This window comes from Paenibacillus sp. GCM10027630 (assembly GCF_042676305.1).
Classification (GTDB): domain Bacteria; phylum Bacillota; class Bacilli; order Paenibacillales; family NBRC-103111; genus Paenibacillus_S.
Map to the genome: position 1 here is coordinate 1 of NZ_JBHTGY010000058.1, position 57,671 is coordinate 57,671.

The window sequence follows — 57,671 nt, forward strand, 5'->3', positions numbered from 1 at the left end:
GGCGCCGGCGCCGCAGCGGAGCCAGACGCAGCCGCGCTAACCGCGGCGGCGGCCGGGTCCGGCAGCGACGGCTGCGGCACGCGCAGAGCTGCGAACGGCGCGACCAGCGCTGCCGCGTATGCAGCCTCAGCTTGCGCAAGCTTCTCAAGCTCGCGCAAGCTGCCCAAGCGGCCATCCAGCTCCTTCAGCTGCGCACGAAGGTCTATCAGCTGCGGCTGCAGCGCAGCGCCAAGTGCGGCACTGAGCCCGTCAATAAGCTCGAACGCTTGCTTGCGATACTGCAGCTTTAAATCGGCTGCAACCTGCTTGGAATAATTCAACGTATAGTCTCCACCGAATCCGGCAGCTGTATTGACCTGCTCAGCCAACCATTCTGGCTTCACTGGAATATGCAGACTTTCTGCAATCTCTCTAACGAGCTCCGGCGCAACCACTGTAAACTCATCCATAGACTTCGTTAAGAGCTGTTGAAGATGGCGTTCAATTTGTGCAGCAACCTGCCCTGCAAAATCATTGTTAAACGCCCCAAGACGTCGCTCCACTTCCTTCGCAGTCTTAGCTGCGCCTGCAAACAACCCAACCTTAAAGCCAGGCTTGCGGCTCTGCAAGTACTCATGCGCGAGATCGCGCGTCACAGCAGGTGTAATATTGGCGTTATCCAGTATTACCGCAGTTTCTTTTCGCAGCGCAGCACGCAGCTCCTCTGGTTGTGCTTCCATGCTTGCTATCGCTGCACTTAGCGCTGCCCATTGCTGCTGCGCCGACTCAATTCCTTCGTCGGCAGCTAGACGGGCGCGCAGCTCCTCCTTGGCCGTCTCATTGTTCTCGGCCATCTTCAATGCATGTGCATCCGCCAAGTGCTTGGCCGACTTCTCCAAACTTAACGCTGCTAAGGGCGCTTTCTCGTCGATAAGTCGCTTAAGCAGCCAATCCAGCTTGCTCCATTCGCTATGCGGATGGTCTGGAGTTTTCACTGATGTATACACAATTCCATCCGGTTGAATATGCCAGTTCTTGAATGCCTCCTGAACACCTGAGCGGTAATCTGAAAAAGATAACTCTTGATCCCTATGCTTATCTACTTGATTTATAATTAAATAGAGCGGCTTCCCCCACTCTTTCATTTTCTTCGTAAAAGCAAAATTTATTTCGGATTGCACATGATTATAGTCCATAACATAAAAAACGACATCTGCCAGATGCAGAGCCGATTCTGTAGCTAGTTGGTGTGCATCATCTGTCGAATCTATGCCGGGAGTATCCAAAAGTGCTGTATTTGAACCCAAAAAGGGTATCGGATATTGCAAATTTACGGTTTCTATAGCTTCCCCGTCTTTACAATAGGCAGCCAGCTCCTCCAAAGGTACCATTTGTACCTTAGCAGTCTCTTCAGAACCTTCACTAATTCTGTGAACGACTTTCGCTCCCGCTTCACCGTTACTGATACTTACAATGTTCGCACTTGTCGGGATCGGACTCGACGGCAGCAGCTGATGACCGCACAGCTTGTTTATTAGGCTTGATTTCCCTGCAGAAAAATGTCCGCAGAAAGCGATATATAAATTTCCACTCTCTGATTTTTGCAGCAATTGCTTTAATTTCTTACCATTTTCAGGATCACCGGCATCCTGTACTTTCCCCATCAGCTTCCGAATTGCATTCTCTATTGTTTCCTCTAGCATAGCTATGTTGCTCATTCTTTATCTCCCCATACCATAAAAATTTACAAAAAAAAACCGAATGGCTTCGGTTTTTAGTGTACCACACTTTCAGGGGCTGGAATGAAAATTTCAAACAAATTTTTATGCTGCAAAATGGTAATATCTTTATCCCTAACTTTCATTACAACAACTTCCGGCTTTATTTTCATACGATCCAAATAGTTGTCTGGAACATCTCCGGACTCCGTTACTGTTATGCCTTCTATTTGCTTTTCTTCATTCTCTGCCAATGGCATGCTCAGAACCTGCTCATAAATGTCCGAGAACACTTCAAAATCATTCGTATACACCGATATGCATTTCATATTAATCCCATCCTTATCGTATTCTAGTGATATAAATTTTACTGTATAGGTTTCCTACGACTACCGGATTTCATACGTTTTTTTCCTTCTCGGCATACTTCCACAAGTGAACATACGTCACATTGCGGGTTTTGCGCTTTACAATGGTAGCGTCCGAAAAAAATGAGCCGGTGATGCGTCAGCGTCCATTCTTCTCTCGGAACCAGCTTCATCAGCTTTTTTTCCACTTCCAGTACAGTATCCTTCAGGTTTGCCATTCCTAGTCGTTTAGATACCCGTTCCACATGCGTGTCAACTGCAATAGCAGGTACATCAAAAGCGTTCGACATAACAACATTCGCTGTTTTTCTGCCGACACCAGGCAATTCGACCAGTTGTTCATGCAGCTGAGGAATTTCACCACCGTATTTGTCCAAGAGAAGGACACACAAAGCTTGAATATTTTTGGCTTTATTTCGAAAAAGCCCAATCCGGCGGATGTCTTGCTCCAATTCCTCTATCGGTACAGCGATATAGTCTTCCGGCTTTTTGTACTTTTGAAACAAGGAAGCCGTCACTTTATTGACAGTCTCGTCCGTACACTGTGCCGATAAAAGTACAGCGATTGTCAATTCGAAGGGATTCGCGTGATTCAACTCACAATGGGCATCAGGAAACATACCGCCAATCGTATCGAGAATATTACGAACCTGCTTCTTGTTCATGGATGAGGACTACCTCTTTCTAATGGTATAAAATTTAGTTTACCCAATCCGCCGTGAGGAATCAATGACTTTACACGACAAAATCCGAACTTTTAACGAAATTTACCTTAAATTAAGGAAGTTTTAAGAAAAAACCGCCTAATCAGTAGAATAAAACTACTCTACCCCTTAGACGGTTGCTTGATTGATAAAGTTACATATTATTTTTCTAATTCTATAATTTTATTTGCTATTACAAAAACATTCACTTCGTCGTTTTCAACAAAAGCATTAGGTGCTACGATATTCGTTCCTTTGTGAAGATAAGCTTTGGAATATAAATTATAGGTAGTTTTGTCACCATTAGCTGTAGGCTTTAACACGATCTGATTAAGTACAATATCATAGGATGACACTGTCCGTTTAGTTGCATCAGCTACTGTAATGTATGTTTTATCATCCGTATCACTAATAATTTCAACTCTATCATTTGGTTTAATAGCTGTTAAAGCTGCAGATGTTACTCCGCCTTGCTTAATAACGAACTTTTGCCCAACCGGGATAGCTTGAATGCCATTAGCAAAATCTTGAACAGTGATAGTTCCCGCTGCCGTATCAACGCCTGTTACTTTTCCGCGAACTGTTTTGAGAATAGTTACACTGGTCAATACATTACCGTTGTAAGATACTTTTAAATAGTCATCCTGCTGGATATCTCCAAATGTATGAGTGATTTTGTTGGCATTGATTATAATATTATCATTGTCTACTTTGAAGGTATACAAAGAGCCTGCTTCATCTTCTGCATTAACTTGCCTGCTATCCGAATTAACCATCAAAATTTTGTAAACACCTGTTTTCTTAACACTTATTTGAGTAATAATAACATCCTGGGACGATCTTATTCTGGCTGAAATTTGATCTCCTATTTTTAAATCTTTTAAAGTTCCGTTCGTGTTCGACCAGAAAGAGACCCATAAATTATCCTGAACCTTGAAGGTAATACTTTGACCGCTTGCAGTACGAATGCTTACCTCATTGGTTGTTGTATTAACTTGAGTCAAAGTTCCTTCCAGCTGCTCCGTCAATTGAATCGAAATTACTTTATCCTTGGAAACCTTCAGGTCGATCTTATCTCCCTTGTGGAAGTTTGTCGAGAAATCCGTTAAAGGATAAGTTCTGCTGCCAACTTTAAGAACTGTGTTTTCGGTCAGCTTGTAGGCAAATACGTCTCCGTTATCATAAATTCCTGTAAGCACCTTATTTTCTGCATCGTACACACCCATAGTCGCAAAAGACATTTCCTTAATCGAACGGCTAGTTACATTAACTTTAACTACTTTTTCGTTCACCAGCTCTATTTTCAGCTCATCACCGGCTACAATATCGAACAAGCCAGCACTTGGTAATCCATCGATAGTTACAAGAGCATTCTCTGCTACGAAATAAGCACCGAGGCTCTTACCCCCGATATTAATGGTCATATTCTTTTTATCATCACTTAAGCTTATCAATGTACCTTGCACCGTATTGCTTACATCAGCTTGCTTGCGAATGGCTACCCCTGTAATCTGGTTAGCTTTAATATCGTAGGCAACTTCATCACCAACCCGCAGCTTGGAAATGTCTGCTGCTGTTTGATCAGGCAGCTTAACAGGAACAACGGGTCCGAGAGCAAAGGTTTCATTTTTTCCTGAAGCTTTCTCCATAAAGGTGATAGTGTTTTGATCCTTTTGTATGCTAATTATTGTACCTTCCCCGGTTTTACTAACAGGAGTCTGCTTAACTATGATTTGACTAATCTTCGCATTAGGCACTAATAGATTCCATTTCAGCTCAATGATGCTGCCTTGGACTATAGAACCCAGACTTAAACCTCTTCCATCCTTGTCTGTAACCGTTACATTAGGGGCAAGCTCTTTTAATTCTACCCCTGAGGCCTGATTGATAGCTATTTGCATATTCGGCAAAAACAGCTGATTCAAGCTTCCCTCAAGCGATCCCATCTTCTCTTGATCACTCATTAATTCTATGTAGGATGCCACTCCCTGATTTTGGATCACATATACTTGATAAGTTTCCTTCAACGCTGAAGAAGCTATTCGGCTGTCATCTTTGGCATTATAAATAACGGTATTGGAGTTAATTGTGAAATCACTTGACTGACCACGTTCATTTTGAATGGACAATTTATTATTCGTCAAGCCCATCACATATCCGATAGAAACCTTGTCTGAACGTGTTGTCAGCTCTTTATCCGCTCTGCTTAAAAAGGTTGCCATTTGTGCACGAGTTACAGCACCCTTGGGCTGGAAATTATTATCGTCCACTCCATTGACAATCTTCAAAGAAACTGCAGCATTTACATAACCAACAGCCCAACTCGACAAGTCTTTGTCATCCTTAAAGATGGTGGGTGTCAGTGCTTTCTCTTGAGCCAAGCCCTGCTTACCGATTGCCCTTATTACGAGCTTTGCGACCCACTCTCTGCTCGCAGAACGTGAACCCCAAGCAGTTTTGGATGCAGTTCCGGAGGTATCGGTCTCTTCTTTAATATCAAGCAGCTGTTTATCAAATGCGTAGGCTATATATGGCTTAAAGAAACTATCGACCGCAACCGGCAGTATGGTTTCCGACTTGCTCTTCAAAGCTTCACTCTCAAGTCCCATCATTCTAATGGCCATAACAATAACCTCTTGCTGGGAAACAGGGTTTTCAGGTCGATACTCATTTCTTTCATAGCCTTGAATAATACCTAGAGCCGCTAATTTGGTCACATATTTAATAGCCCAGTGCTGTGTACTAACATCAGAAAAGGCTGAAGTAGTGTTTATAGATGTTGCACTTGTTGACGTTGGATTGGTTATTGATGTTGAATCCGCTGCATAAACGGGACTGCTCATTAAAACGGATAAAGCTACGAGACCCGCAGCTACTTTTTTTGTTTGATTTTTCTTATGATTCATTCAATTGCCCTCCCGGCGTACTCAACATTTACATAAAATATGAAATATAAAATTTAACTATTAATCTCGTTTGATTGGATGCGGCAGTTCCATATGCCCCATTAAACTATCAACTACTTTTCCATCAACCAATATCTCCAGACTCTGAATCTCTGAAAATTGAAATAATGTTTTTTTCATAGCTTGCAGCAGCAAATCTTCCCCCCCCGCGCCCATCCTGGCTTCAGGGGCTATGGATAAGTCAACTGTAAGCAGTTGATTTTTCAAGACAGCCGACTTAATAGTAATTCCTTTCAGCAATGCAATCCGCTTGCTATCAGGAGCTGTACTCAATGCTGTTAATGATACTGAATACTTCTCATCCTCTTGCTTGTAGCTTACCGCTACTTCTTGTTCTACTAATTTCTCACCTGACTCATCGCCGAAATACACTTTGATAGTATTTTGCTTTACCTTATCCTGAACAGGAGGTGCAGCAGGCTGTTTGGATTCGGGAACATTCTGCACCTGCGGCTTAGCCGTTTGCTCAGCCGTTCCCTGTATCTTTGCTTGTCCGCATGCAGACAACAGAGCTATTAAAGAAACGCTAATCAGCACTCCGCTTAGCTTATTGTTTAGCATCGTTACCATCTCCTTAGTCGATATTCAACTGCTGCTTAATAGCAGTAACGATGGACGCGGCTACCTGATTTTGAAAAGCATCCTGAAACATAGCATTTTCTTCCGTTTGATTGGATAAAAATCCAACTTCCAAAAGTAATGAAGGCATGTTGGTATTCTTTACAACGTAGAAGCCTGATTGTTTAACCTTACGGTCAGTAAATCCGGTGGATTTAAGCATTTGCTTATGCATCAAATTAGCAAAATCCAAGCTCTGATCCGTATAATAATACGTTTCCACACCTCTTACGGTTTCTTTTCCAGCTGAATTTCCATGGACAGAGATAAACAAGTCTGCATCCCTGTCATTCGCAAAAGCAGCACGGTCAGCCAATTCGACGAATGTATCATCTTTACGGGTTATAAAAGCTTCGATTTTGGGTTCCTTTTCAAGCAATGCATGAATTTTGGTTCCCAATGCAAGCACGAAATCCTTTTCAAGACGTTTGGTTACTGAGATTGCTCCTGTATCCTTACCACCGTGACCCGGGTCAATTACGACTCTATATCGATCTTTAGCAGGAATTATAGCCCATACGAATTGTGCGGTAGTACTTGCAGTTGCCGGTTTAAAAGCTGACTTCTTGGATAAATCTATTATTATTCTAACGATAGATGAATCTTTTGAAAAGAGCAAATATCTAATTTGTGACACTGCCTGATTGTTTTGTTTAATAATTCCCTCGCCATTCGCACCCAGCTTTAGAGCCGGATCCAGCTTACTGTTAGGAAAATCAATAGTAATGCGGTTACCCTCATTTGAAGAAATCAAATTCGGCGTTACTTTTGCCCCACTCGTTTTTACTATGAACTGATCGCCTTCCATTGAAATTGAACTCAATGTCGTAATTAGTTCTGAGTTTTTATCAGAGGCAGCAGGATTTTGCTTTCCGGGCTGTGCTTCAGTTACCGGCTTCTCGCCTGGCTTGACTGCTGCTTCCTTGACAGGGAGCTCCGTTGCGCCATCTGATTTATCTGTTGGCTTATCTGTATTCTTATCTGTATTCTTATCTATCGGCTTATCTGTGGTCTTATCTGTTGCTTTATCCGTCGATTTATCTGTAGTCTTGTCCGTTCCTTTACCGGTAGAATTATCAGCTGGTTTAGACGGAACTTTGGTTTTATCTACAGTACCTGCTTGTCCTTCATTAGGTTGGGCTGGTGAAACAGCAGAGCTATTGGCATCCTGTTCTGTATCAAATAAAAATACGGAACGAGTCAAGTCATCCCATATGACTTTAACTCCAAGCTGCTCGCTTACAAATCGCAACGGCAGCATTGTGCTGCCTTCCATAATAGCCGGCGCGACTTCCAGCTGATATTTTTTTTTATTAACTATAACTTCCTGCTTATTAATAAATAATTGAATATTAACTTTATCTTTATCTACGGTAACTTTACCAGATTTCTCTTCCCACTCTACCTTGGACCCGAGAGACTCGGCAATGATCCGCACAGGAACAACCGTATTACCTTCAACAATTTTGGGTGCTACATTAGCAGACAGCTGCTTCCCATTTAAAAATAGATTGATCGGCTTCTCCGCGGCGAACGCCAGCATAGGAACCATCAGCATTGACAACAGCAATAATGAAATAAACATAGTTAAAAATCTCATTTTACACCTCAGCTTATCGTATGTATTAGGAAATATGCAAATTGAAAATAATGGAGTAAGGGGCGTATAATGTGGCGAAATCTGCCAATATATTAGACTATTAAAAACAGAAAAAGTTGCGAAAAATGACAAAAAACCTATAGCTAAGGATAGCTTAGGTTTATAATTCAAATCAATTTAAAAAACCTCAAGCAGCCTAAGGCTGCCTGAGGTTAGGCCATCTGTAATCGGGATTGATCCAATAATTGACGGAACTGATCACCAGACAATACTTCTTCTTTAGTCAAAATATGCAGCGATTCATCGAAAACAAGACGATGGCGCTCTAGAAGCTCTCTGGTACTAGTCGTTAACTGCTCCAGTATCGCCGCATTTTCTTTCATCAATTCTTCTTTAGTTACCATCTGCCTGTCGATAATACCCAAGCTTGTCAAGCCTGAATCCATCATTGTACGCACTAGTTGCAAAGCCTGCTCAAAGTCATTGCGAGAACCCGTGCTGCGGCCTCCATAGTACATTTCTTCTGCAACTGAGCCTCCAAGTGCAATAATAATCTGCTCCTCAATATTTTCTTTCGTATATAAATATTGATCCTGCTGAGGATTATGCCGCACATAGCCGAGTGCTTTGCCGCGTGGACTTAGCGCAACTTGAGATACAGAGCCTGGACGTACGACTTCTGCAGCAATAGCATGTCCAAGCTCATGCAGGGCGACGCGATCTCTTTCTTCCTTCGTTGACTCACGATCAGTCTTCTCACCAAGCATCACCTTATCGACAGCTTGAGATAAATGCCTCTGTTCAATCTCAATAGATTCTTCACGCATAGCATATATGGCAGCTTCATTCATAACGCTCTCCAACTGTGCGCCTGAAAATTGAAACGTTTCTTCAGCTACTAGCTCCAAGCTTATTGATTCTGCTAGAGGCTTGTTTTTGGCATGAATATTAAGGATATGAAGCCTGCCTTTCTTATCGGGCAGATCCACCTCAATATGACGGTCAAACCGGCCTGGGCGCAGCAATGCGCTATCCAACATTTCTTTCCGGTTAGTTGCGGCTACAATCAAAATGCGCGGAGTTTCAGAAGTATGAATCCCATCCATCTCAGTAAGCAATTGATTTAAGGTTTGGTCATACTCCCGATGTTGACCGCCGTCTCTTTTGCCTCCAATAACATCAATTTCATCAATGAACAATATTGCGCTGTCCTTATTTTCCTTAATCGCTCTTGAGCGTGCTTCCTTAAACATATCACGAACCCGGCTTGCACCCACACCAACATACATCTCAACAAATTCACTGCCTGCGGCAGCCATAAAGACAGAATTCGTGTAATGAGCTGCCGCTTTAGCCATTAATGTTTTACCGGTGCCCGGAGGCCCTGTAAGCAAAATACCTTTCAGCGGACGTATGCCCAGCTTTTGTATTTCTTCATGTTTGATCAGAAAATCGAGCGCTTCTTTCAATTCTCCTTTGGCCCGGTGCTGACCCCCGATATCATCAAACGTCATATAGCTCGGCGCGGCAGCGTTACGAGCCTTGCGGTCAGAACCTCCGCCAAAGCTGCCTCCGGCACCTCTCATTCGAGTCATAAAGAATAGAGCGCCAAGTATAATGGTCATAAATAACAAAGGAACAACGTTTATGCCGATAAAATATAGGAACACTAAAAATACAGGAATGACACCAACGAAAATTTCTTTATAAATTTTACTCATTAGGCCACACCCCCATTAAGGAAGCGGTTCTAGGCATCATAATAAACTTGCTTTTGTCTCCGTCTGTCAGCGTGATATAAACAAATTTGTCATCCATTTCTGTTGACACTTTTAAACTATCTGATGCTGCCGCGCGCTCCTGCAATGTTTTTGGAATTTGTGCATAACGTTTGGTTTCCATGGCTTGTGCCACATCAAATAACGCAGAAGACCACCACTGCTCTAATTTTGGAGATGAATCATTGACTACCTTTAGTTTCAATTCTCTTTTACCAAGAGCCGAGCCGCCATCGTTTTGGATTCGACTGTACACCTCACGCAGGCTTGTTCCAGCCTGAAGCTTGAGTTCCAATTCGGTAGCCGTATTGGTAATGTGAGTATGCATCAATTGTACACCCGGTGTACTTTCAACTACCTCTTTCAAAGGATTTTCCATAGCAACGCTTTGATATACGAACCATCCGCCAAATAAAACTACAGCAGAAATAGAAACACTTATTATCACAGGTAAGAGACGTAACTTCATAAGCTGACGTCCCCCTTTCTTATATATCGATTTGTTATATCGATAGTATATCACATGATATATACAAAATGATGATGCAATGTGTGGAAACAACACAAAAGAGCGTCTAATTCAATGCTTTCGGTTATCCGATCGCTCTTGAATAGACGCTCAAATTAAACATTATTCGATGCTCAATCGATAGGTATCAATATAAGCCCCATCGTGGAATGCATAGTAATCATAGTAATATCGTCCGCTGCGTTCATTCTCGGGTATAACTTTATAAAAAGCCTCCCAGACCGGATTTCCATTAACTATCCCTGGCATCAATCTTAATACTTTAGCTTCCGGCTGCCTTCCCAATACAAGCTGTTCGGCTTGTTCAGCAGTGATTCCATCAACAGCCATCTGCGTGTATATACTTTCTTTACCTACCCAAACAATAAGGCTTTGACCGATCTTATCCTCACCAAAAATGATAGTATACGGCTGATCACTCACAAAGCTTTCAACTTTATTGGCTTTAGTCAAAATTGTTTTCTGATAGGCAGTCTCCACGGCATTACGTTGAACCTTCCACTCATCTTCTTGAACCATGTTAAAAAAACGGATACTAAAAAAGACGAGAAGCGATAATACTATTACCGCGGCAGCTATAATTTTATATTTCACGGGATGCAGCCCTCCTCCCCGTTTCAGTTCACCATCTTATGCTTGTCCAACCAAACGCTCGAAGCACTGCTGTGCTTCAAACAGCACTTTTTCTTCATCTAATGTCAGACACTCACCATTTTTAACGAGCATTTTTCCATCGACCCATACATCAACTACATCTTTGGCAGATGCTGAATAAATAGCATGGGAAATGAAATTCGTTTTCGGGAAAAAGTGAGGCTGATCGATATTCAATGCAATGAAATCAGCTTTCATTCCCGCTTGCAGCGCGCCAACATCTTCTAGCCAAATCGATCTGGCACCATCCAACGTCCCCATACGCAGCGCCGAATCAGCCGGAACGGCAACCGGATCACCGGAAACCCCTTTATGAATCAAGGCAGCAAGCCTCATTTCCTCGAACATATCCAGGTTATTGTTGCTTGCAGGACCATCTGTTCCAAGAGAAACCATAATTCCCTTGCGCTGCAGCTCCGGTATCCGCGCCACACCACTAGCCAGCTTTAAGTTGCTGCCCGGGTTGTGAGAAACACGAACGTCATACTGCTTTAATATATCTATTTCTTCATCAGTCAAATGAACAGCATGGGCAACCAGTGCAGGTCTGGAAAAAACACCTAGCTTGGCCAAATGAGCAACAGGTCTTGCCCCGTACTGATCTACATTATCTTGAACCTCACGTGCTGTTTCGGACATATGCGTATGGATTGGAAGCTGCAGATCATGAGCAACCTGTACAATCTTTTCTATATAATCAGGCGGGCATGTATAGGGAGCATGCGGCGACATCATCGTAGTGATACGTCCGTCAGCTTTACCATGCCAGTCAAGAGCAAACTGCTTTGCTTCGCTTAGCTTGGCCGTTTGAACGTCTGGCGGGCACAATCCTATAACTCCGCGAGTTAGGACTGCACGCATCCCGCTTTCTTCCACCGCTTTGGCTACTTCATTCATGTGATCGTACATATCAACAAAAGTAGTCGTTCCACCTTTAAGCATTTCTATAATAGATAGCAGCGATCCCCACCGAACATCATGTGCCGTAAATTTGCCTTCCATCGGCCACATTTTCTCCTGAAGCCAAACCTGCAGCGCCAAATCATCCCCATAGCCGCGAAGCAAAGACATGGCTGCATGATTATGAGTGTTAACTAAACCCGGCATATACAGCTTCTTAGAACCATCAATTTGTTCGTCATAATAATCAAGAGGCTGCGGAGCATTTTTACCTATATATGTAATCTGATTATTTTCTACAACCATACATCCTTGAAGTACAGGATTTTGCTCGTCCATTGTAATAAAAGTACCATTAGTAATAATCCATTTTTTCATTATTTCACATATCCCTTCGCGCGCATTAATAACCAAATTTAACTGTACAACTTCAATCCACAGAAATCAAGTAACATTAGCTAATGCAACCTTGCTTACATTACATTTTTACACTTTGATGAACATATTCTAAATTGGATAAACTATGATTGCAATCCATCTGTCTATTGTGTTATTTTTAATTTTGTGTTAATTTTTCTCGGCAAAATTCTACATATTACAAGAATATTGTTAACTTATTGTTAAAATACACAATCGAGGAGGCTGCTTCATGCTTTTTGCAAAAAAAAATGACACTGACTTTTTGCTGCTGCTGATTAAAGCATCGGAAAATACGCTACATGCTGCACAAATGTTTCGTAATGCCATCATGGGAGATCAACCGCCCGCTACGTTTTACCCGCAGCTGAAAGATTTGGAGCATAAAGGAGATCAGATTACGCACCAAATTTTTAAAGGTCTTAACAAAGTATTCATCACCCCGCTAGACCGCGAGGATATTATGGAGCTTGCCTCAAAGGTCGATGATGTAATTGACGGCATTGAAGCCACGATTGCCCGTTTTGACTATTTGAATATCTCCGAGAGCGATAAGTATATGAAAGAATTCTCCGCGGTTATTGTAGCAAGCTGCCAGCACATCCTCGATGCTTTCAAGCTGCTTTCCAAGAAAAAGTACATGCAAATGACCGAGCACACGGTTCAAATCAACAGCCTCGAAAACGAAGCCGATCGTCTAATGAGGGAAGGCATCAGAGAAATATTTCTAAACCCTAAAGATCCATATCATGATTTTAAGCTGAAAGAGCTTTATGAACGTATGGAGCAAACAACAGATGCCTGTGAAGATGTTGCAAATATACTGGAAAGCGTAGTATTGCGTTATTCGTAAGCAGTCGTCCATATTTGGTAGGAGGAGACTATGTTAACCTTATTGTTGATCATTGTTGGACTGGCGCTGCTGTTTGACTTTATTAACGGCTTTCACGATACAGCCAATGCCATTGCCACCTCAATTTCTACCCGAGCGCTAACTCCAAGAGTTGCTGTCTTTTATGCGGCGATTTTGAATTTCGTTGGCGCATTCTTATCTTCAGAGGTAGCCAAAACCGTCGGTGGAAAAGTAGCCAATCCGGCCGAAATTGAGAATGGTGTACCCATACTTATTGCCGCACTTTTGTCCGCTATTATTTGGAATCTAGTGACTTGGTATTTCGGAATCCCTTCTTCTTCCTCTCATACTTTGATCGGATCTTTAGCTGGTAGTGTTATAGCTGGAGCCGGGACAGCGGCACTCAATTGGAGTGGTTTCAGAGAAATTATTCTAATTTTGGTTTTATCTCCAATAGTTGCTTTTGGAACAGGTTTTATCATCATGTGGATTATTCGTCAGCTTATCATTGTAGGCGGCAATCATTCACGATCCAAGCTCAATAGAACCTTCCGATTTTTTCAAATTATTTCTGCCGGGTTACTATCCATATCCCACGGAGGGAACGATGCTCAAAAAGCGATGGGAATCATGGTTTTTGCTCTCGTCACTTTAGGCTATCAAACCACCATGGATGTCCCCTTATGGGTTAAAATAAGCGCCGCTATAGCTATGGGGTTAGGCACATCGATAGGCGGTATGCGAATCATTAAAACAATGAGTAAAAAACTGATCAAGATCGAACCTATTAACGGCTTCGCTTCTGATTTAAACTCATCCATAGTTATTCAAGTTTCTACCCATATGGGAATGCCTTTATCCACTACTCATGTAATCTCATCATCCATTATTGGTACCGGATCTGTTATGAGATTCCATGATGTGAAATGGGCGACGGTTACGAAAATGGTTATGACCTGGATCATTACAATTCCAATTAGTATGGTTGTTGCTTTTCTGCTTTACAAAGTCGTATTCCTATTCTTTTAGAGTAATAGTGAACATAAAAAGAACGTCAGGAGCTCCTGACGTTCTTTTTATGTCTAATAATCCATACTGTTGACTATTCATCCAAATAATACGCCAAGCTTTGCAGCTCAGTAGTAAAATCAGCGTGATGCACGCGCACCTCACTCGGAACTTTTATAATAATCGGAGCAAAATTTAAAATAGCTTCTACTCCGCCTTCAACAAACTGGTTTGCAACATTCTGGGCTTCTGCTGCAGGCACTGTAATAATTCCAATCCGAATGTTCAAGCCTTGTATAGTTTCTTTAAGCTCCTTCATCGGCTTTACTTTCAAATGATTGATTGACTCCCCTACCTTGCTCTGAAGCTCATCAAAAATAGCGACAATTTTCATATTATCCTTAAGATAAGCATTATAATTGCAGAGCGCTCGGCCTAAATTCCCGGCACCAACCAATACAACTGGGATCACCTTGTCAATTTTAAGAATTTGGCGGATTTTCTCGATCAAATAATCTACATCATAACCAATGCCCTTTTTGCCAAATTCACCGAAATAGGCAAGGTCTTTGCGTATTTGCGCCGGATTTAAATCAAGCTTAATACCTAGATCCTGGGATGAAACAGTATGCACATTTTTCTTGCTCAGCTCGTTAAGGAAGCGCAAATAAATCGGCAGTCTGCGGACAACTGCTTCCGATATTTTTAATGTTTTCATATATCGCTTTCCCCCATCCACTGCTTGATTCTCGGAACTAATTGACTTGTAGGCATATGTTCTATTTTGGGACCTGGCAGAGAGTATAGAAAATACTTGCCATAGGTCGTATCAATTACCCTCGTATCGTATATGATAACTATGCCTCTGTCTTTCGCCGTTCTTACGAGACGGCCAAAACCTTGCTTAAAGCGAATAACCGCTTGAGGCACCGATAGCTTCATAAAGGGATTATGACCCAGCTTCTTCAAATTCTCAGTTTTCGCTTCAACAAGCGGATGGTTGGGAGGTTGAAAAGGCAAACGTACAATAGCCAGACAGCTCAATGCTTCCCCCGGAATATCCACTCCTTCCCAAAAGCTGCTAGTACCAAGTAAAATGCTCGCGGGACTGCTTTGAAAAAGCCTTGTCAGCTTGCTGCGATTACTGCTGTCTACTCCCTGCCCAAGCACTTGGATGCCAAATGGACTTAGCTTATCTTTCAATGCAGTATGTGCCAGCTTTAGCATCCTGTTTGAGGTGAACAGCACCAGCATACGTCCCTTCATTTCCAAAGCTACCTCAGCGAGAGACATACTCAGATGGTCCATAAATATTTTTTCGCCGTTATTGCCGCGTATGCTTGGAAAATCTCTTGGGATGGCGACAAGTGCCTGCTGCCGATAATTAAACGGGGATGGAAGCTGAACCGTCTTCAGCTTGCTCTCATCTTCTTTAGTTTCCAAGCCTAGCTGCTCACATGTATAATCAAATGATTTGCCAACCGACAAGGTTGCTGAAGTCAGAATGACACTATCTTTTATACCAAAGAAAGATTGCTGCAGCATGGAGCTTACATCAATAGGTACACTTACCAGCTGAAGCGACTTGCTTTTACCATTCCCCGCTTCAATCCAATACACATAATTATCGTCGGGCATGGTCATAAAAAAATGTAAATTATCACGGTGGCGGTACATTTCCTTGAGAGTTCCGTTTAAATCGGTTAATATCCCTTGAATGTCCAACTCATCTTGCATTTCTTTCATCTCATTAAACAGCTTTTCCAGCCTCTTTATAACTTCATTCATATGAATGAAAATATTATCCTCAAGCACCAGAAGTTTGTCCCAACCGTTGGGTGTTTCATCTTTTTTAACCCGGTACACTAGCTGGCCGGCTTCGGATTGCGAAGGGTCAGAGCGAGTTACTACCAGCTGATACAGCAGCTCAGCCAGCTCATCCCACTCTTCTTTAATTTGCAGCAGTTTAGGCGTTACTTCATCTATTGATTGACACCAGGTCTGTATTTGATCCTTCTCGTGCTTTTGCAGCTTTAAGCGAAGCAGCGGTAATTGACCGCTCCTGCTATCCTTAAACAACCACCAAAGGGTACTCAAGAAAGCTCCGTAATAAAGCTCTATACCCAGATGCTTGCTAGCAACTTCTTCAAAATGATGAGCTTCATCGATTACAAGATGCTTGTAGCTAGGCAGAAGCCTGTTCTCCGCTTTCATATCAGTAAATAACAAAGAGTGATTCGTAATAATGACGTCTGCTGTATTTGATTGATGCCTTGCACGATGGTAGAAGCATTTCTTAAACCAGGGACAAGCCCTGTTTAAACAAGAATCCGTATCACTTGCAACAGAATGCCAAAACTGCACACCTTTATTTCCAAAATGCAGCTCCTCATCGTCCCCATGCTTCGTTTCACTAAGCCATACCAGCATTTGTCCTGCTGACAGCCGATCATCTTTACCATTCTCAAAGTCCTGAACATTCATCTTCTGCTCAAATTTACGCAAGCATAAATAATGGCTTCTGCCTTTAAGCACTGCAGCCTGAAATCCTACAGGAAATAAATCCTCCAGAAGCGGAATATCTCTTTCACGAATCTGCTCCTGCAAGTTGATTGTATGGGTACTTACTATTATTTTCTTATCTTGTTTAAGGCCATAATATAAAGAAGGGATTAAATAACCAAGCGATTTACCGGTACCTGTTCCCGCTTCAATCATGAGATGCTGGCCCTGCTGGAAAGCAGCCTCTACTTCCTCGAGCATACGAACCTGAGCTTCACGATCCTCGTAAGACTCAAAGCGCTGCTTTAACGCTTGCTTCAGCTCATCGTAGAATAATGCAAAGGTGTCCGGCAATCCCTTAACATCCTGTTCACTACGAATTGGCTCATCCTCTCCCCAATCGTCAACATTGATAGCAAATTGCCGAAAATAGTGAGCAGTATCGGAATCAATGGTTGTGAACATTTCCTTATACGCTTTCATCTCTTGGATAAACCAGCCGAAGTCAGTCGTTACTTCATCAAAAATCAATGACAACCTCTGCAGCGTTAACAAAGGTAATGCTTGAAATTTCTGAAGACACTTAATCCAAATTAAGGCTGTTACTTCTGCGTCGCTGTCTGCTTGATGTGGACGTTCGTGCTCAATACCGAAGGCAAGGCACACCATACTAAGCTGTAAGCTCGATAATGACGGGTAGAGTACCTTCAGCGTGTCCATGGTGTCTAACACTTTGCCATCAAACGGAAAATAGCCTTCCTCGTCTAAAGCCCTCTGCAAAAAACCTAAATCAAAAGCAATGTTATGGCCGACGAGCACACAATCTTGAAGCAAAGGCACCATGTTTCCCATAACGCTATCAAGCTCTGGCGCATCTGCAACCATACTATCGTCAATTCCAGTCAATGCAGTTATAGAAGAAGGTATACCGATCCCGGGATTTACCAAGGAGGTATACCTGTCAATGATGTAATCATCCTGTATAATGACGAGGCCAACCTGAATAATGCGATCCGTAGACTGGCTCCCGGTCGTTTCAAAATCCAAAACCGCGAATTTCATTACCCTTATGTCAATCCCTTCATTCCCAATTTCTTTCTAAGCATACCAATACTCATGGGAAAAGGGAATAGTAAACTTACTGCTAGAATTTCTAAAAAACGACTAATTTCTTGCAGGATGCTGTAGAAAATACAGCTTTCCTTTTACTTCGGAGCATAAACCCATTTCCATTAGTGGCTCAACACTGGATGGATCCGAATGATGTGCCATGGCAAAATATTCGAATGCTTTATCCATATTCTGATATTGAATTTGAATACAGCCCATTGCGCTATAGGAAATAGCTCTCATACGATTATTTTCTGTTACTTGGGATAAGAAATGGAACTGATTGTAGCTTTCGGATATTTCTCCCTTTTGCAAGTAACTCATTGCCAAGTAGATCCTCGCTAATGTAAACTCCGGCTGCTTGTTAACAATTGCTTTAAACTCTCTAATTGCTTCTTCATACATCAAGAGCTTATAGAAGCCCTGACCTTTTAAAAAGGCATCTGAACGTTTCCCAGCCAATTCCGGATCCAATAAATCATTGACCGACACTGGCTGGTGCAATTGGTAAAAGGCTGCAAGCTTTTCTTCAAACAAAAGCCACTCTTCAATATACGTGTCGCTCATAGCCTTCAACGTGTGAAGCTTTTCTTGCAGCTCTTTTCTTTGGGAACCGGACGCAGCTGCGAACTGATCATTCACTTCGTCGAGCATTTCATTCATGGAGGCAAATAGTTGTTTGAACATAATGATTGCATCCCACCTTAACGTTGAGCATACTTTCATTTTTTGTTTCGGCGGCCTTTTTCATGCGTCACATGACGGTGGAATGAATTTCTTCTTTTAGAACACTTATAATTCGGTTGTTTTCGCCCATAATTGCTATTTGAGGTTGATGCTTTCTTGCGTCTTCATCCGTCATCATCGCATAAGATAAAATAATTACGGTATCTCCAACATGAACCATTCTGGCCGCCGCACCATTCAAACAAATAACTCCTGATCCACGGGGACCCGGGATAATGTAGGTTTCAAATCGGGCACCATTGTTATTATTGACAATCTGTACCTTCTCATTGGGCAGCATATCTAACAGCTCAATAAGCTCTTCATCGATGGTAATACTGCCAACATAATTGAGATTGGCTTCTGTTACAGTAGCGCGGTGAATTTTGGATTTAAGCATAGTTCTGAACATTAGAAGTCCTCCTTAAAGTTTTCATAAGAAAACTTTCTTCATTAATTTATACAAGACGAATAATAATATTGTCAATTAAACGTGTTTTTCCGAATTTTACCGCCAATGCTATAATAATTTGTTCAACATTTTTCAAGCTGCTAATCGTTTCTAATGATGGATAGGCTAGTATTTCCACATAATCAATAACAGCCAGCGGTGCTTGCAGTATAGACCTGGTGATCGTCTCATTAAGCAACGTTAAATCAATATTGGTACGCTGCTCACGAATCAAACCCTCCGCCATTTGTAATGATGCGGATAACACAAGTGCCTGTTTGCGTTCATCCGGCTGTAAATATACATTGCGAGAGCTCATAGCCAAGCCGTCGGACTCTCTAAGAATGGGACAAGGAATAATCTCCACGGGCATATTCAGATCATTCACCATCTGGGTAATGACTGCAATTTGCTGTGCATCCTTCAGACCAAAGTAGGCGGCATCCGGTTGAACAATATTAAACAATTTGGAAACAATCGTTGCCACTCCGTCAAAATGACCCGGACGCGATGCTCCACATAATCTTTCTGTTACTTGAGACACGGAGACGATTGTTCTGGTCTGTTGCGGGTACATTTCTTCAACCGATGGCAGAAATACGATATCCGTTCCCGCTGCCTTCGCAACGGCAAGATCCCCTTCCTCATTGCGAGGATAACGTTCAAAATCCTCGTTCGGACCAAATTGCAAAGGATTCACAAAAATACTCAATATAACCAAATCACATTGCGTGCGAGCAGCCTCAAGCAGACTGGCATGTCCTTTATGGAGAAATCCCATTGTTGGAACAAAACCGATTCTTATACCAGGCTGGTCCATTTTAGCCTGTTTAACTGCTGAGCGAAGTTCATGTATGGTATGGATCGTTTGCATAGTTCAGTCCTCCTATTTCTTAGCGCCACCATATAAAAAACCGGCAACCTCTTCCTCCATAAGGAATGAATGGTCAACTGACGGAAAGGTACGGCTCTTCACCTCATTGACATACTGCTTTAAGCCGTTTCGAATTAAACTGCCGGTATCCGCATACGTTTTGACGAACCGTTTTGGCGCCATTTCAGAACCGTAGCCAAGTGCATCATGAAAGACCAGAACCTGCCCATCACATCGTGGCCCTGCGCCAATTCCAATGGTTGGGATAGACAGCTGCTCGGTGATGTGCGCGGCAACCTGCTCGGTAACCAGCTCCAATACGATTGCGTAAGCCCCTGCCTGTTCTAATGCTTTTGCATCCTCAAGCAGCTGTTGAGCTTGCGCTGAGTTTTTGCCTTGAATTTTGTAACCGCCTATTTGATGAATGGATTGTGGAGTTAGCCCAAGATGACCCATTACCGGTATTCCCGCCATCGTACAGGCCTTTACGGCGTCGGTAATTTCCCGCCCCCCCTCCATCTTAATTGAATTAGCCAAACCCTCTTGCATAATACGCGCCGCGTTACGCAGCGTTTGATCGAGACTACCGTGATAAGTCATAAAAGGCATATCTGTAATGACGAATGTTGACTGTGCCGCCCTTACAACAGAGCGTGAATGGTAAATCATATCCTCTAACGTAACCGGAATAGTCGAGTCATAGCCAAGAACAACATTTCCCAAGGAATCACCGACTAATATGGCATCGACTCCCGCTTCCTCCGCTAACATGGCAGAAGGGTAATCATAAGCTGTAATAATGGAAATCGGATTTCCGGTTTCCTTCATTCTTTTTAACTTGCTAGTCGTAACGGCTTTTCTCTGTTCCATTCCTACACCAACCTTTCTAAATCCGTATTTGTAAGCTTAGTATGAACAAAAAAAACCTTTTAGCCCCAAGGAGCGAAAAGGTTCACATGTTAAAATAATCATATGATCCTTCTGTCTCGGTCCGTTAGGCTCAGAGCAGAATCCGACATACATACAAGCATAAATCTTATTAAGTTGTTGCAAGTCAGAACAATCAGTTAAACATAAGTTCCATTCGAGTGCAGCTCCTTACAGATACCGCCTCAGATGTAGCCTTATTATACCAAACTTTTCATTCTGATGATAGGGGGATAAATTCAATCGTTCCAGAATACCATTTCGTTAATGAACCATCCTCTAGCTGCACAATTAAAGCCCCAGTCTCATCCAGACTTACAGCAATTCCTTCCACTAGCCCTTGAGGTGATTGATTGCGAACCTTGCGGTTCAGAGATACGCTGAGTGCCTCCCACAGCAGTTTAACAGGTTCAAATCCCTTACTATGGTATAATTCGTAAAGTGTCTCCAGCTCCTCCAGAAACCGGCACAGCAGCTCTGTACGGTCCACTAGCTTTCCCGCCTCGATCTGTAAGGAGGTAGCGATAGCTTTAAGCTCTTCCGAATAATCATCCTCGCGTAAATTGGCGCTTATGCCTACTCCCACAATGACATACAGTGGCTTCTCGTCCTCAGCAATAGACTCTGACAGGATTCCGCTGATTTTCTTTCCATCAATCAACAAATCATTCGGCCACTTAATTCCAGCAGGAAGCGAAGTAACCTGCCGGATGGCGCGGCACAAAGCAACAGCTATCAATAAGGTTAGTTGAGGGGCAAACTGAAGAGGTATGCGGGGTTTCAGAATCATGCTCATCCAGATTCCCTTTCCTTTGGGTGAATGCCACTTACGTCCCATTCGCCCTCGTCCTTCAGTTTGCTGTTCAGCAATAACCAGAGTACCTTCAACCGCTCCTTGTTTTGCCAGCTCATGAGCCTTTGTCTGAGTGGAACCCAGCTGTTCGTAATAGTGGATATTTTGTCCGAACACTTCAGTCTTTAATTGCTTTTCAATGGAAGCTAGCTCCAGCTTATCCGGTTTCTCAACAAGACGATACCCTTTACGTGATACCGCTTCAAAAACATAACCAGCACTACGGAGCTTCTCGACATGCTTCCAAATCGCTGTTCGGCTGCATTGTAAAGTAGCGCTTAATTCTTCGCCTGATACAAAAGCTCCATCTTTTTCTTCAAAGAGCTGTACCAATTGTTCACTTATGTTCATATGTACCACTTTCCTGCTGAAGAACCTTCTCATAATAACGTTCAGCTTCAGCTAGCAATAAATCTCTCTCGTTAGTCAAACGTTGAAGCGCTGCTTCGCGAAGCAGATGGGCTAGTACTCTTGAAACCCAAGGACCTGCTGGTTTGGAAATATGAGCAAGCAGCTCCTTACCGCCTAATTCAAGATCTTCTAGGCTATGAACAGGCATGTCTTTCAACCAGTCTAATCCGCTTTTAATTAAGATTTCACTCCACTTAGCTTCTACTTCAAACCTTGCCAGCACCTCTGGAGCAGCTGTCACAATTTCATGCAATCCAACAACCGCCTGTTGCCCGTACGTTACCGCCGACAGCTTCCAGGCTTCCTGCAAAGCAGCTTCATCTGTTTTGTCAGTAAGCTGACGGCTCAAATGGTGCGCAACAGCTATGATCTGCCGCACCTGTTCCAATTGTTGCTTGGAAAAGGTCAGCTGCCTTAGCTCTAGCTCTGCTTCTGCCGCGCTAACCCCTATACACAAATATAGATAGGCCCATTTGTAAAGCGGCTCTTTGAGGCTGCTCCAGCCCCTGGCCAGCTTTACCTGCTTCAAATCTGCCAGCCTCAGAGTCTGTTTGAGATACTCCAGAAGCTGACTGTCCATAAGCAGTTGAACCGCATGAGCGGGAGCAGCACCATCAATCATACGCTCCAGCTCCATACGCACACGTTCCATGGCAATATGCTCTAAGAGCTGCGCTTGACTAAGTAGCGCAGCCCATGTTTGCTTCTCGATCTCAAGCCCATAATGTGCGGCGAAGCGAATGCAGCGAAGCATCCGCAAAGCATCCTCCTGGAATCTTTCATTCGCATCACCTACACAACGCAGCAGGTTATTCTTCATATCATCTACACCGTGAAAGGGATCAATCAACTGCCCGTCAACATCCAGAGCCATTGCGTTCATCGTAAAATCACGCCGTCGTAAATCCTCATACAAGCTGTCAATGAATTGGACCTCTGTGGGACGGCGAAAATCTTCATAGCCGGACTCAATACGGAATGTAGTTACTTCAAATAAGCTATCTTCCATCATCACCGATACGGTACCATGTTGAAGACCCGTTGGAATGGTTCGTTGAAATAATTGCTGTACCTGCTCCGGCTTGGCTGAGGTGGCGATATCGTAATCCTTTACCGGCCGGTTCAGATGCTTGTCACGCACACAACCGCCCACCATATAGGCTTCAAAGCCAGCATCAATCAGCTTTCCGATGATTTTTTTTGCTTTTCTTTCCAGGTCCTGCGTCATAACCATCACCTTTTTAACAATTCAATGGTTTTAATTTAAGTTCTTCCGGCAACGGAAGTCCAAGTACACGATAATAAATCTCTTCGTACTGGCGGGTAATAACATCATTACAGAATGTGAACCGGGCACGGTGCAAGCATGCCTCCGTCATTTTTTCATACAAGGCTTTATCCGTTAACAGCATTTTTGTATAATGAGCCATTTGATCCACATCGCCGATTTCCGCTAAAAAACCACTTTCCCCGTGAGTGATCAGCTCAGGAATACCGCCTGCATCAGAGGCTACTGTAGGAACCCCGCAAGCCATTGCTTCCAAAGCAACCAAACCAAAGCTTTCTTTCTCAGATGGCAGAAGCATTACATCAGATAAGGATAACAATTGAGCCACATCGTCCTGCTTACCGCAGAAGGTCACTCGATCGAGTAATCCCTTCTCCTTTACTTTGCAAAGCACCTTGGATAGCTCAGGTCCCTCTCCTACAAATAACAGTCTGGACGGAACATCCTTACTTACACGGTCAAAAATTTCGACCACATCCGTAACCCGTTTAACAGGTCGGAAATTGGAAATATGTATCAAAATTTTCTCGTCGGGATGGGCAAACTCCTTGCGCAGCGCCGTAACCTCGCGAGGATAGTAAACCCTTTTATCAACAAAATTGTAGGACAGATCGATCGGCTTATCTATGTCTAAAAGACTGCGAGTTTCATGGATTAAATCCTTCGAAACAGCTGTTACAGCATCACTTTGATTAATCGCAAACCGGATCAAATCACTTAAAGATTCATCCTGTGCGAGAACAGTAATGTCCGTACCATGCAGCGTAGTTACTACCTTCAGCCTATCGCCGACCATTTGCTTAGCTAAAATTGCACATACCGCATGAGGTATTGCGTAGTGTACATGAAGTAAGTCAAGTTCCTCCAGCTGAGCAACCTGAGCCAGCTTACTTGCAAGGGATAAATCGTAAGGAGGATATTTAAATACATAATAGTCGTTAACTTCAACTTCATGGTAGAAAATATTTTTATCGAATTTCCCTAACCGGAAGGGCATACTGTGCGTAATAAAATGAACCTCATGTCCTTTTTCAGCAAGCAGCTTGCCCAATTCCGTCGCTACAACGCCAGAACCGCCGAGTGTTGGATAACAGGTAATACCGATCTTTAATCGTTCTTTCATTGGGCTCCCTCCTAAGAGTGATTGCATCAGCAAAAGCTTACTCTGTGAGCTTTTGCTGAGCTTTCAAGTTAGTATATAGCTTATGCTATTTTTCAGTTATGAATTAAAATAGGTCAATCAAATAAGGAAGCTTGCTTACAAAACCTTCGGCGTATGGAAGCATATGCTTCTGACCAAGCATCCTATCCTTAGCTTCCACTCGTTCGAGATAGCCTTGGTTTAATGGAGTCCTTACAAAATCATTGGCTGCTCCCGCTGCTTCGAACTGGGTGCGGTATGCCTTCAATGCTTGCATCTTCACTTCATGCGTTCCAGTAATATCAACCAATAAATCGGATTCATAAATATCATTGATAAAATAAAAGTAAACTTGCTCTACTGTATGTGCTGCTGTCTCGGGTTCATAACGGCGGAGTTTAGAGTTAAACACCGCTTCTTGAACGAGCTTGCTGCATGCGATATGATCGGGATGCCGATCCTCCCAATAAGGCGCAAATACAATTCGAGGCTTATGCTTGCGAATCTCCAAGGTTATCTCTTTAACGGATTCCGGACTCATCCATAGCCCACGATCAGGTAAACCGAGATTCGAACGCGCAGATAATCCTAATATTTGAGAAGCGAGAGCCGCCTCTTGCTGACGGATCTCAACTGTACCGTTAGAGGACATTTCAGCATGGGTCAGATCGCATATTCCTACGCGTTGACCGGCAGATGAATGCTTGTAAATAGTCCCCCCCATTCCGATTTCCGCATCGTCCGGATGCGCTCCGAAAACAAGAATATCCAGCTGCTCGCTCATTCCATTTCACCTTGCTTATATTTATGTACAAGTTCCCGCCAAGCAAAATCTCCACGATCCAGTGCTTTCACCAAAATCTCAGCTGTAGCAATATTCGTTGCCACAGGAATCCCCTGCACATCGCATAAACGAAGCAAGGCAATGATATCCGGCTCATGAGGCTGTGCCATTAATGGATCACGCAAAAAGATGATTAAATCCAGCTCATTGATCGCTACCATGGCACCAATTTGCTGGTCTCCTCCAAGTGGTCCTGACATATATCGGTGAACCTGAAGCTCTGTGCTATCCATAATTCGAGTACCTGTAGTGCCCGTTGCATACAATTGGTGATGCTTAAATACCTGCTCATAGGCAGTCACGAAATTAACCATTTCTTCTTTTTTACGATCATGTGCGATTAATGCAATTTTCATGGACATCCCTCTTAAGCTCCTTTATAATTCTTACCCGATAAGTACATAGAGCAAAAAGCCTTTTTAGGCTAGTCCTCATGTTTATATAAATTAGTCAATAAAATGCTCGAATCCGTACACAATTCCGGTTAGCTCCATAACCTTCTTCACAGCAACATTAACACCTGGCATATAACCTGCCCGGTCATAGGAATCATGGCGTATTTTTAAAGTTTGACCAAATGCTCCAAATATAACTTCCTGCTGAGCAAAAACTCCCGGCAATCGTACACTATGTATTCTAAATCCATTGTATAATCCGCCGCGCGAACCTTCAATCGTTTCTTCTTCCCGAGGGTTGCCCTGACGTAACTCCTGGCGATTCTGAGCTATTAATTCCGCTGTCTTGATCGCTGTTCCCGATGGCGCGTCCAGCTTTTGATCACCATGGTATTCTATGATCTCAAGGTTAGGTAAATATTTGGCGGCTTGTGCAGCAAACTTCATCATTAAAATAGCACCTATGGAGAAATTCGGAGCAATGATGCCGCCTATGCCTTGCTCCTTACATTGTTTATCGAAGTTTTCAAGATCCTCGGGCGTAAACCCCGTCGTCCCGATAACAGGACGTACTTTATGCTTAATAGCTAATGCCGTATTAGCAACAACGGATTGAGGAGTTGTGAAATCAACCAGCACATCCGGTCTGGCTTCTACCAGTGCTAGCTCCAGATCCGTACTGAGCATAACGCCGCATGCGTCCAGCCCAACAAGTCGTCCGGCATCCACCTCCAGCTCAGATGAACGGTTTACAGCTGCAACCAGCTGCAAATCAGCGTCCTCCAGCACCATTTTCACTACTTCCCGACCCATACGGCCGCTTGCTCCTGCTACTGCTACTCGAATCTGACTCATATCCATTCCGTTCCCTTCGTCTAGAAATCTGCTAATAACAAGTGATAATAATTATTTGATCAGGATTTCATATATTGTTTCAGCATTAATTGATATTCGGCCAATAATTGATTCCCAATTTCGTGTTGTGGATCTAATACCAGCAGTTCTTTTATTGCCCGAATGGCTTGACTATACTCCTTCAGCCGAGAGTAAGCAAGACCTAACAGCAAGAAAGCTTCAGAAGATAATGAATCCAGCTTTATTGCTTCCTGGAGCAATGTTACAGCCATCCATATCCGCTGTTCAGGCTCATCAAAATAATATTGCGCCTGCAAGATCAATTCTTTAGCACGCAGATGCTGGATATGGAATCGATAATGCTCCTCAAACGGCTCCAGCCTAACTGCTTCCTTGGCATGCTCAATGGCTTTACCCAGCTTATTGCTTCTAGCATATGTGATTGAAAGCTTGTAATGGAAGGCAGCATTGTCAGGGGCTATTGCAATGGCTTGCTCGAACCATTCTATGGCCTGTTCAAAATCATGCATTAAAATCGATTCGTATGCCTTCTTAATTTGCTCTTCTCCGTCCATCTGCCCATCCTCCCTCTAAAAAAGGTGATGGTATAGCATATGAATTTTATTAGCTATCGGTGTTAATTTTAGTCCATCGGTCGGCATCGCGTGTTTGGAATTTATGCATTATCTTATCATGCGCCTCTGTCAAATCAATACCCAAAGAGTTCGCAAAACAGATCGTAATAAACAAAATATCCCCTAGCTCCAGCTCAATAGAGTTGTCTGCTTCAGTCGCTTTTTTTGGTTTCTCGCCAAATTGGTGATTAACCTCTCTTGCTAATTCTCCAACTTCTTCGGACATACGGGCAAGCATTGAGAGTGGGCTAAAATAGCCTTCTTTAAACTGTGAAATATATTGATCCACTTCTTTTTGCAGCTCTTGCAATGAACGTTCTGCCATATTCGAATATCTCACCAACCTTTATCCTTGTTCAACCTGATCCTCATTGGCCGCTAACGGCAAATAAGGTTGTCAGTATCCATGTTATCGCAAACATCTATGGATGACAAATTTATTTTGTGCGTGTGATAGGCATACTAAATAACAAGTTCCGTATGGCAATTTCTGAAGTTTCAAAGTTTGCGGTACGAAAAAACATTTACTGCGGAGGCTGAACATCCTATGTCAACCAAGCACTCGGTGGAAAGACTCCATGCTTTACTTCCTATCTTGCTCGGCACCGCCATCTACGCTTTCGGATTGCATTACTTCGTCATCTCAAATGAATTGATGGAGGGTGGAATAACCGGGATCGCTCTTCTTTTAAACTACATCTTCCAATTTCCTCCTTCAATATCGACATTGGTTATCAACGTTCCCTTGTTTGCTATAGGGTGGAAGTTTCTGGGCAAGGAAGCGATGTATTATTCTATTGTTGGTACTGTTTCTCTCTCATTTTTTCTGTGGATCATGGAATGGTTGATTCAGCATAGCTGGATTGTACCCTTTAGAACAGAGCATGATTACTTTCTGGCTACCGCTTACGCAGGACTTACATTAGGAATCGGTTTAGGGCTCGTTTTTCGCTACGGAGGGACAACCGGGGGATCGGATATTATAGCTCGAATCGGACAAAAGTGGAAGGGCTGGAGTATGGGTCAGGTCATCTTATTGTTCGATGGCCTCGTTATTGGGACTGCATTTTTTTTTATTCCTAAAGAAAAAATATTGTATACCCTTGTTGCAGTATTTATTACTACCAAAGTAATCGATATTATTATTGAAGGTGCCTATGCCGCACGCTCATTTACCATCATTACCGATCATGCCGAAGAACTCGTCACCATGATTTCTGAACAAACCGACAGAGGAGCAACTATCATCCCTGCAATCGGCGGTTATTCGAAGCAAAATAAAAATGTAGTGTATTGTGTTGTGTATCGCCAAGAAATGAAAAGGCTCAAAGACTTAACCCGTTCCATCGATCCCCATGCGTTTATTATAATAAACGAGGTCCACGATGTTTTGGGCGAAGGCTTTAAGCCGGAATAATTAATAAAACTTTGTTTGAAATGCAATGCAACCTCTGCCTAATCTGCATCCTGTTTGCGGACTGGTATAACCCCATTATCCTTTTTAGCCAGACGCCAGCCTGCAAAGGCCAAAGCTGCGATAATAAAGGAACCTATTGCCAACGTCCACAAGATCGGATTTTGCTGATCAATCACGGGTAAATAGGCTGTTGCTGCTTTTTTCATAAACAACTTGTCCACATGCTGACGCAAGGTTGGCAATATATTAGTGATCTGTTTGTAGTTATCCTGCTCTTGACGAGCTTGACCCGAAACAAAGCCGACGAGAGAATCCAGCTTCTCTACATCTGCCACTTCACGACTAATCAGTAAGCTTGGATGAATGACAGAGATATGCTGTTCGAATTGCAGCACGCTCTTCTGTACCCCCGCTTTTCGCTGCTCCTTGGCCGCTTGTTCCAATTGGTCCATGTCTTCTTGAAGCAATTTGTAATACTGAAGCCACATTGGCTGTGTTGCATGAGTTAGCGCATCTGTCGCCAAACGAATTTTGGCAGCTGTAACTTGACCTTCTTCAGGAGAAAATTTTACCGAGCTAAAAACTTTATTAGCTTGTGTAACTGTTTGTGTTAAAGCGTTCAGTCCTTCAATTGAGGTTATACCCTCATAGCTGATTTGTGGAATCTGATCGCCCAACTGCTGAAGAACTGCTCGTCCACCTGCAAAATCGCCCTGCATCACCTTGTTGTACATATCATCTGCTGTTTGATTCAATAGCCCCACTCTTTGCAGCTGCTCCTGCGTTGGCTTTGGTACTGCCGCTTCACGTGAGCCTTTGCTTGTACTTTGACAGCCTGCAAGCAGCCCAACCCCAAGCAGAACTGCCAAAATGAAGCCAACCTCTTTCCATTGGCTAAAATACCACATCGGACATCCCTCCTACCATCATCGTATGGGGGGATGTCCACATTTAGACCAGTTTTAAGGCTGTCGTTTTTCCAAAATCAAACGTATTTTCATCATCACATATGCCACAATTACACTTACAAAGCTCAGCTCTACTGTAAATGTGGCCACAGCATTCAAATCGTCTTCTAACGACTCAGGCAGCCAAGGGTAAACTCCATAGCCATAGTCCATGTAATCGTTCAGAAATGCCCAAATGGCAACAAGAAATATGGACAGCGGGCGATAAGTATATAATCTCAAATATAAAAGTGCTTCAGCAGCCATACCCAGATGGGAGATAGTAAGCATCCAATCTTGCCAGCTAACCGAATCCCCTTGATAAACCCCTGCCCAAATCATGCTCACAGCCCATATCCCATACTTGAAGGAAGTGATTACGGCGAAAGCTTCGACTATTCCCCGAATCCATTTATATCGGGGTTCTGTACCCCTCAACAGATATGAATCCATAAGCAAAAAACCTATAGCCGCTGTAAAGAATAGACTTGCAGTCGGACTATCCGGTACGAAGGGAAGAAATATAGCTGACATTGTTTCCGCTGTATAAGTCAGCTGCTTCCAATACCATTGATATCCGTATATCGTGCCAAGCAAATTGATCCAGAATAAACTCCAAAGCATGAAGCGGCTTGATAAAAACGCCTTTGAGAAATAAGTCTTTATAGACATGCTCAACAAAAGAGGTTCCTCCCGTATGACTTCTACTGGTTGAAAGCTTCAAAGCAAAAATTGTAAAAGAAAAGCTTCAATTCAAAGCCCGCACGATGAAGCGATGAAGATACATTCGTCTCTTAGCGGTGGCTTTTCTTGCAATATCAGACTTGTTCAGCACGGCTGAAAACTTATAAAGAATGATATTATAAAAAAACCTGACCGATCGTACGGTCAGGTCCATGAATTATTGTGCTTTTTGCTTTCCTAACCATTCAGCCAGCTTATTGATGTCTGCATCGGTTAATCCCTTAGCAATGTTCGCATCATACTGCGTGCCCATATTGCCTTGGCCTTTTTTGATGATGCCCATAATCTCATCTTTACTGTGCTTGTCGCCGACACCCCGTAAAGCTGGGATACCGGAAGATGGCATACCTTTTAACTCGCCGCCATGGCATTGAAGACAAGTTGATTTTTTGTAGATCTCAGCAGCTGGATCATCAGCAGCAACAATTGCTGCAGCTGCAGCAGGCTTCTTGGCTGCACCGCCGCCGCTTTCGCCTTTTCCAGCATGCATTTCTTGCTCGCGTTTAATATGTTCAGGAATAATGTTCTTATCTTTCAATTCATGCTGATAGTGGGACCAGGATACTACCGTCAGGTACGTAACGGCCACTAAGCTTAAGAGCATCAAAGCTGTTGTAATAGGACGTTTGTAAAAACGTCTTTCCTTACCTGTATCGAGGAATGGTGCGAGCATCAATCCACCGAATAAAATACCTGGAACGATAACCGTACCGAATACAACGAATTTATCAGAAGCATAAGGATATTTAAGCAACTGGTACATAAATAAGAAGTACCAGTCAGGCATTGGAATAAACGCTGTATTAGTCGGATCAGCCGGATAGCCAAGCGGAGCAGCTTCGGACATAACCAATACCAATATACCAACTAGACAAACAACAGCAACCATCCACTCTTTTAAAAGAAAGTTAGGTATAAATACTTCCGACTTTCCGGGATAGGCTGAAAAATCCGGTTGAGGCAAACGTGAGGTTTTAGCACGTACGCGGGTATCCCCAACATAAACAATTTTCTCATCAGGCTTATGACCATGTGCCACTATTGATGCACCTCCTTGCTTTCTTTTATAGCGGTCCAGAAATCCCTTGTTTACGAATCATAAAGAAGTGTCCTGCCAACAGGGCAAGCAATGCGCCTGGCAAAAAGAACACGTGCAATGCAAAGAATCTTGTAAGGGTCTGAGCACCTACAACTTCTCCACCTTGAAGGAAAGTCTTAATGTAATCACCCGCATAAGGAACCGAAGCGGCAATTTTGATACCAACTTGCGTTGCGAAATAAGCTTTGTTATCCCAAGGAAGCAGGTAACCTGTGAAGCCTAGTCCCAACATAACAAAGAAAATCAAAACACCAACAACCCAGTTCATTTCACGAGGTGCCTTGTAAGAACCCGTAAAGAACACGCGCAGTGTATGTAAGAACATCATAACGATAACCAAACTCGCTCCCCAGTGATGCATACCGCGCACGATGACGCCAAACGCCACCTTATGCTGAAGGTAGTCAACACTTGCATAAGCATTGATAATGTCCGGAACGTAGTACATTGTCAAAAACATACCGGAGAGAATTTGAATAACCGTAATAAAAAACGTCAATCCGCCGAAACAATAAACAAAAGCGGAAAAATGGTGGGCAGGATTCACGTGTTCAGGAACCTCGTGATCGGCCACATCTCTCCACATTGGCGTGATATCTAGACGTTCATCAATCCAGTTATACATGTTTTTAAACATCAGATTTTACGCCTCCTTATACCCTCTTGTTCGGACCAAGCTGTCCTACGTACACAAATCCGTTTTCTACTTTAAGGTCGTACTGATCCAAAGGCAATGGCGCTACAGCAAGGTTTTTTCCGTCTGCCGTATAATGTGCACCATGACAAGGACAATAGTACTGGTCTTTGTACTCCGGATTTGAATTCCAGTTTACTGTACATCCAAGATGCTTACAGGTTGGATTCAAGGCGAATAAATTGCCTGCCTTATCCTTGGAAATCCAAGCTTCCAGTTCAGGATCACTCTCATACCAGCCGTCTACTTGATGCACTTTAAATTTGAAAGAAGTCGGTACTTCCGTAACCTTCGAAGCCTCGACCACTTTTACCCAAGCCGCTTGCGATTTCGGTTGAAGGACCGGATCAATAGCAAAGCGAAGCATAGGAACAATCATTCCAGCGCCCATGAATGCTCCTGCTCCCCCTAGGGTATAAGAAAGAAACTGTCTGCGGGACATCTCGCGACGTTTAACAGGCTTTTCCCCTTGATGCTGCGCATCATGATTATTGTGCTCACTCATTCTCGTTCTACCCCCTTTTGCAACATATATCACGTCGTTCGACATAACTTTACAACACATACTAGGACATTACTAATAATAGCTTACGAGTTAGGGTGCGTCAAGAATATAGCCTTCTCTTTAAAGGCTTCAAAGCTTGTCCCAACCGTAACTTTTAACGAAATTGTCACATATGCCTCTTCGGATTAATTAGTTTGTCCTGTACATAGAATTAGCAAATATGCCACTGAACATACACACATCACAAACTATCCCTTTATCAGCTCTTAGACACACATTCTGTATCAACTGTCAATCTTATTTGACCATAATTGCTGAAGCTTATTAGAGATTTGTTCCTTAACACTATGCTGTGAATCATTTAGCTTCTCTTTTGGGAGGGTAAAGAACAGATCAGCTTGCGCATTCATAAATAACGGTTCAAATTCCGATTTTGCGCTAATGATCACAATATATTTAAATCCATTTTCCCTTAAATTTTTACACACAAGCCTTAGCATAGTTCCCGTTTCTTCACCTAATACAAAATGATAGGCAGGATAAGTTAAAACCCTTCCCTTGTAAGGTATTTCAAAGCAATCCAAAGCGTCCCTTAGCTCTTCAAGCGCCTGTACAGCCTCCCAAGGCTGCTCCGCCCCAGTTAACCCGGTAACTGGCAATAAACATGTATCCACGTAAGGACGCAGTTCCTCCCAACTATTTTGGGAAACATCACTAAACTTCATTTTATCCTCCTTATAGTTCCGCTGTAGCGAAACTTCCTTCATAAGCATATTCTTAGTAGTTTGCTACAAACACTTTAACACATAAAAAAAGACATATGAACCAGCTTCATATGCCTTTCATTAAAATGTCACAACCTAAGGCCCAAGAGCATCCAGTTATTTTCCATGAGCGTAGAGCGATTTCAGTTCTGTGGTGAGGGCTAGAAAAGTGACTTCATCTCCCTTGGCCAAAGCCAAATCAATCTCTTTGTACAAATACTGCTCCTTATGTTTGCGTATAGATTCATCAAGCACCATTTCGGCAAACAAGCTCAGCATCATATCATTGGAAACATTCATTTTGCCCATAGAATCTACCTCCAGCTGGGTCGTGCTCAAAATAGTTTATTGCCAGGGTTCACTTGATGCCGGTATTCGCTGCCTTTTACACAATAGCTTTCCATAGTACGCTGCATTCGTTGCAAGTCGGCTTCAATCAATTCGCGTATAACCTTTGCAGGAGAACCCAGTGAAAGAGTATGGGAAGGAAGCTGCTTATTCTCCGTAACGAGAGACCCTGCCCCTACTAAAGCATATTCACCAATATCTGCTCCGTTAAGTACAATAGCCCCCATACCGATTAATGTGCCTTTACCTATACGGCATCCATGGATTATAGCACCATGTCCAACCGATACTTCCTCCCCTACAATAAGAGGTTGATCCAAATTTACATGTCCGATACAGCCATCCTGGATATTACTTCTTCGCCCAATACGAATTGGAGCCAAGTCGCCGCGAAGTACTGTGTTATACCATATACTCGCTTCCTCTTCAATAATTACATCTCCGATGATTTGAACACCTGGCGCAATAAAAACAGTGGGATGTATTTGCGGCATTACTCCGTTATAGCTGTGCAGCATTAGGTTCTCACTCCTATTTCATTAGTTGGTGGAGTGATTTTAGCAATCCTATTAACGATTGTCAAATGGCAATACAATAAGATCTTCCTCTGGTACATAGATCCCCTGAATAATACGTCCGCCTATTTTAGTTAACTGCACGACGGTACCTTTATCCTCATGCTGTCCAATGCGGATTAACCCCAAATGCATCATCATTTGCAATATCCGCTGTTCAATAATGGAATCAGGGTTATCGTAATAAAAGGGACGGATCAATGGGACCAGCGCTGCTTTGACAGATTCGACCGTAGCCCATGTTTTCGTGAGCTTTTCCACCCATTGAGCTAGAGACTGAAGATTCGGAATGGCTCCTTTATACAACCTTAACCAGAAGCGGTACACTTGAAGCAGATCTTCCTTATGTGAATTGGCAATCCTGTCTCTTCCCTTCTCACTCAATGCCAGAACTTGATTATGCTCTGTAATGAGCTCTTGAAAGTAACAGTAATCATAAATAAACGAAAAGCGGTTTGGATATTCCTTAAACATACGTCCATAGCCAAAACGCCACGCTGTCTTGCCAACCAGCTCTTCTTTTACGGAGAGTCGGTCCAGAACCTGCTGCAAATATCGCTTATACATGAAGTTTTCTGCCGTCAATACCGTCTCCTGCTGCCCAACAAAGTGAAGAAAGTGATAGATGTCTTCAATAATCAGCTTTTGCTCGTCCCGATATACGCTGGGTTCATCCGATAAATCAAGCTGTTGCTGCAGCTGCTTGCCTAAAGCATCACCAAACCTTTTCTTTAAATCGGCAGGCACCTGGAACAAATATCGGGTATCCCGCGAATATCCGTTAAATAACCACCCCCGCTGTTTGAAACGGGTAATCATATCTCTCGGATTCCAGCCATCATCCTCTTCTTTAACGAACCGGCTTTGTTGAACACGAGCGATAAGCTCTTCCAGACTGAATGAACCTCTTTTATCAAATATAAGAGAGTTCAAAAAACGAATGTCTTCTATTGATAGTTCAATGACCTGCCGCTCAAACACCTCTCTGCGAGTTACTGTAGATAGGATTGATTGGATCAGCTCATTTTTGGAGTGGCCGTTGCATTCACAATTGTACGTTGTGGCAATTCGGCCCAAGTCGTGAATATCCGCATAGCTCAACATATCCGCTAAATTCATGGCACTATACCTCCCGTACACGCTTAGTACCATTATTGGAAGTTGTGCTGAATTTAAACACAGTTCGCAAAACTTTTCTAAAAAAGAGAAAGCTTCGCTTACCCTGAATCGCAAAAAAAGCCCCTCTGGGCTTTTCCTTAACTTATACAATTACAGATCGTTCAAATGAGCCGTACAATTTAACAACAAACAATTCCACATGGATATATCGCGCTTAATCACAGTCAAGGAGGTATTACTTAAATGCGATTCAACCGGTTTCCCCATTAAATGTTCTAGTACAGGGGCAATGTAACCGCCATGACTAACAATCAGCACTTTCTTGCCTCGATGCTCCGCTTCAAGATCTTGCAAAAAGGAGAACCACCTTGCGAGTAAATCTTCATCGCTTTCCATACCAAGATCAAGCTCTCTCCAGCCTTCACCCCAGCGATTTAGCCTGTCATCCAGCGTCGTACCTTCCAATTGACCGAAATGTCGTTCTCTTAATCTGGAATCCAATCCCCATATAGGAGTACCTGTCTTGTCTGAAATAGTTTGCGCCGTTTGTTTAGCTCGAATTAAATCACTGGACATAATTCCGTCCCATGTCTCCGATTTTAATCGTTCACCCAGCCGCTCGGCTTGCAGCCGTCCAACCTCTGCTAAATCCGTGTCCATTTGCCCCTGCATTCGGCCAACCAAATTCCATTCTGTTGTACCATGCCGTATTAATCCTATAGTAATCATGAAGTCTGCGCTCGCTTCCCGACCTTGAGATAAAAAGCCTCCTGATTAGGAGGCTTCCTTGCTATGACCTTGTCCTGGACAACCAATTTAATACAAGCAATGTAGATGTCAACCCAAGTAAAGACAAGAACAGCATGTAATCCTGATAAGTATGAATCGGTCCAACCTGATACATAAACGGCTCATTGAAGCCCTTGAGACTGGCTACTGCGGATGGCATCGTATGCACATTCATTGATTCCGTTTTACTGGAGGCAATTACAACCGGATCTCCAATCCTTCCAAAAACGGATGAATTCGTATTCGCTGCAACTTCCCCAGCTGTTGGCTGGTGAGTAATGGAGTAAATAAATGAAAAGATAAACAAGGCAAGGCAGAATGCTATCGCAGCTGTAATGTTTCTGCGAAGTTTAAATGAGATAGCATATAAACGATCTGCAACGGGAACTCTCCATCCTTCGTCCTCATAAATCCGGTTCATTACACTTCGCGATATCGGCGTTGATTGATCCGAATATTCATCTGCTGACGCGGCTGATTTGATTAATTCCGTGCTTTCCAGCCAAATTTCGAATTCAGCCTGACAGCTGTCGCAATGCTTAATATGCTCATCAACTCGTTGTCTCTTTAAATCATGCTCTGGCAGGTCCCAGTAGACGCCGAATAATTCCTGTATATCATCACATTTCATCATCGATTCATCCCTTCATACTCCTCAAAAATCGGATCAAGAAAGTATGGTTCCAACTGGAGCTTTACGCTAGCTCTCGCCCTGAACAATAAGGATTTAACCGAACTCACGGTTTGCCCAAGGATATTCGCAATTTCCTGGTAGTCCAGCTGGTCATATTCACGCAGGATGAGGGCAGACCGTTGCTTTTCAGGAAGATTATTTATTGCATCGCGAACCATCGAAACTTTCTCATTGCGCAGCGCACTCATCTCAGGCATAGCATCCAATCCCGCATGAGGCTCATGACCGCTTTGATCCAAAGATACATTGTTGCTTTTATTTTTACGCAATTCGCTCAAAACCGTATTTCTGGCAATTGTATACAACCATGTTGAAAAAGTCGCTTCTACTTCACGAAAGGAGTGCAAGCTGCGGTAAGCTTTATAGAACGTCTCATTACATAAATCCTCAGCATGAGACTCCATCTTTGCGCTCTTTAACATGTGATAAATAAAAGCCAATATTTTACGTTCATAGCGACGCATCAAATCATCATATAATTGGACGTTACCATCTTTGATCTCTCTGATCAACTGGGAATCGGTCATTTACTACGACCCTCCTTGTGATTCCTAGCTTACTCCCAGTGATTCTAACAAGTTTTACCGGATGGGAGTAAAAAAGTTGCGCTTATTTTTAAAATATTTTAATAATATTTATTCCATAGATAATATCATTCGGTAAAAACGGCATAATTCCTGCCTAATCGACATCTTTCAGAGTAATTTCCAAAAAAAGGTGTATATTCCTACTACAATTAGTGTACGAGACTAGAAGGAATAAGAGAACTTTTATTCGAAAACGCATCTTGGAAGATATATGGCCTCCCTGGCAGTAAATGACTCGAACAGCCGAGGTAAAATGCAAACAAAAAAAAACCACCTTATATTAAGGTGGCTGCACAGAGTGCACATGATTCGGATAGGAGTGGAGAGAAACCATACTGTACTTTTATTATATGTATACGTTTTCAAAATGTCAATGGTTTTTTTGAAAACGCTTTATTTTTATTAAAAAAACAAAAGAATTACACGTGAACCGTGTAATTCTCCTGCTTTAATAGCTCTAATGCTCTGTCCATATGACACTCATCCCGGAACGATAATCTTAAAACTCCAGGTGTATCTTCCCGGCTTTCGATAATATGAATATTGCTCAAATTAATCCTTTGGTTACCGAGGAGCATTGTAATCTGTCCGATAATCCCCGGGTGATCCGGAACATCCACATAAATTTCGAATACCGAGGTTAATACCCCTTTACGACGCTCCGGCAAGCTGCTGCGGAATTCACCCGCCTTCTGAAACTGCGCTTCAATCCCGCTTCCATCCTCATCCTGCAGCAGCTTAATGAATTGAGCGACCTCCTGATTCCAATCGGCAAGCAGTTTAAGCATAACATCCTTATTGTTGATTAGAATATCACGCCACATGATAGGATCGCCAGAAGCAATACGGGTTATATCCCTGAATCCGCCGGCAGCCAAATCTTGATACAAATGATTGTTTTCGTTATAGGCGGCGATTTGATTAACAAGAGCAACAGCAATAATATGCGGTAGATGGCTAATAGCCCCCACCACTTCATCATGCAAAACTGCATCGACTTTAATTAGAATCGCTCGTGTCCATTCAAGCAGCTCCGCTAAACGTCGGTAGCTTTCTTCCGGCACGGCTGTACTCGGTGTAAGTACGTAGAATGCATTTTCAAACAGGTGGGAGGTTGCTGCTTCCACACCTGATTTTTCTTTGCCTGCCATCGGGTGCCCACCGATAAAATACACATTGTCAAGCTCCAGCTTGGCTGCACTGGCTGCCACAGAGGCTTTCGTACTGCCCACATCCGATATGATGCACCCAGGTTTTAAATCCATTTTGGACAGTTTAATTAAATACTCATCTAATATGCCTACAGGGCCACACAAAAAAATAAAATCTGCATCGGCCGCCGCTTCCTCCATCGAGGTAGTGGCTTGATCGACAACCTGGCGTTTTAAATATCTGTCCACGGATTGCGGATTATTGGAGTGGCCGACGACGGTTATCCCCGGCTTTCCCTTAAAGCAGAGCGCCAGAGAACCACCTATCAAACCAACGCCGAAAATAGCGATTTTTGTCATGAATAGGTTCCTTCTATCGTGTAATAATCCGTAAAAAACAACGGACTTATCGAACTATGCTTCTACCGTTACTTCATTCAGCGCAAGCTCAAGTGCACCGATGAACTTCTCATTCTGTTCTTGGCTCCCAACCGTAACTCTGATCATCGTCGGCAGCTTCCATGAAGGATCGTGGCGCACAATTAAACCTTTGCGAAGCAAGGAATCAAATACTTGTCCACCAGGCCGTTCAACATTGACCATCATGAAGTTGCCATGGGCTGGATAATAGCTCAGTTTCAAGCGATCGAACTGTGCGGATAAGTATACAATCCCTTTTGCATTAGCCTCGCGGCAATCTGTAATAAACTGCTCGTCCTTTAATGCGGCAAGCGCTGCTTTCTGAGCAAATCCAGTCGTGTTAAACGGCTCCCGCACTTGATTTACAGAGCGAATCACATCCGCATGTGCTATTCCATAACCGATTCGTAATGAGGCCAAACCGTAAATTTTTGAGAAAGTCCGAAGAATAATGACATTTTTATATTGATTCACCAAGCCAATACTGTCGGGGTAATTTCCACTCACATTATACTCGGCATACGCCTCATCCAACACAACTAAAACATGCGCAGGCACCTTTTTCAGAAAATCAGCGACTTCCTGATCCGTATTCATCGTGCCTGTCGGATTATTAGGATTGCACAGCCAGAGAATTTTGGTTTTCTCTGTAATTGCATCGAGCATCGCTTCAAGGTCATGGGTTCCATCCTTTAAAGGCACTTCAATACAAATTGCACCTTCAACTTCGGCATTGTGCTTATATTGCGGGAAGGTTGTGGTTGCCATTATGGTTTCATCGCCAGGTTCAAGGTAAGCCCGAGCCAGCATCAAGATGATTTCATCCGAGCCCGCTCCAAAAATAACTTGATTGGTTTGAACCTTGAAATATTCAGCAACCGCCGCTGTTAATTCTACGGCACCGCCGTCTGGATAAATGCTGGATTGATCAACATGAGCAATAATCGCTTCTTTGGCTTTAGGAGAACAGCCGAATGGATTTTCATTCGATGCTAATTTAATGACTTCAGTTAGTCCAAGCTCACGCTTTACTTCTTCCATCGGTTTGCCTGGCTTATACACCGGCAGGTGGACAATATTTTTCTTTGGCTGCACGCAGGTCACCCCATTCAAATAGTTGGAACATCCATGTTATCGGTTACTTTATAAAAAATGCCACAAATTTATGTAAGGCGTAAACACTATTTTAACTTATCTAAATCATAGTTACCAGTCTGTTTCATTATTTTTATTAGCAACGGTCACGCAATTAAACCAACTATACCATTTAATGGTATTAATGATTGGCTTCCTATGATATCCTTTAGGATGAAAATAACTCGAATAAACTTCAACTGAAAGGAAACTGCTGTGCAATTATGGTACTTAAGAAATTAATCCGGTCAAAAATCTTCCTTATACTCGCCATCTCCGTAATTATTAAGCTGACGGCAGTGCTCACAATGAATTCAGTCACTAAACAGGCAAGTTATAATTATACGGCAAGTCAGGTAGTTGATCTGTTTTTCCAATCGGCTATAGCTGGAGATTTCAATCAAATGGTTTTCGTATCTGTTGACCCTTGTATCGAAAGTAACAGAGAAAGAATCCAAATGTTTCGCGACTCTTATTTACCTACAGATCCAATAACTGCTTATACTATAATTAATACAACAACTATTAACTCCGAAACAGAGGAATATACAATAAGAATATCGACAAAATCAGGAACTATCCCTGGTGATCTGCCTTATAGAATTATTCGAATCAATAACGAATGGAAATTACTTTATGAGCGCTTTTCGATCAATGGTATTCTCAATTCTCCTGATTATGGCAAAGTTTCACGAATGACCGGTTGCGAAGCAAGAACCCGTGTTATGGGTACAATAATTCAAAAAATCAAAGCTTTTTTCTGAAATATTAGAAACAGCCCCCTCCACTAAGCAACGAATTGTTTAATAAGGGGGTTGTTTAGTTATGAATTTATTGAATAAGATTGCGTACGAACTCATCGATTTTTGAAAGTGCTTGTGGCCGTGTTGCCTCTTTCTCAAATAAAGTAAGCACATCTTCAACCTGACGTACAAGAGCGCTTCCTACAACTATGCCGTCGCATACTTTTGCAAACCTGGCAAACTGCTCATTAGTAGAAATTCCGAAGCCTACTGCAATCGGTAATGTTGTAGACTGCTTAACCGTATCGAGAAATTCATCAATACCGCTGTGGAATTGTGTTCTCGTACCTGTTACCCCGAGTGACGACACGCAATATACAAACCCGGATGCACGGGACACAATTCGTTTAATACGCTCGTTCGACGTTGGGGCCACAAGAGGAATCAAATGAATCCCATTCTGCTCAGCTAGTGTACGCATTTCCGCGTCTTCTTCCATAGGCAGATCAGGAATGATCATTCCGCTAATATCGCTCTCCTGCAGCAAGCCAAAGATTGTATCGAGCCCGAGCTGGAGCACTGGATTGTAGTAAGTAAAAAGAATGAAAGGAAGCTCGCAGCCCTCGCTTCTGGCTTGGCGTGCAGCTTCAATACAATCCCTGATTGAGATTTGGTTATTCTTCAATGCGCGTCCAGAGGAGCGCTGAATGACAGGTCCATCGGCCAGCGGATCAGAGTAAGGAACTCCTAGCTCGACCATGGTAGCTCCGGACTGCTCCAGCTGCTTAATAATATCGATGGAGGTCCGTAAATCCGGATCGCCAATCGTCAGAAAAGGAATAAATGCCGGCTTGTTCTGACCTTTAAGTTCGGCAAATGCCTTATCAATGCGATTCATTCGGCGTACCTCCCAAGTATTTCATAATCGCTTCCACGTCTTTATCTCCACGTCCAGATAAGCTGACAACAATGATTTCATCCTTGGCCATGGTCGGAGCTACCTTCATCACCTGAGCAATTGCATGAGCGCTTTCCAATGCAGGAATAATGCCTTCTGTTCGGCTTAGAAGCTGCAAAGCCTCCAGTGCCTCCTTATCCGTAATCGGGAAATATTCCGCACGGTTGGAATCCTTTAAATAAGCATGCTCAGGTCCAATACCGGGATAATCAAGACCAGCCGATATAGAATGCGCCTCTTGCACTTGTCCGTAAGTATCCTGCAGCAGGTAGCTCATAGAGCCTTGGAATACACCATGACTGCCTTTAGTCATTGTAGCAGCATGCTCATTCGTGTCGATCCCTCTGCCGGCGGCTTCCGCACCAATCAGACGCACCCCTTCATCACTTACGAATGGATAGAAGATCCCAATAGCGTTGCTTCCTCCACCGACTGCGGCAATAACAGCATCCGGCAGCTTGCCTTCCTGCTCAAGTATTTGTCTGCGGGATTCATCACCGATAATACGTTGGAAATCACGCACCATCATCGGATATGGATGCGGCCCTGTAGCAGAACCAAGAATATAGAACGTGTCCTCGACGTTACTAACCCAGTAACGCAAGGTTTCGTTGCAAGCATCCTTTAGCGTTTTCGTTCCCGAAACGACAGGAACTACTTCCGTTCCAAGCAGATTCATGCGGAATACATTAAGCTGCTGGCGCTTCATATCTTCCTCACCCATGAATACCTTGCACTCGTAACCAAGCAGCGCGGCTACAGTTGCTGTTGCCACACCATGCTGGCCCGCACCAGTCTCGGCTATCAGCTTCTTTTTACCCATCGATTTAGCTAGCAAGCCTTGCCCCAGAGCATTGTTAATTTTGTGTGCGCCCGTATGGTTTAAATCTTCCCGCTTTAAATAAACTTTGGCTCCACCTAAATGTGCCGTTAAACGCTCTGCATAAAACAATGAGGTAGGTCTACCAGAATAACGGTGAAGCAAATAGTTCAGCTCTTGTTGAAATTTATCTTCTTTGACGTACTTTTTATATGCAGCTTCCAATTCAATCAGAGCACTCATTAAGGTTTCTGGAACATAGCGTCCGCCAAACTTCCCAAACCGCCCTTGTTCATCAGGTACGTTATACACGATGCTTCACCCTTTCTACAAAGCTGATTATCTTATTCACATCTTTCATTCCGTCTGTTTCCACGCCACTGGACACATCGACCCCATCCGGGGAAAACCCATCTATCAGCGAGGTTACATTATCCGCTTGCAGGCCTCCAGCTACAAGAAGAGGAATACCTGCATCCCTGCACCACGCCTGATAGGGAGGGATGGAGTCCCAAGCAAACGTCTTACCGGAACCGCCACCATATACGGGATCGAATGTATCTAGCAATATTCCGTCAACAGTATCCTTGTAAGGATTCAGCAAAGCCGCAACAGCAGCGTCTGCATTTCCATGTCCAACTGAATCATCGCTCAGAGTAGATTCTGATGCAGGTTTTTTATCCATCGGCTGCAGCTGCGCTTGAGTTACCGATACGACTTTCCACACCTGCACACCAGGAAAAGAATTCTTCACCTTACTGCAGTATTCGGGACTTTCTTGCCCATGCAGCTGAATCACATCAAGCGGCGCTTCCGCCATTATACTCGCAAGCTCTTCTGAATCGGGATTGACAAATACTCCAACGGTTAGCGGAACCTGCTCTCCGGACAAACGCTGGTCAGAAACTACCTTAATCATCTCTCCTGCCTGCTGAGCCGTAACCTGACGTTTGCTTTTGGCAAATAGAAAGCCGATATAATCAATAGGTAAATGCAGAATAGCCTTCACCATATCCGGCTGCTGGAGCCCACATATTTTCACAGTGCTCATGCCCCACTCACAGCTCCTTTACTACCGGAAGCCCCATCAGATCATGTACAGCTTGCTCTACAACAGGCTGGCGCATGAAATGCTCGCCGATTAGAACAGCTTCAGCTCCAATAGATTGTAAGTATGCAATCTCCGAAGGCTGAGATATCCCGCTTTCGCTAACAACCGTAACTCCTTTAGGCATATGTGCAATAAGCTCTTCGGTCGTTTTTAAATCAGTAACGAAGGTTTTTAAATTGCGGTTGTTGATTCCAATTAATGTAGGAGCGTCTAATTCCAATACTCGATCAAGCTCTTCTTTATCATGAACCTCGATCAGCACATCTAATCCAATCCTTTTGGCTGTCGCTGAAAATTCCTTCATCTGTGAAGTGGTCAAAATAGCAGCGATCAGCAGAATCGCATCAGCCCCAATTAAACGTGCTTCATAAATTTGATGCAGATCAATCGTGAAGTCCTTGCGCAGAATCGGGACTCCCACCGAGCGCCTAACCAGACTCAAATAATCATTAGAGCCCTGAAAATAATCCACATCGGTCAGCACAGAAATACAGTCCGTTCCTGCAGCTTCATAAGCTTGAGCCAAGCTTACGGGGTCAAAATCGGCACGAATCAAGCCTTTGGACGGCGATGCCTTCTTCACCTCGGCAATGAGTCCCATAGAACGATTGCGTCCCTTGGACAATAAAGCCTTCTCAAATCCCAGGCAGGCAGGCAAGGAAGCAATACCTTGTTCCATTTCCGACAAGCTGATCCTGCTTTTCAATGCCGCAACCTCTTGCTGCTTGGTAGCTACTATTTTATCTAGAAACATGGTTGATTTCTCCCGTACATTGGACTAGTTGTTGCAGCTTGGCAGCGGCTTGCCCTGAATCAATTACATGAGCCGCATATTTAACACCCTCCTGAAGAGTGGCGCATTTACCTGTTACATAGAAGCAGGCTCCGGCGTTCGCAAGAACAATATCACGGCATGCCCCTGACTCGCCGCGAAAAATATTACGAATGATTTCTGCATTAACAGCAGGGCCGCCCCCGACCACTTCCTTCATATCATAAGAACGTAAACCAAGTAAATCAGGAGTTACGTCATACGTGGTAATATCACCGTTCTTTAGCTCTGTTACCTGTGTCGCATCGGAAATACTGATTTCATCTAATCCATCATAGCTCGCCACAACAAGCGATCTTTTCACATTCAACGCTTGCATAACATGAGCAATTGTTTCCGTCTTGCCGCGGTCGAAAATCCCAAGCACTTGGCGATCAGCGCCTGCAGGATTGGTCAATGGACCCAACAGGTTAAATACTGTGCGGATACCAAGCTCTCGACGGGGGGCAGCTGCATGCTTCATCGATTGATGATACAACTGCGCAAACATAAAGCAGATTCCCACTTGCTCCAAACATTGTGCTGCCTGCTGATTGTCTAGTGTAATATTAACACCCAAAGCCTCCAGTACATCAGCACTGCCGCTTTTACTCGACATCGCACGGTTGCCATGCTTGGCCACACGTATTCCCCCTGCAGCTGCCACAATTGCTGCTGTTGTGGAAATATTGAACGTGTCTGCCCCATCTCCACCTGTACCGCATGTATCTAACAGATCAGACTGCTCTGTTTGTACCCGATTCGCTTTGGCGCGCATAGCTTCGGCGAAGCCGGTAATTTCCTCGATTGTTTCGCCCTTCATTCTCAGAACGGTTAGAAACCCTCCGATCTGAGCAGGAGTGGCCAAGCCATCCATAATACCGGACATCACTTCATTAGCTTCAGCACGAGTTAAATGCTGGGTTAAAATTACTTTTTGAATCGCCTGCTGTATCGTTAGCTTATTGTCCATTTCTAACTGCCTCCCCCATACATATACTAATCACATACATATACCAAGCAGCCTTCAATACTTTAAGAGTTTGTTTAAAGAGTCATTGTTGACCATTCAAACGGATACTTGAAGCCAGAAGTGACTGTTAAAGCTTATATAGCAGTTCAATTATTCGTAATAATCGTGATTGATAACGGAATGTGCATACGATTTTTTAGCGAACACAGCCTCAGCAATGCGGATTGATTTAAGCATTCCCTTTGCTTTGTTGACTGTTTCCTCGTATTCATTCTCAGGAATGGAATCCCATACTATCCCGGCACCAGCCTGAACATAGGCTTTTCCATTTTTGAAAATGATAGTGCGGATCGTAATGCAAGTGTCCATGTTTCCGGAAAAGCCCAAGTAACCAATTGCACCGCCGTACGCACCACGGAATTCATTTTCCAGTTCAGCAATAATCTGCATCGCTCTCAGCTTGGGTGCTCCGGATACGGTTCCCGCAGGCAAGCAAGAGATAAAAGCATCGAAGAAATCTTTGTCTTTGGCGATCTTTCCTGTCACATTGGAGACAATATGCATTACGTGGGAATATCGTTCGACCTGCATAAATGTATCACAATGCACGGTTCCGAATTCAGAAACACGGCCGATATCATTACGACCCAAATCAACGAGCATTAAATGCTCTGCGCGCTCTTTCTCATCAGCCAACAACTCACGCTCGTAAGCCTCATCCTGTTCAGGAGTTTTCCCGCGAGGTCTAGTTCCGGCAATCGGCCGTGTGTCCACTTTCTCATCCTCCACACGTACCAGCAGCTCGGGAGAAGTACCTACAATCACCTCGTCATCCATTTTTAAGCAGTACATGTAGGGTGATGGATTTAGAGTTCGCAAAATACGGTACACATGAAGTGGAGAAACATCTGTCTTAATCTCGAAGCGCTGTGACAGCACAACTTGAAAAATATCGCCTGCACGAATATATTCCTTCGCTTTTTCCACATTGCCGATGTACTGTTCCTTCGTCATATTGGATTGGATCTCGCCCAGCTCTACCTCATCCGGTATAGCCTGCTGGGACATTGAAAGACCAGGAAGCGGACGTTTCAAGCGTTCTATCGTATCATTGATTTTGGTGCATGTTGCTTCATAAGCCGCCAATATATCTGCGTCTGTTCCATGCTGAGGTACATGCACATTAGCAATAACTTTGAGCTGCTGTTTGAAGTGATCAAAAACAATGACCTGGTCGCAAAACATAAATTGAATATCATTCATCTGTAAATCATCAACTCGATGCGCCGGCAGCTTTTCATAATATTGAAGTAGATCGTAACCGAAGAATCCTACTGCGCCGCCAGTAAATCTCGGCAAATCAGGCAACGATGGGCTTGAATAAGTACGTAAGCATCCTTTTAGTACTTCAATCGGTTTTTGCTGTGTTTGTGTCTTTCCGTCCTGTCTCTCGATTGTAGTCACACCGTCTTTGGCAGTAATCATCAGGAACGGGTCTGTACCAATAAAAGAATAACGAGCCCATTTAAGTCCACCCTCTACGCTTTCTAACAAAAACGCCCGCTTCTCCTGATAAAAATGCTGAAATACCCGGATCGGAGTTTCAGTATCAGCCATTATCGACCGTACCACGGGAATTAAATTGTACTGCTTTGACAGCCTAATGACTTCCTTAGCTTCCGGTGTGTACATGTTCATTCTCTCCTCTCGTCTGGCCCCCACCCAAACCCTCCCCGCCGGGAGGGCTCCGAGGGCTGCCGCCCTCTGGACACCCGCAGGTGCACCTGAGTTATGTTAGTTGGGGGATCGCTATCCTTTTGCCCCCACCCAAACCCTCCCCGCCGGGAGGGCTCCGAGGGCCGCCGCCCTCTGGACACCCGCTGGTGCACCTGANCTGGTGCACCTGAGTTATGTTAGATGAGGGATCGCTTTCGTCCTTATGGACACGCTTTACGTCTGATCTCCCGCCTGTAGGAACGCTTTCGTCCCTGCGGGACACGCTTAACTTTGAACTTTCACCCATACTTCGGCTGAATCTTGCCATTCCCCAACACATGTAAGCGTGGAGTGGCTCGCTTCGCGTAGCTGAAGCAGCCTCGACTAACGCGCTCCCACCACCATACTCCCATCGAAGCACAGAAGCAGCTCCCTCCCCAACTGAGCGGGTGTCCAGAGGGCAGAGCCCTTGGGGCCCTCCCGGCGGGGAGGGTTTGGGTGGGGGCAAAACAAAATAAAAAAACCTCTACGTCAAAGTAGAGGTGGTTTCGCAGATGATCATCACCGTACCGCAGCTCCCATTGCCCAAAAAAAGCAATAAAAAATAAAAGTGCTGGAACAACCCAACTGTGGGCATGCACGGGAATTGGTGTTACACTCGGCTCATCTCTGCTCAACTGTCTTGCTCACTCTACTCTACTCAACTGATCTTGCAACTCACTACTATAACTATACTATTGCGTTTATGGTTTTGTCAATTTCGATAAATCCGGACGTAAACGCATTGCTTCTTTCAAGTAAACATGCACAATTTCATCCTGCTTTTTCTCTGTGTTAGTCATCACCATCAAACGGATGCACAAAGGCAGGCTGCCAGCAACCGGCACTTCCAACGAACACATCAATGGAACCAGTTCCCAACCAGCCATAGCACGAATGGAACGCGCTGGAAAAGTTGCCGTTAAGTCTGTCGTAACCGTAACAAACACACTGGCAATTTCTTCAGGAATAATGCTGTTTTCTGCAATGATATGATTAAGCAATTCGGTCGTTGCAGTTAAAATCTCTTTCTCATCATTATGCTCTACGGTTGTTGCACCGCGAATTCCCCGAACATACATGTACTAGACCTCCTGTTTCAGTTGCTCCACGACTTCTCTCACCCATGCCGCGGATACATTTTTGTTAATTTCTACTTTACCAATTTCAGTAGGAATAATGAATGTCATATTGCCTTCACTGAACTTCTTATCGTGCATCATAGCGTTCATTATCGCATCCGTATCCAAATGTGCCGGAACACTTATTGGCAAACCGAAAGCTTGCAGAATACGTTTGGTTACCGTATAAATATGCTCAGGATGACCAAGTCGGATAGCCAGTTTAGCCGCCCCTACCATTCCAATGGAAATGGCCTCGCCATGAAGAAGCTTGTTATACCCGCCTACCGCTTCCAAAGCATGTCCAATTGTGTGGCCCAGATTAAGAATAGCCCGAAGATCATTCTCTTTTTCATCTTGGGAAACCACAATTGATTTTACCTTGCATCCAAAATACAGCCCATACTGCAAAGCGGTCTGATCCAGGGATACAAGCTTGTCGGCATTTTCCTCCAACCAAGCCGTAAACTCCGCATCCCAGATCAAGCCATGCTTGATCATCTCAGATAAGCCGGCCCGAACTTCACGGTCAGGCAAAGTCTGAAGTGTCGCCGTATCGTATAACACCAACTCCGGTTGGTGAAATGCGCCGATAATGTTTTTGGCAAGAGGATGATTCACTGCTACCTTACCGCCAACACTGCTGTCATGCGCCAAGATTGTAGTTGGAATTTGTACGAAGCGGATGCCCCTCATGTAGCTGGCTGCCACAAAGCCTGCAAGATCGCCTACTACTCCTCCGCCTAATGCAACGACTGTCGATTTACGGTCAAGTCCTGCTTGGAGCGCAGCTGACACTACATCCTCCAATACACTAAGCGATTTGGACTGCTCTCCCGCAGAAACCGTGTAAGAAGTGGTCGTATAGCCTGCTTCCTGCAATCTGCTTACAACATCGCCTAGATGATGCTCAGCAACATGCGAATCCGTTACGATGAGGAGAGGCGAACCTTTCCCAATTCCATGCTTGGCGAAAAGTTCGCCGATTTGCTGCAAGATGCCTTCCCCTATGTAAATTGGGTACGAACGCTCACCTAAGTCAACTGTTAGTTCTTTCATCCGTATCAGCACCCCCTACCGTCCGAATTAATAATTTTTAATTTGTTCCAAATAGCTGTTATAGTTACTCCGAATCTCTTCCAATGAATCTCCGCCAAACTTCTCGAGAAATGCGTTAGCTACTTCCCATGCTACAATATTCTCCAGGATTACGCCTGCTGCAGGCACAGCACAAGTATCTGAACGTTCAACCTGTGCAGTAAACGCTTCTTTCGAATCTATGTCAACGCTTTGCAGCGCTTTGTAAAGCGTTGAGATCGGCTTCATAACGCCGCGCACAACAATCGGCTCACCAGTGGTCATGCCGCCCTCAAACCCGCCTGCACGGTTGGATGCACGATAAAAACCGCGGCCTTCTTCATACATGATCTCATCATGCACTTTAGAGCCTCTAAGCTTCGCAGCTTCAAATCCAATACCGATTTCGCAGCCTTTAAACGCTTGAATCGACAACACAGCTTGTGCAATACGACCATCCAATTTGCGATCCCATTGTACGTGGCTGCCTAGTCCAGTTGGAACACCTTCAATAATACACTCCACGATACCACCCAGAGTGTCGCCTTCTTCTTTAGCAGCATCGATTGCAGCGATCATTTTGACTTCTGCATTCTTGTCAACCACCCGTACCTCTGATTCCTCGGTAATGCTGATCAGCTCATCAATCGGAAGTTCTTGTCTTTCTACTTCCACCTCACCTATACGGATTACTTGTCCTGCAACTTTTATACCAAAAGCTGCTAATAATTGACGCGCTACCGCACCTGTTGCTACACGCATAGTAGTTTCTCTCGCGCTGGAGCGTTCCAGGATATTGCGTAAATCCTTCTGGTTATACTTCAAGCCGCCATTCAAATCCGCATGACCCGGACGTGGACGGTTAACTCTCCGCTTTGTTTCGTCATTGCCCTCGATAGGCTCAATATTCATTACAGAAGTCCAATGCTTCCAGTCATTGTTCTCAACAACCAAAGCAATCGGCGCGCCTGTTGTTTTGCCGTGTCTGACGCCACCTACGATGTTGGCGGTATCCTTCTCAATTTGCATACGACGTCCACGACCGTAGCCTTTTTGACGGCGCCCTAATTGAAAGTTAATTTCCTCAAAATCAATGGTTACATTGCTCGGAAACCCTTCAATGATCCCGGTAAGCTGTGGACCATGTGTTTCCCCTGCCGTTAAATATCTCACGTGTTTGTCCCCTTTCATCCTATCCCCAAAAACGCAGCTGACTGCTGCAAGCACATTCCATTTGCGTTGTCCGAAAATACTTTACGCACTTTAACGCTTTTATGTACTCAATTCATGTGCTAATTATAGTATAGGTATCACCGTTTGACAAGAAAATGCCCAACAATTAACCGCTTATTATGTTAAGAATCAAGAGTTAACACCTGCATTTCCTTGGATGAGGTCCACCTGCTCAATGGTAATACCCAGGTCAGCATATTTTTATTAACAAAAAAAAGAAGCATCCTGACAGCCAGGGAAGCTGCAGACATGCATCTCTATGAATTGCTTTAAGTTTCAATTACCGTTTATCCATTTACCGAATGCTTCTTGGCTGTTCGAGACTTATTATTCGGTTCCGGCTCTGGATCATCGACCAAACCCATGATCTGTAACGAATCCACACCTAAAATCTGTGCACATTCCTGTATCGTAATAAAACCTCTTCTGTAAGCCATGATCACTTTCCTTTTGTCCATCTAAAGTCCCTCCCGATCATAAGCTGCCCTACTGCTTCGAATGATACTAGTATGGGGAACAATGGAAATAATCATACCTGTGAGACCTACTCTTTTTTACGATAGAAGAACGTCTCAGCCGTTTCCAACTGGTACTGTCCCGGTGAGAAAATTTGCTCTGTACTGCCTACAAACAAAATCCCGCCAGGCTTTAGAGCATTTGCAAATTTTTGATAAAGCAGATGTTTAGCCTCTTCTGTAAAATAGATCATGACATTCCTGCATACTATCAGGTCGAATTGAGTATCAAATGTATCCGTCAGTAAATTTTGCTTTTGAAAACGAATGCCTTTCTTCAATTCATCGGAAATAAGAAAGGTCAAATTTTCCTGTTTATAATATTTTTTTAAGTAGTTTGAAGGTACGTCCCGGACAGAGCGATCCGAGTAAATGCCGTTTTTGGCTTTAGCCAGTGCTCCATCATCTATGTCTGTTGCTAACAAGTGGGCGTCATTCAGAACATTTAGCTCGGCTAAAATCATTGCGAGAGTATAAGGCTCCTCCCCTGTGGAACAGGCAGCACTCCAGCATTTCAGCCTTTTGTTTTTGCGCAGCATTTCTGGAAAAAAGGTTTTCTCCAATACTTGCCACCTATTAGGATTGCGCCAAAACTCAGATACATTAATCGTCATTCTATCCAAAAACTCATAAAACAGGTCCTTGTCCTTCGTCATCGCGTCGAAAAAAGATACGAACGTGTTATACCCCTTTTTCATCCGTAAAGTCGTGAGTCGCCTCTTCATTTGAGCTTCTTTATATTGTGAAAGATCAATGGATGTATAATCTTTAACCTTTTTAATAAATAATAAAAAATCCTGATCTTCCATTCTGCCATCCCCGCCTTAAATCCACGATTGTATCGCTTTGTTGTAGCTGATCAGTTCCTGTGCACTGAAGAAATTGGCTATTTCTCTTTGTGCGCTTTCTGGAGAATCCGATCCGTGTATCAAATTCAGGTTAGTGTGAACTGCGTAATCCCCTCGAATAGTTCCAGGCGCTGCCTCCAAGGCACTTGTCTTTCCTATCATCGCACGAGAAAGCGCAATCACCCCATCGCCCTGCCACACCATCGCAAATACTGGGCCAGAAGTGATAAACGTAACCAGTCTTTCAAAAAAATCTTTCCCCAAATGCTCTTGGTAATGCAGCTCCGCTTGCTTCCTCGATATTTGGACCAGCTTCGCTCCAACCAGTTGAAATCCTTTTTGCTCAAACCGTTTCACAATATCTCCGATTAAGCCGCGCTGCACCCCATCAGGCTTGACCATTAAAAAAGTGAGTTCCATCTTCTTTTCCCCCTATTCTTATACTAATTTAGTTATAGCTTTTAGTAAGATCTGTTACCTATAAAGTGCGCGATTCCAACAAAATCTTTCTTGGCTTGAATATTAGGTAAAGGCTGTAATGCTGCGATCGCTTTATCTATATAACGAGAAGCCAAATCCTCCGCCCTTTTAATTCCGCTACTGTTGCGGATTATGCGCAGGAATTCACTGATGTCTGTTTGTCCATCATATTGTTGAATTCGCTGGATCTCTTTTAACAAGCCAGACTTGAGCTCCATATCCTGAAGAGCGAAAATGACCGGAATCGATATATTTCCTTGACGAATATCGCTTCCAGGTGGTTTCCCCAATTCCTTCTCCGTTCCACATAAGTCCAGTATATCATCACGGACTTGAAACGCCATCCCCACATTATATCCGTATTTATATAAGCATTTGGAGATATCATCACTTGCACCAGATGCAATGGCCCCAAGCTGACAGCTGATTGCAATGAGCAAAGCCGTTTTGCGTTTGATTCTTAGTAAGTAATCACGGATCGTTTGCTCCGCATTGAAGAAAAATCGAATCTGCTCCATCTCTCCAATGCTCATCTCCACTATCGCCTTTGACATAATCTGATGAATGACCGGGTTTGGCAATTGAGTCACCACACTAAGGGCCGTGGCAAATATGTAGTCACCCGTGTACATGGCAATCCGGTTATCCCATTTGGACTTAACCGTAAGCTGTCCGCGCCTTGTTGTGGCATCATCAATAACATCATCATGTACTAATGAGGCCATATGAATAAGTTCCAACGGTACGGCTACATGCTTAATGCGTTCCAGATCATAGGTACCGAATTTGGCGCCTAGCAACACATATACAGGGCGAATTCTCTTTCCGCCTGCTTTTAGCAGATGAAGCGAAGCGTCGCGCAGCAGCGCATTGTCATTATCGATGCAGCGCTCGAGTTCTTTTTCTATGTAGGAAATATCTTTTTTCAATTTTGCGTATAAATCAATAAGCTTCATTCCGTCACCTGTGTCACCGTTTTATCGTTCCATAATTGTATGGGTGCTTCTTGCTTGAGGAAGCCCAATTCCCACGCATAGCGGTAATATAGCTTCAAGCCAGCCTGCTGCTCGGGACCGAACTCATAAATCAATGAAGAGAAGTACCGTTCCCAATAAGAAGCTGTGCCTCCCAACAACTCTTGAGCATCCCGAATCATGGATGATAAGTCCGATAACGATTTCCGTTTGCTTTCCATAAATGCACTATAAATCCGGCTTACCAGCTCAGGCCTTTCCTCAGCCAGCTGTTTACGGATCGCGCACACTGCAAATGACATCCAATGGCCAGTCAAGCGATTCCATTCTTCTGCCAGATCCGTAACCATTAAGCCGTTATCTATCCAGCTCTCGCGAATAGCATGATCTCCAATTAGCAATGCCGCATCCGCAGACTTCAGCATGTCTTTCAGAACCGGGGCTGCATAATGATATTCAGGCTCCACCTCATAAAAGCGGCGCAAAATAATTTTAAGCAGATTTACTGAGGTTGCTGAAGTTGTTGGCAATGCAATGGAAGCACCTGATAGCTCTTCCAGCGGCTTGCGGTGAAACAGCAGGATGGATTGCACACATTTATGAGCACTGACTGACATATTAGGCAGCAGCACATAATCATCTGTATGCTCCCCGTAGGAAAACGAAGATATCGGTCCGATATCGATTTCCCCTTTGGCCATCGCTTCATTTAATTGTGTAGGCACCTGTGTTATAAACTCAACCTCTCCTTGGAAGCTCTCCAACGGAAAGTTATAAAACAATGGCCATACGTTTGTAAAATCAATCCGCCCGATGCGAACGGGTTTGCTCGTACTGCTCATCCGACATACCCCATCTTTTGTACAATTCGTGTTCCACATTCATACTATCCAATACCTTGCCTACCATAAAATCAACCATATCGTCCAAGGTTTGCGGCCCTTGATAAAAGGCGGGCATAGCAGGAATAATACGCACTCCTATCCGGGAAAGCTTCAACATATTTTCTAAATGAATGGCGTGCAGAGGTGTCTCTCGCGGCACAAGGATGAGCGGTCTGCCTTCCTTCAGCATGACATCAGCCGTTCGTTCGAGAAGGTTATCGGAAGCACCGTTTGCAATTCCAGATAAAGTTCCCATTGAACAAGGGATGATAACCATGCCATGAGTACGGAATGAACCGCTCGCTGTACTTGCACCTATATCCTGGATTGAATGATACTGATAGGTTCCTGGGCCATAGCTTCCGAATTGGGCTTCTAGAGTATCCTTGCGTTTCGTCACATCCCAACCGAGCTCTTCCTTTAGCACCCGCCAACCGGCATCCGTAATAAGCAAATGAATAGGAATCCCCACAGAGAGCAAGTACCGGCTTAAGCGAACACCGTATACGGCTCCACTCGCCCCGGTTATTCCGATCACCCATGGTTTGCTCATTTACGAAGCACCACCAAGTCGATGAAAGTAAACACAAATACGGCAATACTCAAAACAGAGTTCAAATTAAAAAATGCGATATTCAATTTGCTCAGATTTTGTGGGTTCACAATTTTGTGCTCATAGAACAACAGCCCGTTTGCAAAAATAATTCCGATTAAGTAAAGCCAGCTTAAGTCCGTTAAATAAAACAAGGTTAAAAGTCCAATGGCCGTAATAACATGGAACCAGCGAGCAATATGGAGCGCATTGGCGATTCCAAAATGGGCAGGTATCGAATGCAGCCCTTCTTTTTTGTCAATTTCATAATCCTGACAGGAATAGATGATATCAAAGCCAGCCACCCAGAATGCAATGGAAACATAAAATACAAGAGCCGCTATAGAAATATCGTTAGTTACTGCTACCCAGCCTCCGAGAGGGGCAAGTGCAATGGTCAGTCCTAAAATGATGTGACATGCCCACGTAAACCGTTTCGTATAGGAGTAGAAAACAAGAAAAAAAACTGCAATCGGCAGCAATTTCATCGATAACGAACTTAGATTGGCTGTTGCCCAAAAAAGTAATGTGAAGGAAATCACAATGAATATGATGGCTTCTTTAGAAGAAATTAATCCAGCAGGTATCGCTCTTGCTATGGTTCGCGGATTTCTTCCGTCAAATACCTTGTCGATAACACGGTTCAAACCCATAGCTGCACTTCTTGCTCCAACCATAGCCATTAGTATCCAGCCTATTTGACCCCAGCTGGGGAGATGTTGCGATACAACGACAGATCCCAGAATAGCTCCCATAAACGCGAATGGTAATGCAAATAGCGTATGTTCAATCTTAATCATTTCCAGAAAAATCTTTGCCTTTTTCAGCAGCATGTTGATTCCACTCCTGTTCCTTATTCCACTTCCTGCTTCTTGATGCCGATATGAAGTGCTGCGATGCCTCCGGTTAGCGGATAAGCTTGTACATGGGTCAGCCCTGTTTTTCTGAAAATATCGGCTAATTTCTTATGATCAGGAAAGTGAATCAATGATTCAGGCAACCACTTGTACTGCTCGTAGCGTTTGGCTATCAGTTTACCGAGCAGCGGTAAAATATTTTGAAAATAAAAATAATAAAGACCCTTGAACGGCTGCCAGGTAGGCTTGGACAATTCTAGAGAAACAATCATCCCTCCAGGTTTGACAACCCTTTGCATTTCTTCAATTACTTTAACCAAATCGGGTACATTCCTTAACGCAAATCCAATCGTTGCGTAATCGAATGTATTATCTTCATAAGGCAGCTCCATCGCATTGCCGCGAACCAGCTTAATCTGCTTGTCCAGCCCCTTCTCACGGACCTTCTTGCCTCCGTAATCCAGCATGTTCTGGCTGAAATCCAGACCGACAATATCTCCAGTACCGCTTTCTTCCGCCAAACTGACTGTCCAGTCGCAGGTGCCGCAGCAGAGGTCAATAGCCTTGCTTCCCGGCTTTACATTCATCTTCTTCATTGTAAACTCTCTCCAGGCTTTATGCCTGCGAAAGCTAAGAATATCATTCATGATGTCATACTTGGGCGCTATGCTTTCAAATACGGAGTGAACGAATTCTTCTTTTGACTTGGATTCCACAGTATTCACCTCAAATTTCTTCCAGCACTTTAGGCGTCGACAGGTATCGAACAAAAGGCTCACCGATCGACAATAGTTCTTTGCTAAGCTCCTTGGAATCCAAAGAATGCAGTTTATCCTGCAGCTGCCGCATACATGCATCAAGCAGCTGATACAGCTGCCAGGTTATTTTATATTTGAGCCAAATGGAGCGAATTTTGGAAGGGTCCGGCTCTTCGGACAATAAATACTTCCGCTCTTCTTTGGTTGCCTGCTGCATAACATACCAATATCCCCAGCTCTCGCGAAAATGCTGTGCTGTTTCCGAGCTGGAAATTTCCTGCAGCAAAACCTCGCATTGGGTAAACAGCCTTAATATTTCGGGCCATGCGCCGTTTACCGATTCTTCCATATACCCGGCAAAAGCGAGGTACAGCTGCGTGCGAATTTCCACTGTTCGCTTGACATACTCATCTGCAGACAGCTTCAATTGCTTCATCAATTGGTACATATTGATCTTCATACGGTTCGCTTCGCAAATTGCATGCGAAATGATCCGAATCAGATCTATATGTCCGGCGTGTGAGAGCAAATAATAAAACCGGCTGCTGAAATAATCGCCCGCCAGTATTTTGAGCTGCCTCGACCTTGCTGCTTTCATTTCCTTGACCTGATTCGTTACGCTAACCATATCGTGTGTGTCCAAACCAACCTGGACCAGTGCTGTAACGAGACTGAACAGCTCGCTATAGCTCGACATCGTGCTATGTTTGCTTAAAAAAACATATAAAAGCTTTGTACGAAATTCAGGAAACTGCGGTAATTCAGTATGTGTTTGGATCATATCGTATTCTATATATTTTCTCGCCATCTCTGGGATACGATAATAATTCATAATTAGCCTCCGAACGAGTACAAAGAATCATTTAAACATAATCTCAACTATTATAGCATAGTACAGCCAGACACGCATAATATCCGACTCAACTTTTTATCTCAAAACGCTCTCTCCACCTCGTAGTATAGGTGACCCGAAAGTGAGATTGAAGGTACTGTTCCATTTCCTCGATGCTCCGGGACGGAATCACGTTTTCGTTAGGCAGCCACTTTTCTCGTCTGGCATCTGTTGCAAG

61 protein-coding genes (1 of these 61 running past the window's edge) are annotated in these 57,671 nt (G+C 43.7%); 4 read left to right on the forward strand and 57 right to left on the reverse strand.

Annotated features, from left to right (window positions below; all coding sequences use genetic code 11):
- The 10 genes from ACFQ0C_RS28975 to ACFQ0C_RS29020 form a co-directional block, all read right to left on the reverse strand.
- Positions 1–1,697 (reverse strand): dynamin family protein (locus ACFQ0C_RS28975; protein WP_379371910.1); only part of this gene is annotated, 1,697 nt, incomplete at its 3' end.
- 56 nt (positions 1,698–1,753) lie between these two features.
- Positions 1,754–2,026: an NAD/NADP transhydrogenase alpha subunit gene (locus ACFQ0C_RS28980; RefSeq protein WP_171655763.1), complete on the reverse strand. Its 273-nt coding sequence runs from the start codon at positions 2,024–2,026 to the stop codon at positions 1,754–1,756.
- A gap of 38 nt (positions 2,027–2,064) precedes the next feature.
- Entirely contained in the window at positions 2,065–2,730 is a 666-nt protein-coding gene (gene nth / locus ACFQ0C_RS28985; RefSeq protein WP_258216074.1) for an endonuclease III, read from the reverse strand.
- Positions 2,731–2,930: 200 nt separating this feature from the next.
- On the reverse strand, positions 2,931–5,675 hold the full coding sequence (locus ACFQ0C_RS28990; protein WP_379371913.1) for an S-layer homology domain-containing protein: 2,745 nt from the start codon (positions 5,673–5,675) through the stop codon (positions 2,931–2,933).
- Positions 5,676–5,735: 60 nt separating this feature from the next.
- Positions 5,736–6,296, reverse strand: a complete 561-nt coding sequence (locus tag ACFQ0C_RS28995) for a GerMN domain-containing protein (protein ID WP_379371915.1) — start codon at positions 6,294–6,296, stop codon at positions 5,736–5,738.
- A gap of 13 nt (positions 6,297–6,309) precedes the next feature.
- A complete protein-coding gene (locus tag ACFQ0C_RS29000; protein WP_379371917.1) occupies positions 6,310–7,953 on the reverse strand; it encodes an N-acetylmuramoyl-L-alanine amidase in 1,644 nt (547 codons plus the stop codon).
- A gap of 212 nt (positions 7,954–8,165) precedes the next feature.
- On the reverse strand, positions 8,166–9,674 hold the full coding sequence (locus ACFQ0C_RS29005) for an AAA family ATPase (RefSeq protein WP_379371919.1): 1,509 nt from the start codon (positions 9,672–9,674) through the stop codon (positions 8,166–8,168).
- Positions 9,667–10,200 carry a hypothetical protein gene (locus ACFQ0C_RS29010; RefSeq protein WP_379371921.1) on the reverse strand — a complete coding sequence of 178 codons (534 nt, stop codon included), beginning with the start codon at positions 10,198–10,200 and terminating at the stop codon, positions 9,667–9,669. Before ACFQ0C_RS29010 ends, ACFQ0C_RS29005 begins: the two co-directional genes overlap by 8 nt.
- 162 nt (positions 10,201–10,362) lie before the next feature.
- Entirely contained in the window at positions 10,363–10,854 is a 492-nt protein-coding gene (locus tag ACFQ0C_RS29015; protein WP_379371923.1) for a cell wall elongation regulator TseB-like domain-containing protein, read from the reverse strand.
- Positions 10,855–10,890: 36 nt separating this feature from the next.
- Complete coding sequence (locus ACFQ0C_RS29020; protein WP_379371925.1) at positions 10,891–12,192, reverse strand: amidohydrolase; 1,302 nt, start codon at positions 12,190–12,192, stop codon at positions 10,891–10,893.
- A 271-nt stretch (positions 12,193–12,463) separates the two neighbouring features.
- Here ACFQ0C_RS29020 and ACFQ0C_RS29025 point away from each other — a divergent pair, with 271 nt between their 5' ends.
- Both ACFQ0C_RS29025 and ACFQ0C_RS29030 read left to right on the forward strand, forming a co-directional pair.
- The gene (locus ACFQ0C_RS29025) at positions 12,464–13,084 is read left to right on the forward strand and encodes a DUF47 domain-containing protein (RefSeq protein WP_258216066.1); all 621 of its coding nucleotides are present in this window, start codon (positions 12,464–12,466) and stop codon (positions 13,082–13,084) included.
- A 30-nt stretch (positions 13,085–13,114) separates the two neighbouring features.
- Positions 13,115–14,113, forward strand: coding sequence for an inorganic phosphate transporter (locus ACFQ0C_RS29030; protein WP_258216065.1), 999 nt, complete (start codon positions 13,115–13,117; stop codon positions 14,111–14,113).
- A 73-nt stretch (positions 14,114–14,186) separates the two neighbouring features.
- Here the strand turns inward: ACFQ0C_RS29030 and ACFQ0C_RS29035 are convergent, their stop codons facing one another.
- The 14 genes from ACFQ0C_RS29035 to ACFQ0C_RS29100 all read right to left on the reverse strand — a co-directional run bounded on the left by ACFQ0C_RS29035 (position 14,187) and on the right by ACFQ0C_RS29100 (position 27,429).
- Complete coding sequence (locus ACFQ0C_RS29035; RefSeq protein ID WP_258216064.1) at positions 14,187–14,810, reverse strand: redox-sensing transcriptional repressor Rex; 624 nt, start codon at positions 14,808–14,810, stop codon at positions 14,187–14,189.
- Positions 14,807–17,656 (reverse strand): ATP-dependent DNA helicase DinG, encoded by a 2,850-nt coding sequence (gene dinG / locus ACFQ0C_RS29040; protein WP_379371928.1) that lies wholly within the window; start codon positions 17,654–17,656, stop codon positions 14,807–14,809. Before dinG ends, ACFQ0C_RS29035 begins: the two co-directional genes overlap by 4 nt.
- A gap of 102 nt (positions 17,657–17,758) precedes the next feature.
- On the reverse strand, positions 17,759–18,391 hold the full coding sequence (locus tag ACFQ0C_RS29045; protein WP_379371931.1) for a tetratricopeptide repeat protein: 633 nt from the start codon (positions 18,389–18,391) through the stop codon (positions 17,759–17,761).
- 67 nt (positions 18,392–18,458) lie between these two features.
- Positions 18,459–18,842 carry an aspartate 1-decarboxylase gene (panD, locus tag ACFQ0C_RS29050; protein WP_379371933.1) on the reverse strand — a complete coding sequence of 128 codons (384 nt, stop codon included), beginning with the start codon at positions 18,840–18,842 and terminating at the stop codon, positions 18,459–18,461.
- Positions 18,843–18,888: 46 nt separating this feature from the next.
- The gene (gene panC / locus ACFQ0C_RS29055; protein ID WP_379371935.1) at positions 18,889–19,755 is read right to left on the reverse strand and encodes a pantoate--beta-alanine ligase; all 867 of its coding nucleotides are present in this window, start codon (positions 19,753–19,755) and stop codon (positions 18,889–18,891) included.
- A gap of 12 nt (positions 19,756–19,767) precedes the next feature.
- A complete protein-coding gene (gene panB, locus ACFQ0C_RS29060) occupies positions 19,768–20,625 on the reverse strand; it encodes a 3-methyl-2-oxobutanoate hydroxymethyltransferase (RefSeq protein ID WP_379371937.1) in 858 nt (285 codons plus the stop codon).
- Between the two features lie 271 nt (positions 20,626–20,896).
- The gene (locus ACFQ0C_RS29065; RefSeq protein WP_379371939.1) at positions 20,897–21,886 is read right to left on the reverse strand and encodes a biotin--[acetyl-CoA-carboxylase] ligase; all 990 of its coding nucleotides are present in this window, start codon (positions 21,884–21,886) and stop codon (positions 20,897–20,899) included.
- Positions 21,873–23,174: a CCA tRNA nucleotidyltransferase gene (locus ACFQ0C_RS29070; protein ID WP_379371941.1), complete on the reverse strand. Its 1,302-nt coding sequence runs from the start codon at positions 23,172–23,174 to the stop codon at positions 21,873–21,875. Before ACFQ0C_RS29070 ends, ACFQ0C_RS29065 begins: the two co-directional genes overlap by 14 nt.
- A gap of 13 nt (positions 23,175–23,187) precedes the next feature.
- On the reverse strand, positions 23,188–24,357 hold the full coding sequence (gene bshA, locus ACFQ0C_RS29075; RefSeq protein WP_379371943.1) for an N-acetyl-alpha-D-glucosaminyl L-malate synthase BshA: 1,170 nt from the start codon (positions 24,355–24,357) through the stop codon (positions 23,188–23,190).
- A 103-nt stretch (positions 24,358–24,460) separates the two neighbouring features.
- Positions 24,461–25,159, reverse strand: coding sequence for a bacillithiol biosynthesis deacetylase BshB1 (gene bshB1 / locus ACFQ0C_RS29080; protein WP_379371945.1), 699 nt, complete (start codon positions 25,157–25,159; stop codon positions 24,461–24,463).
- Positions 25,156–25,581 carry a methylglyoxal synthase gene (gene mgsA, locus ACFQ0C_RS29085; RefSeq protein WP_379371947.1) on the reverse strand — a complete coding sequence of 142 codons (426 nt, stop codon included), beginning with the start codon at positions 25,579–25,581 and terminating at the stop codon, positions 25,156–25,158. Before mgsA ends, bshB1 begins: the two co-directional genes overlap by 4 nt.
- An 84-nt stretch (positions 25,582–25,665) precedes the next feature.
- Positions 25,666–26,469, reverse strand: coding sequence for a 4-hydroxy-tetrahydrodipicolinate reductase (gene dapB / locus ACFQ0C_RS29090; protein WP_379371949.1), 804 nt, complete (start codon positions 26,467–26,469; stop codon positions 25,666–25,668).
- A 59-nt stretch (positions 26,470–26,528) separates the two neighbouring features.
- Positions 26,529–27,044 (reverse strand): tetratricopeptide repeat protein, encoded by a 516-nt coding sequence (locus ACFQ0C_RS29095; protein ID WP_258216052.1) that lies wholly within the window; start codon positions 27,042–27,044, stop codon positions 26,529–26,531.
- 49 nt (positions 27,045–27,093) lie between these two features.
- Positions 27,094–27,429 (reverse strand): nucleotide pyrophosphohydrolase, encoded by a 336-nt coding sequence (locus tag ACFQ0C_RS29100; RefSeq protein WP_258216051.1) that lies wholly within the window; start codon positions 27,427–27,429, stop codon positions 27,094–27,096.
- A 222-nt stretch (positions 27,430–27,651) separates the two neighbouring features.
- Here ACFQ0C_RS29100 and ACFQ0C_RS29105 point away from each other — a divergent pair, with 222 nt between their 5' ends.
- A complete protein-coding gene (locus ACFQ0C_RS29105; RefSeq protein ID WP_258216050.1) occupies positions 27,652–28,521 on the forward strand; it encodes a YitT family protein in 870 nt (289 codons plus the stop codon).
- A gap of 38 nt (positions 28,522–28,559) precedes the next feature.
- Here ACFQ0C_RS29105 and ACFQ0C_RS29110 read toward each other — a convergent pair whose 3' ends face one another.
- From ACFQ0C_RS29110 to hisC, 14 genes are all read right to left on the reverse strand, one after another.
- The gene (locus ACFQ0C_RS29110) at positions 28,560–29,429 is read right to left on the reverse strand and encodes a sporulation protein YpjB (RefSeq protein WP_379371952.1); all 870 of its coding nucleotides are present in this window, start codon (positions 29,427–29,429) and stop codon (positions 28,560–28,562) included.
- Between the two features lie 54 nt (positions 29,430–29,483).
- The gene (locus ACFQ0C_RS29115) at positions 29,484–30,140 is read right to left on the reverse strand and encodes a DUF1405 domain-containing protein (RefSeq protein WP_379372123.1); all 657 of its coding nucleotides are present in this window, start codon (positions 30,138–30,140) and stop codon (positions 29,484–29,486) included.
- 229 nt (positions 30,141–30,369) lie between these two features.
- Positions 30,370–31,251 (reverse strand): c-type cytochrome, encoded by an 882-nt coding sequence (locus ACFQ0C_RS29120; RefSeq protein ID WP_379371954.1) that lies wholly within the window; start codon positions 31,249–31,251, stop codon positions 30,370–30,372.
- A gap of 25 nt (positions 31,252–31,276) precedes the next feature.
- Entirely contained in the window at positions 31,277–31,948 is a 672-nt protein-coding gene (gene qcrB / locus ACFQ0C_RS29125) for a menaquinol-cytochrome c reductase cytochrome b subunit (protein WP_171655789.1), read from the reverse strand.
- 16 nt (positions 31,949–31,964) lie between these two features.
- Positions 31,965–32,510, reverse strand: coding sequence for a QcrA and Rieske domain-containing protein (locus ACFQ0C_RS29130; RefSeq protein WP_308862251.1), 546 nt, complete (start codon positions 32,508–32,510; stop codon positions 31,965–31,967).
- 284 nt (positions 32,511–32,794) lie between these two features.
- A complete protein-coding gene (locus ACFQ0C_RS29135) occupies positions 32,795–33,235 on the reverse strand; it encodes a DUF2487 family protein (RefSeq protein ID WP_379371957.1) in 441 nt (146 codons plus the stop codon).
- A gap of 156 nt (positions 33,236–33,391) precedes the next feature.
- A complete protein-coding gene (locus ACFQ0C_RS29140; protein ID WP_258216046.1) occupies positions 33,392–33,583 on the reverse strand; it encodes an IDEAL domain-containing protein in 192 nt (63 codons plus the stop codon).
- A gap of 26 nt (positions 33,584–33,609) precedes the next feature.
- Positions 33,610–34,140: a gamma carbonic anhydrase family protein gene (locus ACFQ0C_RS29145; protein WP_258216045.1), complete on the reverse strand. Its 531-nt coding sequence runs from the start codon at positions 34,138–34,140 to the stop codon at positions 33,610–33,612.
- A gap of 51 nt (positions 34,141–34,191) precedes the next feature.
- Positions 34,192–35,316, reverse strand: a complete 1,125-nt coding sequence (locus tag ACFQ0C_RS29150) for a hypothetical protein (protein WP_379371959.1) — start codon at positions 35,314–35,316, stop codon at positions 34,192–34,194.
- 150 nt (positions 35,317–35,466) lie between these two features.
- Positions 35,467–36,045: a histidine phosphatase family protein gene (locus ACFQ0C_RS29155; RefSeq protein ID WP_379371961.1), complete on the reverse strand. Its 579-nt coding sequence runs from the start codon at positions 36,043–36,045 to the stop codon at positions 35,467–35,469.
- 61 nt (positions 36,046–36,106) lie between these two features.
- Entirely contained in the window at positions 36,107–36,739 is a 633-nt protein-coding gene (locus ACFQ0C_RS29160; protein ID WP_379371963.1) for an anti-sigma factor family protein, read from the reverse strand.
- The gene (locus ACFQ0C_RS29165; protein ID WP_171655796.1) at positions 36,736–37,326 is read right to left on the reverse strand and encodes an RNA polymerase sigma factor; all 591 of its coding nucleotides are present in this window, start codon (positions 37,324–37,326) and stop codon (positions 36,736–36,738) included. The genes ACFQ0C_RS29160 and ACFQ0C_RS29165 overlap by 4 nt, the downstream gene beginning before the upstream one ends.
- 479 nt (positions 37,327–37,805) lie before the next feature.
- Positions 37,806–38,897 (reverse strand): prephenate dehydrogenase, encoded by a 1,092-nt coding sequence (locus ACFQ0C_RS29170; RefSeq protein WP_379371965.1) that lies wholly within the window; start codon positions 38,895–38,897, stop codon positions 37,806–37,808.
- Positions 38,898–38,951: 54 nt separating this feature from the next.
- On the reverse strand, positions 38,952–40,052 hold the full coding sequence (hisC, locus tag ACFQ0C_RS29175; RefSeq protein ID WP_379371967.1) for a histidinol-phosphate transaminase: 1,101 nt from the start codon (positions 40,050–40,052) through the stop codon (positions 38,952–38,954).
- 347 nt (positions 40,053–40,399) lie between these two features.
- Between hisC and ACFQ0C_RS29180 the strand changes: the two genes are divergently transcribed.
- Complete coding sequence (locus ACFQ0C_RS29180) at positions 40,400–40,855, forward strand: hypothetical protein (RefSeq protein WP_379371969.1); 456 nt, start codon at positions 40,400–40,402, stop codon at positions 40,853–40,855.
- Between the two features lie 67 nt (positions 40,856–40,922).
- Here ACFQ0C_RS29180 and trpA read toward each other — a convergent pair whose 3' ends face one another.
- The 19 genes from trpA to ACFQ0C_RS29275 all read right to left on the reverse strand — a co-directional run.
- Positions 40,923–41,732, reverse strand: a complete 810-nt coding sequence (gene trpA / locus ACFQ0C_RS29185) for a tryptophan synthase subunit alpha (protein WP_379371971.1) — start codon at positions 41,730–41,732, stop codon at positions 40,923–40,925.
- The gene (gene trpB / locus ACFQ0C_RS29190) at positions 41,719–42,924 is read right to left on the reverse strand and encodes a tryptophan synthase subunit beta (RefSeq protein ID WP_379371973.1); all 1,206 of its coding nucleotides are present in this window, start codon (positions 42,922–42,924) and stop codon (positions 41,719–41,721) included. The genes trpA and trpB overlap by 14 nt, the downstream gene beginning before the upstream one ends.
- Positions 42,917–43,663 carry a phosphoribosylanthranilate isomerase gene (locus ACFQ0C_RS29195; RefSeq protein ID WP_379371975.1) on the reverse strand — a complete coding sequence of 249 codons (747 nt, stop codon included), beginning with the start codon at positions 43,661–43,663 and terminating at the stop codon, positions 42,917–42,919. The genes trpB and ACFQ0C_RS29195 overlap by 8 nt, the downstream gene beginning before the upstream one ends.
- A 7-nt stretch (positions 43,664–43,670) precedes the next feature.
- On the reverse strand, positions 43,671–44,477 hold the full coding sequence (trpC, locus tag ACFQ0C_RS29200; protein WP_379371977.1) for an indole-3-glycerol phosphate synthase TrpC: 807 nt from the start codon (positions 44,475–44,477) through the stop codon (positions 43,671–43,673).
- A complete protein-coding gene (trpD, locus tag ACFQ0C_RS29205; protein WP_379371979.1) occupies positions 44,464–45,507 on the reverse strand; it encodes an anthranilate phosphoribosyltransferase in 1,044 nt (347 codons plus the stop codon). Before trpD ends, trpC begins: the two co-directional genes overlap by 14 nt.
- 150 nt (positions 45,508–45,657) lie before the next feature.
- Entirely contained in the window at positions 45,658–47,199 is a 1,542-nt protein-coding gene (gene trpE / locus ACFQ0C_RS29210) for an anthranilate synthase component I (protein ID WP_379372125.1), read from the reverse strand.
- 767 nt (positions 47,200–47,966) lie between these two features.
- Positions 47,967–48,344, reverse strand: coding sequence for a chorismate mutase (gene aroH, locus ACFQ0C_RS29215; protein ID WP_258216032.1), 378 nt, complete (start codon positions 48,342–48,344; stop codon positions 47,967–47,969).
- A 3-nt stretch (positions 48,345–48,347) separates the two neighbouring features.
- Complete coding sequence (gene aroB, locus ACFQ0C_RS29220; RefSeq protein WP_379371981.1) at positions 48,348–49,442, reverse strand: 3-dehydroquinate synthase; 1,095 nt, start codon at positions 49,440–49,442, stop codon at positions 48,348–48,350.
- Positions 49,443–49,469: 27 nt separating this feature from the next.
- On the reverse strand, positions 49,470–50,633 hold the full coding sequence (gene aroC, locus ACFQ0C_RS29225; protein ID WP_379371983.1) for a chorismate synthase: 1,164 nt from the start codon (positions 50,631–50,633) through the stop codon (positions 49,470–49,472).
- A 347-nt stretch (positions 50,634–50,980) separates the two neighbouring features.
- Complete coding sequence (locus tag ACFQ0C_RS29230) at positions 50,981–51,151, reverse strand: hypothetical protein (RefSeq protein ID WP_258216029.1); 171 nt, start codon at positions 51,149–51,151, stop codon at positions 50,981–50,983.
- 86 nt (positions 51,152–51,237) lie between these two features.
- Complete coding sequence (locus ACFQ0C_RS29235) at positions 51,238–52,017, reverse strand: CheR family methyltransferase (RefSeq protein WP_258216028.1); 780 nt, start codon at positions 52,015–52,017, stop codon at positions 51,238–51,240.
- 15 nt (positions 52,018–52,032) lie between these two features.
- A complete protein-coding gene (ndk, locus tag ACFQ0C_RS29240; protein WP_258216027.1) occupies positions 52,033–52,476 on the reverse strand; it encodes a nucleoside-diphosphate kinase in 444 nt (147 codons plus the stop codon).
- A 41-nt stretch (positions 52,477–52,517) separates the two neighbouring features.
- Positions 52,518–53,492 (reverse strand): polyprenyl synthetase family protein, encoded by a 975-nt coding sequence (locus ACFQ0C_RS29245; RefSeq protein WP_379371987.1) that lies wholly within the window; start codon positions 53,490–53,492, stop codon positions 52,518–52,520.
- Entirely contained in the window at positions 53,489–54,352 is an 864-nt protein-coding gene (locus tag ACFQ0C_RS29250) for a menaquinone biosynthesis protein (RefSeq protein WP_379371989.1), read from the reverse strand. The genes ACFQ0C_RS29245 and ACFQ0C_RS29250 overlap by 4 nt, the downstream gene beginning before the upstream one ends.
- Positions 54,312–54,947, reverse strand: a complete 636-nt coding sequence (locus tag ACFQ0C_RS29255) for a UbiX family flavin prenyltransferase (protein ID WP_379371991.1) — start codon at positions 54,945–54,947, stop codon at positions 54,312–54,314. The genes ACFQ0C_RS29250 and ACFQ0C_RS29255 overlap by 41 nt, the downstream gene beginning before the upstream one ends.
- Positions 54,944–55,816 carry a UbiA-like polyprenyltransferase gene (locus ACFQ0C_RS29260; protein ID WP_379372127.1) on the reverse strand — a complete coding sequence of 291 codons (873 nt, stop codon included), beginning with the start codon at positions 55,814–55,816 and terminating at the stop codon, positions 54,944–54,946. Before ACFQ0C_RS29260 ends, ACFQ0C_RS29255 begins: the two co-directional genes overlap by 4 nt.
- A gap of 23 nt (positions 55,817–55,839) precedes the next feature.
- On the reverse strand, positions 55,840–56,559 hold the full coding sequence (locus tag ACFQ0C_RS29265) for a demethylmenaquinone methyltransferase (RefSeq protein WP_379372129.1): 720 nt from the start codon (positions 56,557–56,559) through the stop codon (positions 55,840–55,842).
- 10 nt (positions 56,560–56,569) lie between these two features.
- Positions 56,570–57,433, reverse strand: coding sequence for a heptaprenyl diphosphate synthase component 1 (locus ACFQ0C_RS29270; RefSeq protein WP_379371993.1), 864 nt, complete (start codon positions 57,431–57,433; stop codon positions 56,570–56,572).
- Between the two features lie 88 nt (positions 57,434–57,521).
- Positions 57,522–57,671 carry the 3' end of a hypothetical protein gene (locus ACFQ0C_RS29275; protein WP_379371995.1) on the reverse strand. The gene runs 381 nt beyond the window's last position, so 150 of the gene's 531 nt are visible here — the last part of the coding sequence; its start codon lies beyond the right edge, outside the window; the stop codon is at positions 57,522–57,524.

Coding starts and splice junctions, on each gene's coding strand:
- panD (WP_379371933.1), bottom strand. CDS start 18,842: ATGTTCAGAACTATGCTTAAATCCAAAATTCACCGCGCTACTGTAACA.
- ACFQ0C_RS29095 (WP_258216052.1), bottom strand. CDS start 27,044: ATGGACGGAGAAGAGCAAATTAAGAAGGCATACGAATCGATTTTAATG.
- ACFQ0C_RS29105 (WP_258216050.1), top strand. CDS start 27,652: ATGTCAACCAAGCACTCGGTGGAAAGACTCCATGCTTTACTTCCTATC.
- ACFQ0C_RS29065 (WP_379371939.1), bottom strand. CDS start 21,886: ATGAACATAAGTGAACAATTGGTACAGCTCTTTGAAGAAAAAGATGGA.
- panC (WP_379371935.1), bottom strand. CDS start 19,755: ATGCAAACGATCCATACCATACATGAACTTCGCTCAGCAGTTAAACAG.
- dapB (WP_379371949.1), bottom strand. CDS start 26,469: ATGAGTCAGATTCGAGTAGCAGTAGCAGGAGCAAGCGGCCGTATGGGT.
- ACFQ0C_RS29160 (WP_379371963.1), bottom strand. CDS start 36,739: ATGATGAAATGTGATGATATACAGGAATTATTCGGCGTCTACTGGGAC.
- bshA (WP_379371943.1), bottom strand. CDS start 24,357: ATGAAAGAACGATTAAAGATCGGTATTACCTGTTATCCAACACTCGGC.
- ACFQ0C_RS29135 (WP_379371957.1), bottom strand. CDS start 33,235: ATGAAGTTTAGTGATGTTTCCCAAAATAGTTGGGAGGAACTGCGTCCT.
- ACFQ0C_RS29045 (WP_379371931.1), bottom strand. CDS start 18,391: ATGTTCAAACAACTATTTGCCTCCATGAATGAAATGCTCGACGAAGTG.
- ACFQ0C_RS29235 (WP_258216028.1), bottom strand. CDS start 52,017: ATGGAAGATCAGGATTTTTTATTATTTATTAAAAAGGTTAAAGATTAT.
- panB (WP_379371937.1), bottom strand. CDS start 20,625: ATGGAACAGAGAAAAGCCGTTACGACTAGCAAGTTAAAAAGAATGAAG.
- ACFQ0C_RS29250 (WP_379371989.1), bottom strand. CDS start 54,352: ATGAGCAGTACGAGCAAACCCGTTCGCATCGGGCGGATTGATTTTACA.
- aroB (WP_379371981.1), bottom strand. CDS start 49,442: ATGAAAGAACTAACAGTTGACTTAGGTGAGCGTTCGTACCCAATTTAC.
- ACFQ0C_RS29255 (WP_379371991.1), bottom strand. CDS start 54,947: ATGAGCAAACCATGGGTGATCGGAATAACCGGGGCGAGTGGAGCCGTA.
- ACFQ0C_RS29110 (WP_379371952.1), bottom strand. CDS start 29,429: ATGTGGTATTTTAGCCAATGGAAAGAGGTTGGCTTCATTTTGGCAGTT.
- ACFQ0C_RS29155 (WP_379371961.1), bottom strand. CDS start 36,045: ATGATTACTATAGGATTAATACGGCATGGTACAACAGAATGGAATTTG.
- nth (WP_258216074.1), bottom strand. CDS start 2,730: ATGAACAAGAAGCAGGTTCGTAATATTCTCGATACGATTGGCGGTATG.
- trpD (WP_379371979.1), bottom strand. CDS start 45,507: ATGGACAATAAGCTAACGATACAGCAGGCGATTCAAAAAGTAATTTTA.
- ACFQ0C_RS29000 (WP_379371917.1), bottom strand. CDS start 7,953: ATGAGATTTTTAACTATGTTTATTTCATTATTGCTGTTGTCAATGCTG.
- ACFQ0C_RS29270 (WP_379371993.1), bottom strand. CDS start 57,433: ATGAATTATTATCGTATCCCAGAGATGGCGAGAAAATATATAGAATAC.
- trpC (WP_379371977.1), bottom strand. CDS start 44,477: ATGTTTCTAGATAAAATAGTAGCTACCAAGCAGCAAGAGGTTGCGGCA.
- trpE (WP_379372125.1), bottom strand. CDS start 47,199: ATGTACACACCGGAAGCTAAGGAAGTCATTAGGCTGTCAAAGCAGTAC.
- ACFQ0C_RS29020 (WP_379371925.1), bottom strand. CDS start 12,192: ATGAAAAAATGGATTATTACTAATGGTACTTTTATTACAATGGACGAG.
- ACFQ0C_RS29150 (WP_379371959.1), bottom strand. CDS start 35,316: ATGAATTTAGCGGATATGTTGAGCTATGCGGATATTCACGACTTGGGC.
- ACFQ0C_RS29195 (WP_379371975.1), bottom strand. CDS start 43,663: ATGAGCACTGTGAAAATATGTGGGCTCCAGCAGCCGGATATGGTGAAG.
- aroH (WP_258216032.1), bottom strand. CDS start 48,344: ATGTATGTTCGGGGAATTCGCGGTGCAACAACCGTAGAGCATAATGAT.
- ACFQ0C_RS29165 (WP_171655796.1), bottom strand. CDS start 37,326: ATGACCGATTCCCAGTTGATCAGAGAGATCAAAGATGGTAACGTCCAA.
- ACFQ0C_RS29010 (WP_379371921.1), bottom strand. CDS start 10,200: ATGAAGTTACGTCTCTTACCTGTGATAATAAGTGTTTCTATTTCTGCT.
- trpA (WP_379371971.1), bottom strand. CDS start 41,732: ATGAATCGCATTGATAAGGCATTTGCCGAACTTAAAGGTCAGAACAAG.
- ACFQ0C_RS29035 (WP_258216064.1), bottom strand. CDS start 14,810: ATGAAAACATTAAAAATATCGGAAGCAGTTGTCCGCAGACTGCCGATT.
- ACFQ0C_RS29180 (WP_379371969.1), top strand. CDS start 40,400: ATGAATTCAGTCACTAAACAGGCAAGTTATAATTATACGGCAAGTCAG.
- ACFQ0C_RS29245 (WP_379371987.1), bottom strand. CDS start 53,492: ATGAAGCTTATTGATTTATACGCAAAATTGAAAAAAGATATTTCCTAC.
- ACFQ0C_RS29025 (WP_258216066.1), top strand. CDS start 12,464: ATGCTTTTTGCAAAAAAAAATGACACTGACTTTTTGCTGCTGCTGATT.
- qcrB (WP_171655789.1), bottom strand. CDS start 31,948: ATGTTTAAAAACATGTATAACTGGATTGATGAACGTCTAGATATCACG.
- ACFQ0C_RS28980 (WP_171655763.1), bottom strand. CDS start 2,026: ATGAAATGCATATCGGTGTATACGAATGATTTTGAAGTGTTCTCGGAC.
- ndk (WP_258216027.1), bottom strand. CDS start 52,476: ATGGAACTCACTTTTTTAATGGTCAAGCCTGATGGGGTGCAGCGCGGC.
- ACFQ0C_RS29140 (WP_258216046.1), bottom strand. CDS start 33,583: ATGGGCAAAATGAATGTTTCCAATGATATGATGCTGAGCTTGTTTGCC.
- ACFQ0C_RS29230 (WP_258216029.1), bottom strand. CDS start 51,151: ATGGACAAAAGGAAAGTGATCATGGCTTACAGAAGAGGTTTTATTACG.
- mgsA (WP_379371947.1), bottom strand. CDS start 25,581: ATGTCCATGAAAATTGCATTAATCGCACATGATCGTAAAAAAGAAGAA.
- bshB1 (WP_379371945.1), bottom strand. CDS start 25,159: ATGAGCGAGCAGCTGGATATTCTTGTTTTCGGAGCGCATCCGGACGAT.
- ACFQ0C_RS29130 (WP_308862251.1), bottom strand. CDS start 32,510: ATGAGTGAGCACAATAATCATGATGCGCAGCATCAAGGGGAAAAGCCT.
- ACFQ0C_RS29170 (WP_379371965.1), bottom strand. CDS start 38,897: ATGACAAAAATCGCTATTTTCGGCGTTGGTTTGATAGGTGGTTCTCTG.
- dinG (WP_379371928.1), bottom strand. CDS start 17,656: ATGAAATTCGCGGTTTTGGATTTTGAAACGACCGGGAGCCAGTCTACG.
- ACFQ0C_RS28990 (WP_379371913.1), bottom strand. CDS start 5,675: ATGAATCATAAGAAAAATCAAACAAAAAAAGTAGCTGCGGGTCTCGTA.
- ACFQ0C_RS29115 (WP_379372123.1), bottom strand. CDS start 30,140: ATGTCTATAAAGACTTATTTCTCAAAGGCGTTTTTATCAAGCCGCTTC.
- ACFQ0C_RS29030 (WP_258216065.1), top strand. CDS start 13,115: ATGTTAACCTTATTGTTGATCATTGTTGGACTGGCGCTGCTGTTTGAC.
- ACFQ0C_RS29100 (WP_258216051.1), bottom strand. CDS start 27,429: ATGGCAGAACGTTCATTGCAAGAGCTGCAAAAAGAAGTGGATCAATAT.
- ACFQ0C_RS29145 (WP_258216045.1), bottom strand. CDS start 34,140: ATGCTGCACAGCTATAACGGAGTAATGCCGCAAATACATCCCACTGTT.
- ACFQ0C_RS28995 (WP_379371915.1), bottom strand. CDS start 6,296: ATGCTAAACAATAAGCTAAGCGGAGTGCTGATTAGCGTTTCTTTAATA.
- ACFQ0C_RS29070 (WP_379371941.1), bottom strand. CDS start 23,174: ATGACGCAGGACCTGGAAAGAAAAGCAAAAAAAATCATCGGAAAGCTG.
- ACFQ0C_RS29005 (WP_379371919.1), bottom strand. CDS start 9,674: ATGAGTAAAATTTATAAAGAAATTTTCGTTGGTGTCATTCCTGTATTT.